At 59.0% G+C, this 53,424-nt stretch carries 62 protein-coding genes and 3 tRNA genes (1 of these 65 only partly in view); 40 read left to right on the top strand and 25 right to left on the bottom strand.

Annotation, left to right across the window (positions count from 1 at the left end; genetic code table 11):
• Together ACR0LX_RS11365 and ACR0LX_RS11360 are read left to right on the top strand one after the other, a co-directional pair.
• A protein-coding gene (locus ACR0LX_RS11365; RefSeq protein WP_480783821.1) for a YebC/PmpR family DNA-binding transcriptional regulator crosses the window boundary here: on the top strand, positions 1–87 show its end. The gene continues 654 nt to the left of window position 1, outside the view; 87 of the gene's 741 nt are visible here — the last part of the coding sequence; its start codon lies off the left edge, out of view; it ends in the stop codon at positions 85–87.
• Positions 88–246: 159 nt separating this feature from the next.
• Positions 247–1,515 (top strand): MFS transporter, encoded by a 1,269-nt coding sequence (locus ACR0LX_RS11360; protein WP_480783820.1) that lies wholly within the window; start codon positions 247–249, stop codon positions 1,513–1,515.
• Between the two features lie 7 nt (positions 1,516–1,522).
• Here ACR0LX_RS11360 and ACR0LX_RS11355 read toward each other — a convergent pair whose 3' ends face one another.
• Positions 1,523–2,410 carry a LysR family transcriptional regulator ArgP gene (locus ACR0LX_RS11355; protein WP_480783819.1) on the bottom strand — a complete coding sequence of 296 codons (888 nt, stop codon included), beginning with the start codon at positions 2,408–2,410 and terminating at the stop codon, positions 1,523–1,525.
• A gap of 84 nt (positions 2,411–2,494) precedes the next feature.
• Here ACR0LX_RS11355 and ACR0LX_RS11350 point away from each other — a divergent pair, with 84 nt between their 5' ends.
• The 7 genes from ACR0LX_RS11350 (at position 2,495) to ACR0LX_RS11320 (ending at position 9,749) form a co-directional block, all read left to right on the top strand.
• Positions 2,495–3,094, top strand: coding sequence for a LysE/ArgO family amino acid transporter (locus ACR0LX_RS11350; protein WP_480572836.1), 600 nt, complete (start codon positions 2,495–2,497; stop codon positions 3,092–3,094).
• Between the two features lie 39 nt (positions 3,095–3,133).
• Positions 3,134–4,069, top strand: coding sequence for a DMT family transporter (locus ACR0LX_RS11345; protein WP_480783818.1), 936 nt, complete (start codon positions 3,134–3,136; stop codon positions 4,067–4,069).
• A 57-nt stretch (positions 4,070–4,126) separates the two neighbouring features.
• Positions 4,127–4,708, top strand: coding sequence for a choline-binding transcriptional repressor BetI (gene betI, locus ACR0LX_RS11340; protein WP_480783817.1), 582 nt, complete (start codon positions 4,127–4,129; stop codon positions 4,706–4,708).
• A complete protein-coding gene (gene betC / locus ACR0LX_RS11335) occupies positions 4,695–6,203 on the top strand; it encodes a choline-sulfatase (RefSeq protein ID WP_480783816.1) in 1,509 nt (502 codons plus the stop codon). Before betI ends, betC begins: the two co-directional genes overlap by 14 nt.
• 31 nt (positions 6,204–6,234) lie before the next feature.
• Positions 6,235–7,695 (top strand): betaine-aldehyde dehydrogenase, encoded by a 1,461-nt coding sequence (gene betB, locus ACR0LX_RS11330; RefSeq protein WP_480783815.1) that lies wholly within the window; start codon positions 6,235–6,237, stop codon positions 7,693–7,695.
• Positions 7,696–7,772: 77 nt separating this feature from the next.
• Entirely contained in the window at positions 7,773–9,431 is a 1,659-nt protein-coding gene (betA, locus tag ACR0LX_RS11325; RefSeq protein ID WP_480783814.1) for a choline dehydrogenase, read from the top strand.
• A 78-nt stretch (positions 9,432–9,509) separates the two neighbouring features.
• On the top strand, positions 9,510–9,749 hold the full coding sequence (locus tag ACR0LX_RS11320; RefSeq protein WP_480572854.1) for an HP1242/YdcH family protein: 240 nt from the start codon (positions 9,510–9,512) through the stop codon (positions 9,747–9,749).
• A 30-nt stretch (positions 9,750–9,779) separates the two neighbouring features.
• Here the strand turns inward: ACR0LX_RS11320 and ACR0LX_RS11315 are convergent, their stop codons facing one another.
• Both ACR0LX_RS11315 and ACR0LX_RS11310 read right to left on the bottom strand, forming a co-directional pair.
• Positions 9,780–11,180 (bottom strand): helix-turn-helix domain-containing protein, encoded by a 1,401-nt coding sequence (locus ACR0LX_RS11315; RefSeq protein WP_480572857.1) that lies wholly within the window; start codon positions 11,178–11,180, stop codon positions 9,780–9,782.
• 63 nt (positions 11,181–11,243) lie between these two features.
• Positions 11,244–12,449: a multidrug effflux MFS transporter gene (locus ACR0LX_RS11310; RefSeq protein WP_480783813.1), complete on the bottom strand. Its 1,206-nt coding sequence runs from the start codon at positions 12,447–12,449 to the stop codon at positions 11,244–11,246.
• 183 nt (positions 12,450–12,632) lie between these two features.
• On the opposite strand from ACR0LX_RS11310, the gene ACR0LX_RS11305 reads away from it, so the two are divergent.
• The 6 genes from ACR0LX_RS11305 (at position 12,633) to ACR0LX_RS11280 (ending at position 17,990) form a co-directional block, all read left to right on the top strand.
• A complete protein-coding gene (locus ACR0LX_RS11305; protein ID WP_480783812.1) occupies positions 12,633–14,165 on the top strand; it encodes an acyl-CoA carboxylase subunit beta in 1,533 nt (510 codons plus the stop codon).
• A 73-nt stretch (positions 14,166–14,238) separates the two neighbouring features.
• Entirely contained in the window at positions 14,239–14,718 is a 480-nt protein-coding gene (locus ACR0LX_RS11300; protein ID WP_480783811.1) for a DUF6497 family protein, read from the top strand.
• A gap of 118 nt (positions 14,719–14,836) precedes the next feature.
• The gene (locus ACR0LX_RS11295; RefSeq protein ID WP_480572869.1) at positions 14,837–15,190 is read left to right on the top strand and encodes a hypothetical protein; all 354 of its coding nucleotides are present in this window, start codon (positions 14,837–14,839) and stop codon (positions 15,188–15,190) included.
• Positions 15,191–15,199: 9 nt separating this feature from the next.
• A complete protein-coding gene (locus ACR0LX_RS11290) occupies positions 15,200–15,358 on the top strand; it encodes a hypothetical protein (RefSeq protein WP_480783810.1) in 159 nt (52 codons plus the stop codon).
• A gap of 265 nt (positions 15,359–15,623) precedes the next feature.
• On the top strand, positions 15,624–15,827 hold the full coding sequence (locus tag ACR0LX_RS11285; RefSeq protein ID WP_480572872.1) for a hypothetical protein: 204 nt from the start codon (positions 15,624–15,626) through the stop codon (positions 15,825–15,827).
• 117 nt (positions 15,828–15,944) lie between these two features.
• Positions 15,945–17,990 carry an acetyl-CoA carboxylase biotin carboxylase subunit gene (locus tag ACR0LX_RS11280; protein WP_480783809.1) on the top strand — a complete coding sequence of 682 codons (2,046 nt, stop codon included), beginning with the start codon at positions 15,945–15,947 and terminating at the stop codon, positions 17,988–17,990.
• Positions 17,991–18,066: 76 nt separating this feature from the next.
• Here the strand turns inward: ACR0LX_RS11280 and ACR0LX_RS11275 are convergent, their stop codons facing one another.
• Complete coding sequence (locus ACR0LX_RS11275; RefSeq protein ID WP_480572878.1) at positions 18,067–18,513, bottom strand: DUF4174 domain-containing protein; 447 nt, start codon at positions 18,511–18,513, stop codon at positions 18,067–18,069.
• A gap of 110 nt (positions 18,514–18,623) precedes the next feature.
• Here ACR0LX_RS11275 and ACR0LX_RS11270 point away from each other — a divergent pair, with 110 nt between their 5' ends.
• From ACR0LX_RS11270 to ACR0LX_RS11240, 7 genes are all read left to right on the top strand, one after another.
• Positions 18,624–19,409: a hypothetical protein gene (locus ACR0LX_RS11270; protein WP_480783808.1), complete on the top strand. Its 786-nt coding sequence runs from the start codon at positions 18,624–18,626 to the stop codon at positions 19,407–19,409.
• Positions 19,410–19,435: 26 nt separating this feature from the next.
• The gene (scpA, locus tag ACR0LX_RS11265; RefSeq protein ID WP_480783807.1) at positions 19,436–21,562 is read left to right on the top strand and encodes a methylmalonyl-CoA mutase; all 2,127 of its coding nucleotides are present in this window, start codon (positions 19,436–19,438) and stop codon (positions 21,560–21,562) included.
• A 124-nt stretch (positions 21,563–21,686) separates the two neighbouring features.
• Positions 21,687–22,283, top strand: coding sequence for a VOC family protein (locus ACR0LX_RS11260; RefSeq protein WP_480783806.1), 597 nt, complete (start codon positions 21,687–21,689; stop codon positions 22,281–22,283).
• Positions 22,280–22,774, top strand: a complete 495-nt coding sequence (locus tag ACR0LX_RS11255; protein ID WP_480572890.1) for an N-acetyltransferase family protein — start codon at positions 22,280–22,282, stop codon at positions 22,772–22,774. The genes ACR0LX_RS11260 and ACR0LX_RS11255 overlap by 4 nt, the downstream gene beginning before the upstream one ends.
• A gap of 31 nt (positions 22,775–22,805) precedes the next feature.
• Positions 22,806–23,486, top strand: coding sequence for a TerB family tellurite resistance protein (locus ACR0LX_RS11250; RefSeq protein ID WP_480572893.1), 681 nt, complete (start codon positions 22,806–22,808; stop codon positions 23,484–23,486).
• A gap of 3 nt (positions 23,487–23,489) precedes the next feature.
• Positions 23,490–24,503, top strand: coding sequence for an endonuclease/exonuclease/phosphatase family protein (locus ACR0LX_RS11245; RefSeq protein ID WP_480783805.1), 1,014 nt, complete (start codon positions 23,490–23,492; stop codon positions 24,501–24,503).
• A 52-nt stretch (positions 24,504–24,555) separates the two neighbouring features.
• On the top strand, positions 24,556–24,906 hold the full coding sequence (locus tag ACR0LX_RS11240) for a hypothetical protein (RefSeq protein ID WP_480783804.1): 351 nt from the start codon (positions 24,556–24,558) through the stop codon (positions 24,904–24,906).
• A gap of 10 nt (positions 24,907–24,916) precedes the next feature.
• Here the strand turns inward: ACR0LX_RS11240 and ACR0LX_RS11235 are convergent, their stop codons facing one another.
• The 5 genes from ACR0LX_RS11235 to ACR0LX_RS11215 form a co-directional block, all read right to left on the bottom strand.
• Complete coding sequence (locus ACR0LX_RS11235; RefSeq protein WP_480783803.1) at positions 24,917–26,461, bottom strand: Ppx/GppA family phosphatase; 1,545 nt, start codon at positions 26,459–26,461, stop codon at positions 24,917–24,919.
• Between the two features lie 49 nt (positions 26,462–26,510).
• Positions 26,511–27,200: a P-loop NTPase family protein gene (locus tag ACR0LX_RS11230; protein ID WP_480783802.1), complete on the bottom strand. Its 690-nt coding sequence runs from the start codon at positions 27,198–27,200 to the stop codon at positions 26,511–26,513.
• Positions 27,201–28,274: an AI-2E family transporter gene (locus ACR0LX_RS11225; protein ID WP_480572908.1), complete on the bottom strand. Its 1,074-nt coding sequence runs from the start codon at positions 28,272–28,274 to the stop codon at positions 27,201–27,203.
• A 91-nt stretch (positions 28,275–28,365) separates the two neighbouring features.
• Complete coding sequence (locus tag ACR0LX_RS11220; protein ID WP_480783801.1) at positions 28,366–29,340, bottom strand: isopenicillin N synthase family dioxygenase; 975 nt, start codon at positions 29,338–29,340, stop codon at positions 28,366–28,368.
• Positions 29,340–30,704, bottom strand: coding sequence for an FAD-dependent oxidoreductase (locus ACR0LX_RS11215; protein ID WP_480783800.1), 1,365 nt, complete (start codon positions 30,702–30,704; stop codon positions 29,340–29,342). The genes ACR0LX_RS11220 and ACR0LX_RS11215 overlap by 1 nt, the downstream gene beginning before the upstream one ends.
• A 169-nt stretch (positions 30,705–30,873) precedes the next feature.
• On the opposite strand from ACR0LX_RS11215, the gene proS reads away from it, so the two are divergent.
• Positions 30,874–32,214, top strand: a complete 1,341-nt coding sequence (proS, locus tag ACR0LX_RS11210) for a proline--tRNA ligase (protein ID WP_480783799.1) — start codon at positions 30,874–30,876, stop codon at positions 32,212–32,214.
• Positions 32,215–32,235: 21 nt separating this feature from the next.
• Here proS and ACR0LX_RS11205 read toward each other — a convergent pair whose 3' ends face one another.
• On the bottom strand, positions 32,236–32,595 hold the full coding sequence (locus tag ACR0LX_RS11205; protein ID WP_480572920.1) for a hypothetical protein: 360 nt from the start codon (positions 32,593–32,595) through the stop codon (positions 32,236–32,238).
• Positions 32,596–32,989: 394 nt separating this feature from the next.
• Here ACR0LX_RS11205 and ACR0LX_RS11200 point away from each other — a divergent pair, with 394 nt between their 5' ends.
• Together ACR0LX_RS11200 and ACR0LX_RS11195 are read left to right on the top strand one after the other, a co-directional pair.
• Positions 32,990–34,276: a lipoprotein-releasing ABC transporter permease subunit gene (locus ACR0LX_RS11200; RefSeq protein ID WP_480783798.1), complete on the top strand. Its 1,287-nt coding sequence runs from the start codon at positions 32,990–32,992 to the stop codon at positions 34,274–34,276.
• Entirely contained in the window at positions 34,269–34,955 is a 687-nt protein-coding gene (locus ACR0LX_RS11195) for an ABC transporter ATP-binding protein (protein WP_480783797.1), read from the top strand. The genes ACR0LX_RS11200 and ACR0LX_RS11195 overlap by 8 nt, the downstream gene beginning before the upstream one ends.
• Here ACR0LX_RS11195 and ACR0LX_RS11190 read toward each other — a convergent pair.
• Entirely contained in the window at positions 34,939–35,376 is a 438-nt protein-coding gene (locus tag ACR0LX_RS11190; RefSeq protein ID WP_480572929.1) for a DMT family transporter, read from the bottom strand. The genes ACR0LX_RS11195 and ACR0LX_RS11190 overlap by 17 nt on opposite strands.
• 98 nt (positions 35,377–35,474) lie before the next feature.
• On the opposite strand from ACR0LX_RS11190, the gene ACR0LX_RS11185 reads away from it, so the two are divergent.
• Complete coding sequence (locus ACR0LX_RS11185; RefSeq protein WP_480783796.1) at positions 35,475–35,882, top strand: c-type cytochrome; 408 nt, start codon at positions 35,475–35,477, stop codon at positions 35,880–35,882.
• Positions 35,883–35,886: 4 nt separating this feature from the next.
• Here ACR0LX_RS11185 and ACR0LX_RS11180 read toward each other — a convergent pair whose 3' ends face one another.
• Together ACR0LX_RS11180 and ACR0LX_RS11175 are read right to left on the bottom strand one after the other, a co-directional pair.
• The gene (locus tag ACR0LX_RS11180) at positions 35,887–36,573 is read right to left on the bottom strand and encodes a hypothetical protein (protein WP_480783795.1); all 687 of its coding nucleotides are present in this window, start codon (positions 36,571–36,573) and stop codon (positions 35,887–35,889) included.
• 42 nt (positions 36,574–36,615) lie between these two features.
• A complete protein-coding gene (locus ACR0LX_RS11175; protein ID WP_480783794.1) occupies positions 36,616–37,278 on the bottom strand; it encodes a DNA-3-methyladenine glycosylase I in 663 nt (220 codons plus the stop codon).
• 367 nt (positions 37,279–37,645) lie between these two features.
• On the opposite strand from ACR0LX_RS11175, the gene ACR0LX_RS11170 reads away from it, so the two are divergent.
• From ACR0LX_RS11170 to ACR0LX_RS11150, 5 genes are all read left to right on the top strand, one after another.
• A complete protein-coding gene (locus tag ACR0LX_RS11170) occupies positions 37,646–38,596 on the top strand; it encodes an ABC transporter substrate-binding protein (protein WP_480783793.1) in 951 nt (316 codons plus the stop codon).
• Positions 38,597–38,606: 10 nt separating this feature from the next.
• Positions 38,607–39,656, top strand: a complete 1,050-nt coding sequence (locus ACR0LX_RS11165; RefSeq protein WP_480572944.1) for a quaternary amine ABC transporter ATP-binding protein — start codon at positions 38,607–38,609, stop codon at positions 39,654–39,656.
• Positions 39,653–41,716, top strand: coding sequence for an ABC transporter permease (locus tag ACR0LX_RS11160; RefSeq protein WP_480783792.1), 2,064 nt, complete (start codon positions 39,653–39,655; stop codon positions 41,714–41,716). Before ACR0LX_RS11165 ends, ACR0LX_RS11160 begins: the two co-directional genes overlap by 4 nt.
• Positions 41,717–41,821: 105 nt before the next feature.
• Positions 41,822–42,487 carry an NnrU family protein gene (locus tag ACR0LX_RS11155; protein WP_480783791.1) on the top strand — a complete coding sequence of 222 codons (666 nt, stop codon included), beginning with the start codon at positions 41,822–41,824 and terminating at the stop codon, positions 42,485–42,487.
• A 73-nt stretch (positions 42,488–42,560) separates the two neighbouring features.
• Complete coding sequence (locus tag ACR0LX_RS11150; RefSeq protein WP_480783790.1) at positions 42,561–43,082, top strand: DUF2478 domain-containing protein; 522 nt, start codon at positions 42,561–42,563, stop codon at positions 43,080–43,082.
• An 83-nt stretch (positions 43,083–43,165) separates the two neighbouring features.
• On the opposite strand, the gene ACR0LX_RS11145 is transcribed toward ACR0LX_RS11150, so the two are convergent.
• Positions 43,166–43,249 (bottom strand) — tRNA-Tyr (locus ACR0LX_RS11145).
• Positions 43,250–43,365: 116 nt separating this feature from the next.
• Here ACR0LX_RS11145 and rlmB point away from each other — a divergent pair.
• The 4 genes from rlmB to ACR0LX_RS11125 all read left to right on the top strand — a co-directional run bounded on the left by rlmB (position 43,366) and on the right by ACR0LX_RS11125 (position 45,641).
• The gene (gene rlmB, locus ACR0LX_RS11140; protein ID WP_480783789.1) at positions 43,366–44,139 is read left to right on the top strand and encodes a 23S rRNA (guanosine(2251)-2'-O)-methyltransferase RlmB; all 774 of its coding nucleotides are present in this window, start codon (positions 43,366–43,368) and stop codon (positions 44,137–44,139) included.
• 138 nt (positions 44,140–44,277) lie between these two features.
• A complete protein-coding gene (locus tag ACR0LX_RS11135) occupies positions 44,278–44,421 on the top strand; it encodes a hypothetical protein (protein ID WP_480783788.1) in 144 nt (47 codons plus the stop codon).
• A gap of 65 nt (positions 44,422–44,486) precedes the next feature.
• Positions 44,487–44,969 (top strand): YHS domain-containing (seleno)protein, encoded by a 483-nt coding sequence (locus tag ACR0LX_RS11130; RefSeq protein WP_480572961.1) that lies wholly within the window; start codon positions 44,487–44,489, stop codon positions 44,967–44,969.
• 201 nt (positions 44,970–45,170) lie between these two features.
• On the top strand, positions 45,171–45,641 hold the full coding sequence (locus tag ACR0LX_RS11125) for a CoA-binding protein (protein WP_480783787.1): 471 nt from the start codon (positions 45,171–45,173) through the stop codon (positions 45,639–45,641).
• 4 nt (positions 45,642–45,645) lie between these two features.
• Here the strand turns inward: ACR0LX_RS11125 and ACR0LX_RS11120 are convergent, their stop codons facing one another.
• The 3 genes from ACR0LX_RS11120 to hisF form a co-directional block, all read right to left on the bottom strand.
• The gene (locus ACR0LX_RS11120; protein ID WP_480783786.1) at positions 45,646–46,212 is read right to left on the bottom strand and encodes a hypothetical protein; all 567 of its coding nucleotides are present in this window, start codon (positions 46,210–46,212) and stop codon (positions 45,646–45,648) included.
• 74 nt (positions 46,213–46,286) lie between these two features.
• A complete protein-coding gene (locus tag ACR0LX_RS11115) occupies positions 46,287–46,604 on the bottom strand; it encodes a phosphoribosyl-ATP diphosphatase (protein ID WP_480783785.1) in 318 nt (105 codons plus the stop codon).
• A complete protein-coding gene (gene hisF / locus ACR0LX_RS11110; RefSeq protein ID WP_480572973.1) occupies positions 46,601–47,362 on the bottom strand; it encodes an imidazole glycerol phosphate synthase subunit HisF in 762 nt (253 codons plus the stop codon). The genes ACR0LX_RS11115 and hisF overlap by 4 nt, the downstream gene beginning before the upstream one ends.
• A 118-nt stretch (positions 47,363–47,480) precedes the next feature.
• On the opposite strand from hisF, the gene ACR0LX_RS11105 reads away from it, so the two are divergent.
• Both ACR0LX_RS11105 and ACR0LX_RS11100 read left to right on the top strand, forming a co-directional pair.
• Entirely contained in the window at positions 47,481–47,927 is a 447-nt protein-coding gene (locus tag ACR0LX_RS11105) for a DUF302 domain-containing protein (protein WP_480783784.1), read from the top strand.
• 154 nt (positions 47,928–48,081) lie between these two features.
• The gene (locus tag ACR0LX_RS11100; protein ID WP_480783783.1) at positions 48,082–48,432 is read left to right on the top strand and encodes a hypothetical protein; all 351 of its coding nucleotides are present in this window, start codon (positions 48,082–48,084) and stop codon (positions 48,430–48,432) included.
• A 16-nt stretch (positions 48,433–48,448) separates the two neighbouring features.
• Here the strand turns inward: ACR0LX_RS11100 and hisA are convergent, their stop codons facing one another.
• Positions 48,449–49,171: a 1-(5-phosphoribosyl)-5-[(5-phosphoribosylamino)methylideneamino]imidazole-4-carboxamide isomerase gene (gene hisA / locus ACR0LX_RS11095; RefSeq protein WP_480783782.1), complete on the bottom strand. Its 723-nt coding sequence runs from the start codon at positions 49,169–49,171 to the stop codon at positions 48,449–48,451.
• A 134-nt stretch (positions 49,172–49,305) separates the two neighbouring features.
• Here hisA and ACR0LX_RS11090 point away from each other — a divergent pair, with 134 nt between their 5' ends.
• Complete coding sequence (locus ACR0LX_RS11090; RefSeq protein ID WP_480572985.1) at positions 49,306–49,707, top strand: DUF2147 domain-containing protein; 402 nt, start codon at positions 49,306–49,308, stop codon at positions 49,705–49,707.
• Positions 49,708–49,711: 4 nt separating this feature from the next.
• Here ACR0LX_RS11090 and hisH read toward each other — a convergent pair whose 3' ends face one another.
• Positions 49,712–50,350: an imidazole glycerol phosphate synthase subunit HisH gene (hisH, locus tag ACR0LX_RS11085; RefSeq protein WP_480783781.1), complete on the bottom strand. Its 639-nt coding sequence runs from the start codon at positions 50,348–50,350 to the stop codon at positions 49,712–49,714.
• 58 nt (positions 50,351–50,408) lie between these two features.
• On the bottom strand, positions 50,409–50,996 hold the full coding sequence (gene hisB / locus ACR0LX_RS11080) for an imidazoleglycerol-phosphate dehydratase HisB (protein ID WP_480572991.1): 588 nt from the start codon (positions 50,994–50,996) through the stop codon (positions 50,409–50,411).
• 153 nt (positions 50,997–51,149) lie between these two features.
• On the opposite strand from hisB, the gene ACR0LX_RS11075 reads away from it, so the two are divergent.
• Positions 51,150–51,389: an Lrp/AsnC ligand binding domain-containing protein gene (locus ACR0LX_RS11075; protein ID WP_480783780.1), complete on the top strand. Its 240-nt coding sequence runs from the start codon at positions 51,150–51,152 to the stop codon at positions 51,387–51,389.
• Here the strand turns inward: ACR0LX_RS11075 and ACR0LX_RS11070 are convergent.
• The 3 genes from ACR0LX_RS11070 to ACR0LX_RS11060 form a co-directional block, all read right to left on the bottom strand.
• Entirely contained in the window at positions 51,386–52,252 is an 867-nt protein-coding gene (locus tag ACR0LX_RS11070) for a GNAT family N-acetyltransferase (RefSeq protein ID WP_480783779.1), read from the bottom strand. The two genes, ACR0LX_RS11075 and ACR0LX_RS11070, sit on opposite strands and share 4 nt — an antisense overlap.
• Positions 52,253–52,335: 83 nt before the next feature.
• Positions 52,336–52,410 (bottom strand) — tRNA-Gly (locus ACR0LX_RS11065).
• Between the two features lie 34 nt (positions 52,411–52,444).
• A tRNA-Gly gene (locus ACR0LX_RS11060) sits at positions 52,445–52,519 on the bottom strand.
• A gap of 172 nt (positions 52,520–52,691) precedes the next feature.
• On the opposite strand from ACR0LX_RS11060, the gene ACR0LX_RS11055 reads away from it, so the two are divergent.
• Entirely contained in the window at positions 52,692–52,820 is a 129-nt protein-coding gene (locus ACR0LX_RS11055; protein ID WP_480783778.1) for a hypothetical protein, read from the top strand.
• Between the two features lie 15 nt (positions 52,821–52,835).
• On the opposite strand, the gene ACR0LX_RS11050 is transcribed toward ACR0LX_RS11055, so the two are convergent.
• Positions 52,836–53,219, bottom strand: coding sequence for an MAPEG family protein (locus tag ACR0LX_RS11050; protein WP_480783777.1), 384 nt, complete (start codon positions 53,217–53,219; stop codon positions 52,836–52,838).
• A 77-nt stretch (positions 53,220–53,296) separates the two neighbouring features.
• Positions 53,297–53,424: biotin/lipoyl-containing protein (locus tag ACR0LX_RS11045; protein ID WP_480783969.1), on the bottom strand; the 128-nt coding region annotated here is incomplete at its 5' end.

Raw genomic sequence — 53,424 nt, 5'->3', positions numbered from 1 at the left:
CTGGTGGACGCTCTTGAAGATGACGACGACGTCCAGCGCGTCACCACCAATTTCGAGGCGACCGACGAGGTTATGGCCCAGCTTTAAGCGGCGCTTGTTCGAATTGTCAAAAGCCCCGGTGCTTCACCGGGGTTTTTTGTTGGATCAAAGGGTTCTTGGCCGTTGCGGTGAAAGTGGGTACATTTCCCGGGTTGCGGTCGCGCAACCAGATGCGGCGACCGGCATGGTCATGACACAGGCAGGTAGATGACGGACAAACCCACTGATCCGGCTAAGCGGAATGTTCCGGTTCTGGCCGGGCAGAGCATCCTGTCCCAGATTGCCTGGACGTTGGGAAGCCCCTCGGTCGTTCTGCCCTTTCTGGCGATTTCGCTGGAAATGCCGATGTTTCTGGCCGGGGCGCTGGTTTCGGTTCGTATGACCGGCAGTATGATCGCCGATGTGTTCCTTGCGCAGACAATCGCAACGCGCGAGCGGAAGAAACGCGCCATTGCCATGACCGAATTTGCCATCGGTGCCTGCCTTGTCATGGCGCTCGCCATTGCTGCCACCGGCGTGGTTCCGGTGATCGCGGTCGCATTTGTCTCGGCCTTTCTTCTGATTGGCCTTATCGAAGAGATACAGTCGCTGATGTTTACCGACCTGCTTGGGGATCACGTAAAATCCAAGCATCGGATGGTATTGCACTATTTACAGCTTGGCGCGGGCGGATTGGGGGCCATAGGTCTGGCTTTGCTGATCCATCAGGTCATGAAGGACAACCCGCCGTTTTCAAGGCATTCCGCTGTCATCGCGGTTTCGTTCGCGTTTTTTGTGTTGTCGGGTCTGTCGATTCTTGCAATGTCCGAGGCGGCCAAAAAGACACCGGAATCCGAAAAACCAGCAAAAAAGCGTAAGTTTTCCCAGAACTTCACCAATATCGTCCGCATGTTCGATCAACCTTGGTTCCGGCGATACATGGTCATGCGTATGCCGCTGGTAGTCGTGTCCCTGTCGGTGCCATTCTTCGCGCTGATCGCAGCTGAGGCGCATCACACCTCGGCCAGGGGGCTGACAGCGATGATCATTTCATCGGCCTCGGGCTATCTGGTGTCTGCGCCTCTGTGGCAGGCGGTCAACATGAAGTCGCATCGGGCGGTTATGGTGACCGGCACGTTGCTGGTGGCAGCCACCGGGTTGGCGCTGGTGGCGGTGCACTATCTTGACGCGGATCACGACGTTCACCTGCACGCCGTTGCATTGTTCGTGGTCACCGTGGCTGTGACCGGCGTCAGCAGCGCCCGCAAGCTGTATTTTCTGGACGTGGCCCCCAAGGATCAGCGCGTGCAGGGCGCCGCAGCGGTCAAAAGCCTGTGCCGGATCACGGCAGTGATCCTTTCATCCGTTCTGGCTGCGGTCGCGCATATGAACGAAGTCTCTCTGGCGGTATTGTTTATCTCGGCGGTCAGCATTATTGCTGCCATTCTGTGCTATCGCGTGGTTGTTCCGAACCGGGATCGGGCCGAGGCCGCTTGAACCGACGTCAGTTGGACGGCACCATGACCTGAGCCGCAGCGCGCCGCGCTGCACGGGTTAGTGGGGCCAGAGACGGGGCGAGGATGCGCCCGACCTGCCAGGTCAACGGAATGTCCAGCGGCGCATCCGGTATCAGTTCCTGTAACCGACCATCCGTGATCCAGGACCGGGCCAGCGGTTCCGGGTTCATGCCCCAACCAAGCCCCGCAGCGGCCGCTTCGATGAACCCATGTGCTGAGGGCAGGAAATGTGTCGGCGGTGACAAGCGAGTGCCCAATTGCGCGCGCATCCATGCCGTTTGCAACGTGTCTTTCTGATTGAAGGTCAGGCATGGCGCGCGGGACAGAGATTTGTCAGTGACGCCTTGTGCGAACCAGGTTTGGATAAAGGCCGGGCTGGCCGTTGCCAGATAGCGCAAGGACCCCAGCGCGAGGGAATCGCAGCCCGTCACCGACTGACCACCCACAGTCACAGCGGCGCTGACCGCGCCGCGCCGCAACCAATCTGCGGAATGGTCCTGATCATCAATCACAAGGTCAAACATCAGCCCGTCCGTTTGGGCCATGGCGTCTATGAACCAGGTCGCCAGACTGTCTGCGGGGACCGCAATCCTGACCCGGGCCGGGGCAGAGGCGTTGCGAAGCGCCAGATCGCGGCCCAATTGCGCCTCAAGCACGCCGATATCCTCGGCATGTCGCGCAATCCTCAGCCCGGCCCGAGTGCCTGTGCAGGGTGTTCCGCGATGGATCAAAGTTGCCCCCACCCGATCCTCGAGCGCCTTGATCCGCTGCGAGATGGCCGAGGGTGTCACCGCCAATTCTGCTGCGGCAACCTCGAAGCTGCCATGGCGCAGAATGGCGGATAAGGCGGACAGGTGGTGCGGGTCGAACCTCATTAGCAGAACTAATCCAAGCTTACTTTCTTTAATTTGATAGGGTCGCGCAGCTCGGATAGTCAACGCCCAATCACAGGAGGTTTCATGACCACATCCCTGATCGCTGGCTTTGCCTTGGGTTTCAGCCTGATCCTGGCCATCGGTGCGCAAAATGCCTTTGTGCTGCGGCAGGGGCTGCGGCGCGAGCATGTCTTTGTACTGTGCCTGACCTGCGCCGTGTCGGATGCAATCCTGATCGCCGCAGGGGTCGCCGGTTTCGGGACGCTGGCGCAGGCCGCGCCGTGGTTCGAAACTGTGATGCGCTATGGCGGCGCCGTGTTTCTAACCTGGTACGCACTGCGCAGCTTTTGGTCGGCCTGGCAGGGCGGAGCGGTGATGCAGGTCGGTGAAGGGCAGCGCACCAGCCTGCGCGCGGCTTTGCTGACGGTGCTGGCCTTCACCTGGCTCAATCCGCATGTCTATCTGGATACGGTGGTGCTGATCGGGTCGATCTCGGCGCAGTATGACAGCCGCTTGGGATTTGCGATCGGTGCCATGGTATCCAGTTTCGTGTTCTTCTTTTCTTTGGGCTACGGAGCAGGGGTTCTGTCGCCGATCTTTGCCCGCGCCCGGGCCTGGCAAATACTCGACATCGTAATCGGGGTGGTGATGCTGGGGATCGCGGTGAAACTTGTTACCATGTGAAGGGTTGTCGATCTGCGGGAATAGGTGTTCAACACACACATGAGTTCACCCGAAGATCAATCGCGCCCGCTTGTGGGGATGTTCTGGATGTTCGCCGCTGGTCTGTCCTTTGTCGGGATGACCGCGCTGGTGAAATCTCTGGGCACCACGATGAACCCGATTCAGGCGGCGTTCCTGCGCTATGCGCTGGGACTGGTATTTTTGCTACCGGCGCTCCGGGCAATTCTGAACACCCGCATGACACGCCGAAATGTGACCCTGTTCGGGGTTCGCGGTGTGGTTCACGCCGCCGCAGTGATGCTGTGGTTTTTTGCGATGACCCGCATTCCCTTGGCCGAGGTTACGGCGATGAACTACATGACGCCCGTCTATGTCACCTTGGGCGCGGCCCTGTTTCTGGGCGAAAAACTGGCCTTTCGTCGGATTGCTGCCATCGGCGTGGCACTGGTGGGTGTCCTGATCATCCTGCGCCCGGGTTTCCGCGAGATATCGCCCGGGCATATCGCGATGCTGGGAACCTCGCTGACGCTGGGTGGTTCGTACCTTCTGGCCAAGGTGTTGGTGCGCGACATACCGCCTTCGGTGGTCGTTGCGCATCTTTCGATCTGGGTCACGATCGCCTTGATTCCCTTCGCAATCGCCGTATGGGAACCGCCCAAGCTCGAAGATATCGGGATCCTGTTCCTGATCGCCAGCTTTGCAACGGCCGGGCATTATTTCATGACACTGGCCCTGCAGGCCGCGCCGGTCGCTGTCACCCAGCCGGTGACGTTCTTGCAGCTGATCTGGGCCACATTGCTGGGCGCGCTGTTGTTTCACGAGCGGGTTGACATCTGGGTCGTATCCGGGGGTACGCTGATCCTGGTCGCGCTCAGCTTTATCACATGGCGCGAAGCGGTGCTGCAACGTGCAGGCAACACACCCCTACAAGGATCAGAAACGCCCGGTGATCGACCGCAGAAGGTTATTGATTGACGAGTCAATAAAAACCTCGTAGCTTTTCACTCTGTTGGGTGTGGCAGAGAGGCCGAAATGCCAAAGCTGGGAATGGAACCGATCCGGCGAGAAGCAATCGTCAAAGCGACGATTGCCGAACTTGGCGTGAAAAAATCCCTGGACGTGACGGTCAGTCAGATCGCCAAGCGTGCAGGTATGTCCAGCGCGCTGGCACATCATTATTTCGGCGGCAAAGATCAGATATTTCTGGCAGCCATGCGCCAGATTCTCAGTGATTTTGGTGCCGAGGCCCGGCAGCAGCTTAAGGACGCCACGCCAGACGAGCGGCCGCGCGCGATCATCCGGGCCTGTTTCGCGCCTTCGTGCTTTACACCGGATGTGATTGCCGCCTGGATGACATTTTATGTGCTGGCCCAGACAAACGACGACGCCCTGCGCCTGTGGCGGATCTATCAGGCGCGAATCCGGTCAAATCTTATCAGCGCTCTACGCCCGATGATTGCCGATCCGGTTGAGGCATCCGAAGACATGGTTGCCCTTATCGACGGTCTGTATATCCGCGCCGCACTCAACGCCCCACAAGAGCCGAAATTGGCCGAGAACCATGCGCTGCGTGTTCTCGCCACGTTTCTACAGGTGAATAATGACCAAACCTAATATTCTGATCCTGATGGTGGATCAGCTGAACGGTACCCTCTTTCCCGATGGTCCGGCAGATTGGTTGCACGCGCCCAATCTCAAAAAATTGGCCGCGCGGTCGACGCGGTTTGCCAATGCCTATACGGCCTCGCCGCTTTGTGCGCCGGGTCGGGCCAGTTTTATGTCCGGTCAGTTGCCGTCACGCACCGGGGTTTATGACAACGCGGCCGAGTTTCGCAGCGACATCCCGACCTATGCCCACCACCTGCGCCGGGCCGGGTATTACACCTGCCTTTCGGGCAAGATGCACTTTGTGGGTCCCGACCAGTTGCACGGGTTCGAGGATCGTTTGACCACCGATATCTACCCGGCTGATTTTGGCTGGACGCCGGATTACCGCAAACCGGGCGAGCGGATCGACTGGTGGTACCACAACATGGGCTCGGTGACGGGCGCTGGTGTGGCCGAAATCTCGAACCAGATGGAGTATGACGACGAGGTCGCCTATAACGCCAAAGCCAAGCTATACGATCTGGCGCGCGGCAAAGATGACCGTCCGTGGGCGTTAACGGTCAGTTTTACGCATCCACATGACCCTTATGTGGCGCGTCGCAAATACTGGGATCTCTACGAGGATTGCGAGCATCTGCTGCCCGAAGTGGCGGATTTGGGCTATGACAATCAGGACCCGCATTCCAAGCGCATCTTCGACGCTAACGATTGGCGCAGTTTCAACATCACCGAAGAGGATATCCGCAAATCACGACGCGCCTATTTCGCCAATATCTCGTATCTGGACGACAAGATCGGCGAAATCCTCGAGGTGCTCGAAACCACACGGCAAGAGGCGATCGTCCTGTTCGTCTCGGACCACGGCGATATGCTGGGCGAGCGCGGTCTGTGGTTCAAGATGACCTTCTTCGAAGGCTCGTCGCGGGTGCCGTTGATGATCTCGGCGCCCGGTTTGCCAGCAGGCCGGATCGACACGCCTGTGTCCACCATTGATGTGACGCCGACGCTGGGTGCATTGGCTGGCGTCGATATGGCTGAAATTGCCCCCTGGACCGATGGCGAGGATCTGGTTCCGCTGGCCAATGGGATCGAGCGTACAGCCCCTGTGGCGATGGAATACACGGCCGAGGCGTCTTATGCGCCGCTGGTATCGCTGCGCTATGGAAAATGGAAATACAACCGCTGCGCGCTGGACCCGGATCAGCTGTTTGATCTTGAGGCAGACCCGCATGAACGCACCAACCTTGCGGATGCGCCCGAACATTCGGGAACCTTGCAAACACTTCGCGAAAAATCTCAAGCGCGCTGGGATCTGGACCGGTTCGACGCCGATGTCCGCGCCAGCCAGGCGCGCCGCTGGGTCGTGTACGAGGCGTTGCGGCAGGGCGGCTATTACCCCTGGGACTACCAGCCGCTGCAAAAGGCATCCGAGCGTTACATGCGCAATCACATGGACCTGAATATCGTCGAGGAAAGTCAACGCTTTCCGCGCGGTGAATGACCCCATCCTGAAGACCGGATTTCACAAGACGATGACGTACAAGACCCAACCCACCGCCAGCCATTTTATCGGCGGCGAATATGTCGAGGATACCTCAGGCGCGCCGATCGAGGTGATCTACCCCGCCACCGGAGAGGTTATCGCGACGGTGCATGCCGCCACCCCGGCCATTGTCGAGCGCGCGATTGAAAGTGCGCGCCGGGCGCAGAAGGAATGGGCCGCCACCAGTGGCACCGAACGCGGTCGCATTCTGCGCCGGGCGGCGGACATGATGCGCGACCGCAATCATGTCCTGAGTATGCTGGAAACCTATGACACCGGCAAACCCTATCAGGAAACCTCGGTCGCGGATGCCACGAGCGGCGCGGATGCGCTGGAATATTTCGGTGGAATGGCGGCAACGCTGACGGGATCGCACATTCCGCTAAGCGGTGGTGACTGGGCCTATACCCAGCGCGAACCGCTGGGCGTTTGCGTCGGTATCGGAGCTTGGAACTATCCCACCCAGATCGCCTGCTGGAAAGGTGCTCCGGCGCTGGCCTGCGGAAATGCGATGATCTTCAAACCCTCCGAGACGACGCCGCTTTGCGCGCTGAAAGTGGCCGAGATCTTGCACGAGGCTGGTTTGCCCGCCGGGCTCTACAATGTCGTGCAAGGTATGGGTGAGGTCGGAGCGGCACTTGTGACCGATCCACGTGTCGACAAGGTCTCGCTGACCGGGTCGGTGCCGACCGGCAAGAAGGTCTACGCGGCTGCCGCCGCAGAGATGAAGCATGTGACGATGGAGCTTGGCGGCAAGTCGCCCTTGATCATCTTCGACGATGCCGATCTGGAAAATGCGGTTTCCGGGGCCATTCTGGGCAACTTCTACTCGTCGGGTCAGGTCTGTTCGAACGGCACGCGGGTGTTTGTTCAATCCGGCATCAAGGATGCGTTTCTGACGCGACTGAGCGAACGGCTTCAGCAGGCAAAAATTGGCGATCCGATGGACACCGAGACCAGCTTTGGCCCAATGGTCAGCGAAAGACAGATGGAGATCGTGCAGGGTTATATCGCCAAAGGCGTTGAAGAAGGCGCACGCCTGATCACAGGCGGCGAACGCCTTGATCAAGAGGGATTCTACCTGCAACCGACCGTATTCGCAGAGGTCACCGACGACATGACCATTGCCCGCGAAGAGATTTTTGGCCCGGTCATGGCGGTGCTGGACTTTACCGACGAAGCAGAGGTGCTGGCCCGCGCCAACAACACCGAATTCGGGCTGGCCGCAGGCGTGTTCACCCGCGACCTGACGCGCGCGCATCGTGTTGCTGCCGGATTCGAGGCGGGAACCTGCTTTATCAACAGCTACAATGACGCCCCGGTCGAAGTGCCTTTTGGTGGCTCGAAACTTTCTGGTGTCGGGCGCGAGAATTCGGCGGCCGCGATCGAGCATTATTCGCAGCTCAAGTCGGTCTTTGTGCGCATGGGTGATCTTGAGGCGCCGTTCTGAACGCGCGCGAGCATGAGAAGATAGATTGGAACGCTGGGACAGGTTCCGAAATAAGCCCAAGGGCTTAGGAGACAGAGATGGAAGCAGATTTTGTCATCGTTGGCGCAGGCTCCGCCGGATGCGCGATGGCCTACCGGTTAAGCGAGGCGGGCGCCTCGGTTCTGGTGATCGAACATGGTGGAACCGATGTGGGACCGTTCATTCAGATGCCGGCAGCGCTCAGCTATCCGATGAACATGGCGCGGTATGACTGGGGATATAAGTCCGAACCGGAACCACATCTGAACAACAGGCGACTGGCCTGCCCACGCGGCAAGGTGATCGGGGGGTCGTCCTCGATCAACGGTATGGTCTATGTGCGCGGTCATGCCCGCGATTTCGATACGTGGGCCGATATGGGGGCAGATGGCTGGTCCTACGCGGATGTCCTGCCCTATTACAAACGGATGGAGACCTGGCACGATGGTGGTCACGGTGGCGACCCCAGTTGGCGCGGCACCGACGGGCCGCTGCACGTGTCGCGCGGGCCGCGTGAGAATCCGCTGTTCAAGGCGTTTGTCGATGCGGGCCAACAGGCCGGGTATGAAGTAACCGGCGACTATAACGGCGAAAAACAGGAAGGCTTTGGCCCGATGGAACAGACCGTCTGGAAAGGACGGCGCTGGTCGGCTGCAAATGCCTATCTGAAACCGGCGCTCAGGCGCGAGAACTGTGAAATCGTGAAGGGCCTGGCGTCTCGTGTGATCTTTGAAAACGGGCGCGCAATCGGTGTGGAACTGACCCGCGGTGGCAAGACCGAGATCATCCACGCCCGGCGCGAAGTCGTGCTTGCTGCCTCGTCAATCAATTCACCCAAGCTGTTGATGCTGTCGGGGATTGGACCTGCCGCCCATCTGGCGGAACATGACATCGATGTGATTGCGGATCGTCCCGGTGTGGGGGCAAATCTGCAAGACCATCTGGAGCTTTACATACAGCAGGCCTCGCTTCAGCCAATAACCCTCTACAAGCACTGGAACCTGATCAGCAAAGGCATCATCGGCGCGCAGTGGTTGTTTACCAAAACCGGGCTTGGGGCCTCAAACCAGTTCGAAAGTGCTGCGTTCATTCGATCGAAGCCGGGCGTGGAATATCCCGATATCCAGTATCATTTCCTGCCCATTGCAGTGCGCTATGACGGTCAGGCGGCGGCCGAAGGGCACGGGTTCCAGGCCCATGTGGGGCCGATGCGATCCCCATCTCGCGGGGCGGTGACGCTACGGTCAGCGCGGGCCGAGGACGCGCCGGTGATCCGGTTCAATTATATGAGCCACGAACAGGACTGGGAGGATTTCCGGACCTGTATTCGCCTGACGCGCGAGATTTTCGGGCAGGATGCATTCAAACCCTTTGCGGGCAAGGAAATCCAGCCCGGTGCAGAAGTGCAGACCGACGAAGAACTGAACGGCTTTATCGCTGAACACGCCGAAAGCGCCTATCACCCATGTGGAACCTGCCGGATGGGCCGCGCGGATGACAAGCATGCAGTTGTCGACCCAGAGGGTCGCGTGATCGGCGTGGACGGGTTGCGTGTCGCGGACAGTTCGATCTTTCCTCAGATCACCAACGGAAACCTCAACGCGCCCTCGATCATGGTCGGCGAGAAGGTCTCGGACCACTTGCTGGGCAAGGATCCATTGCCAAAGGCCAATGACCGCCCGTGGATTCATCCTGCCTGGGCGACAGGGCAGCGGTGATTTGATCCGCGTCAAAGCGGGGCGACGGGCGGACGTTTAGACCGGTATTGCAACAAGTTGAATCAGGAGCGAACAGAGATGTCCCACACCCCGCATGAACTGGCCGAAGAGTTTCCGGACAAAGTTGACCTGATGAGCCAGCTCAAGCAGACCGACGCACATTTCGCGCGGTTGGCGGACGAGTATCACGAACTCAACCGCACCGTTCATCGGGCGGAAACCAATGTTGAGCCAATGGAAGACCTGGCCGAAGTTGAGCTGCGCAAGAAACGCGCGGTGTTGAAGGATGAAATCTGGGCGATTCTGTCCAAAGCGTAAACGGCAAAAGGCGGGGTTTCCCCGCCCTTTCTATGTAACTTCGTAAGGCAAGGTTCCGCGGGAATGAGCGTCAATTGTCAGGCGACGTTCCAACGGCGGGACCGAACGTTGATGGCAGGTTTGGCGCTCGCATATCCTGCATGAAATCCCGATCGGCTCATAGGCGCTGGCGTTGCCGATATCCAGATTGTCGGCATAGACCAACGCATCGGCGTGCCGTGTTTCACATCCCAATGCGATGGCATAACGGCGAACAGGCGCGCCAAAAGAGCCGCCGGATTTGGACACGTCGCAAGCCAATGAGATATAGCGCACCCCATCCGGCGTTTCCGCCAATTGACGCAGGAAATGGCCGGGTGTTTCAAAGGCACGGTGAACGTTCCACAGCGGACAGGCCCCACCAAACCTTGCAAATTGCAACCGTGTGGCCGAGTGGCGCTTGGTGATCGTTCCGGCCTGATCCACCCGGACAAAGAAAAACGGGATGCCCTTTGCGCCCGGGCGCTGCAGGGTCGAGAGACGATGCGCAACTTGTTCGATCGAAGCTCCGAACCGATTGCTGAGCAATTCCAGATCATGCCGATAATCCTGCGCGGCAGCCAGAAACTTTGCGTAAGGCATCAGCGAGGCGCCGGCAAAATAATTGGCCAGACCGATCTTGGCGATCGAGCGCGCCTCGTCGCTTTGGAACTTTGCGAAATCCAATGTGGCTTCCAACAATTTGTCCTGACTGATCAACGCCACTTGCAACAGTAGCTGAAAGACCTGCGTCTGGGGCGTCGCACGGGATGACAGGCGCAGGGTCTTATCCTGGGTATCATAGCTGCGCAGCGTTTCCATATCGGCAAAGCTGACCCGAATGCCGCGTTCGGTCAGGCTGTCCAACGCGGCCTGACGAATGCTGCCAGCGTCTTCGACACGCATAGCGAACCGTTCGGCGGCACGGTCAACGGCGTCAATGTAGTTGTCGCAATAGTGGAAAAAGTCGCGCACCTCCTCCCACGGGCTTGCCTGAATTTGCGCGTCTTCTCGGCCAAGCGCCTCGTCCAGCGAGGCCAGCCGCTCGTGGGTTTGCCGATAGGTGCGGTGCAATTCGATAAACGCCCGAGCCAGGGCAGGCGCGTTCGAAGCGGTCAGCCTCAGATCCGCCAGCGGCGGAATGTTGTCGGTGAACAGGGGATCGGACAAAGCCTCGCGCATATCCGAAACAAGGCGTTCACTGTCGCCCGTGCTGAGCTCGGTGACGTCCATCCCGAATTCCTGCGCCAGAGACAAAACAACCGTCGTTGATATCGGTCGGTTGTTGTTCTCCATCTGATTCAGATAGGGCAGGGAAACTCCCAGTTTTGCCGCGAACTCCTTTTGCGTCAGGGTCAGTCGCGTCCGCATTTCTCGGAGTTTCGCACCGGCATAGAGTTTCTGAGTCGCCATAGCGCACCTTTGCAGATTTACTATTCGAGGAGGCTAACTTTGCAAACCCTGTTGATCAAGGTATTAAAGCCCCAAATTGCGCTCCCTGCGGATGACTGAAGTGATTGCAAGGATGGCCAATATCGAAGTGGCGAGCATTAGCCAAAGCAAGGGCATTGCCCCGGTTTCTCGGGTCAGCAATGCGCCCGCCAGGGCGCTGAGTGCTGCGCCTCCGCCCAGCATTATCGCGCCACTCAGCCCCGATGCTGTGGCCGCCAGATGGGGGCGCACCGACAGGGACCCTGCGGTTGCATTCGGTATCGCCATGCCGTTGCCCAGGCCGACAAATGTCATGAATCCAAAGAAGCTTAGAGCGGTGCCCAGGTTGGAAAGAAACAATACGGCGGACAGTGCGACCCCTGCCGCGTTCAACCAGCATCCCCAAAGCACCATTTTGTTGACGCCAAACCGGACGGAATAGCGACCGCTGATGAAATTGCCGAAGAAATATCCGATCGCCGGGGCGCCAAAATACATGCCGACTTCGGTTGCGGACATCCCAAATACCACCGTTCCGATATAGGGCGCCCCGCCCAGATAGGCGAAGAATGCGCCAGAGGACAGCGCAGAGGAGAGCGAATAGCCCCAGAACCGCGGCGATGTCAGCAACTCGGGATACTCGCGAAACTGTTCCAGAAGGGTCTTTCCGCTTTTGGCCGTGGTTTCGCCAAAGTCCATATATGTAAGGCCCAGCGTAAGAGCGCCCAATGCAAATGGAAGCCAGAAATTGGCTTTCCAACCAAAGGCTTCCTCGAGCAATCCGCCGACCGCTGGGCCAATCATCGGCACAACAGCCATACCCATCGTGACGTAGCCGATCATCGAGGCTGCCTCGTCCTGCGAGTACATATCGCGCACGGCAGCGCGGCTAAGGACAATGCCGACGACGATGACGGCCTGGCACATCCGAAACACCAGGAAAATCTGCGCTGTTGGTGCGTAAATGCAGCCAAGCGTCGCCAAAAGGAACAGTCCCAGCCCCCACAGCAAAACGGGACGGCGTCCGGCCTTGTCGGCAATCGGCCCAATCAGAATTTGCAGCACGGCATTTACCAGCAGATACAGAGCGATCGACAGCTGCATGACTTTGTAGTCAGTCTCAAAATGCAGCGCCATATTTGGCAGGCTCGGCAGGAAGAGATTCATGCTGAGTGCGGATAACCCGGAAAGCAGCACGAGCGTGGTGATTGTCGGCGGGGACCGATGCGTGGATAATGATCTAAACTGCATGGTTCACATGTATAAGCGGGTTTCCTGGGATTGCCATTCGACTTTGTATTTGCTGACCAAAATTAGCAACTTTGCAATTATCATTTGAACATTTTCCAAAGTTTTGCAAATTTGCTGAAAATTCCTTTTGGCCTTGGTCGCGTAGCTATATGGTTGCGCCAGATTTCACAGGGGACAATCGCCATGAAAGACATCCTTTCCGAGCTTGAAGACCGCCGCAACAACGCGCGGCTTGGTGGCGGACAAAAGCGGATCGACGCGCAACATGCGCGCGGCAAACTGACGGCCCGGGAACGGATCGAACTGCTGGTTGACGAAGGCAGCTTTGAAGAGTTCGACATGTTTGTCAGCCATCGCTGCACCGATTTCGGGATGGAAAAACAAAAGCCTGCTGGTGACGGCGTTGTAACAGGCTGGGGCACGATCAATGGCCGTATGGTCTATGTGTTCAGCCAGGATTTCACCGTGTTTGGTGGCTCTCTGTCGGAAACCCATGCGCAGAAGATTTGCAAGATCATGGATATGGCGGTGCAAAACGGCGCGCCAGTGATCGGAATAAACGACTCGGGTGGCGCGCGTATTCAGGAAGGCGTCGCCTCGCTTGCTGGCTACGCCGAGGTGTTCCAGCGCAACATCATGGCCTCGGGCGTGGTACCTCAGATCAGCGTGATCATGGGGCCATGCGCCGGTGGTGCGGTGTACAGCCCGGCGATGACCGACTTTATCTTTATGGTCAAAGACACCTCCTACATGTTCGTGACCGGCCCAGATGTGGTGAAGACCGTCACCAACGAGGTCGTCACCGCCGAGGAACTGGGCGGTGCATCGACGCATACCAAGAAATCTTCGGTTGCCGATGGCGCGTTCGAAAATGACGTTGAGGCTTTGGCCGAGGTTCGCCGCCTGGTGGACTTCCTGCCGCTCAACAATCGCGAAAAACCTCCGGTCCGGCCTTTCTTTGACGACCCCGATCGCATCGAGACGTCGTTGGACACATTGATCCCCGACAACCCAAACACACCTTACGATATGAAAGAACTTGTCACCAAAATTGCGGATGAGGGTGATTTCTACGAAATTCAGGAAGATTACGCCAAGAACATCATCACCGGTTTCATCCGGCTTGAGGGGCAGACCGTCGGCGTGGTGGCCAATCAGCCGATGGTTCTGGCAGGGTGCCTGGACATCGACAGCTCACGCAAGGCGGCACGGTTTGTCCGATTCTGCGATTGTTTCGAAATCCCGATCCTGACTTTCGTGGATGTTCCGGGCTTCTTGCCGGGGACAAGTCAGGAATATGGCGGTGTCATCAAGCATGGTGCAAAACTGTTGTTTGCCTACGGCGAGGCCACAGTGCCGAAAGTCACCGTCATCACGCGCAAAGCCTATGGCGGTGCCTACGACGTGATGGCGTCAAAACACCTGCGCGGTGATTTCAACTATGCCTGGCCAACCGCCGAGATCGCGGTAATGGGCGCCAAGGGCGCGACCGAGATCATTCACCGTGCTGACCTGGGCGATGCGGACAAGATTGCCGGACATACACAGGACTATGAGGACCGATTCGCCAATCCGTTTGTTGCCGCCGAGCGCGGATTCATCGATGAGGTGATCATGCCGCAATCGACCCGCCGACGCGTATCGCGTGCATTTGCCAGCTTGCGGGGCAAGCAGTTGAAGAACCCTTGGAAAAAGCACGACAATATTCCGTTGTAAGCCACGTGGATGGGTGAGCCCATCCGCGTTTTCCAATACTCGTAAAACAGGACGTCAAAGCAGAACTCGCCACATGACCCTCTGCCTCCGTCATATCTTTGCCGCCACCAACAGCGGTGCGCTTGCGATCCTTGCGGGAAGTGCCAGGTCCAGACGTGGCCTCGGCGCCGCCATGGCGTTGTTTGCGCTGTGTCGACCCGAAGGGTCAGTAGCGCAAAGCCTGTTGCCTGTGCCATCCGGGCAACCTGTCGAACTGAGGAACGTGCTGCTGGACACAAACCCCGGCGAGTTATGGGTGCGGTTTCGTTTTGTTGCACCCAAGATCGGTTCGAACGCGGGGCAAATCACCTATGATGTGGCCATTGTTGATATGGCCCATCTGTGCGAGGTGCTCGCCATTCCCTATGTGGCGCGGCATCAGCTGGATCCTGCGCGCGTGGTTATCTCATTCTCGGACCGGGCGATTGACTTTGGCGTGTCCTCGCCCGAAGCGACGCAGTTTTTCGAAGCGTACCGCCTTGAGGACTCGCAATGTATCTGGGAAGGGCTGTGATCATGAAACAGCATATCATTGGCATTCAGGTAGTTTCCGCAATTGTGCAGGCCGCATTGGTCCGAGGCACACGCGGGCGTGCACTGAATTGCTGCTCTTTGCCTGAAGGGGGGCAATCATGATCAAGCATCGAGGATTTCCGGGGCGTCTTCCGGGAACGGATTTTCAGTTCACCATTCGTCGCGCCAATCCCAAAGGCGTGACGCCGCTGACGCGCCGCGAACGGTTTCGGGACCGTAAACCGGCAGACAAACGCGCGGACGTGGCTTTTCTGACCGCACTTTGGGAGCATTTTGGCGATCAACCCTTTGAGCGCGGCAATCTGGATGCCGGGCGGTTGAGCTGGTTGTTCGGGCGAGAAGTGATTGCGGCCGAGGATCCGTTTGATGCGGCAAGCTATGACGCGTTGCTGGTGATCGACCCGGACGCTGTGCGCGCGTCTTTTCCTGATATCGTTGACGGGAACGGATAGTCGTGCAGGTTGCTGCTGAACATAGAAAAGGTTGCCGAATGGCGTGTAGCGCCTTGGTTCGAGGCACCGAACCAGAACGCCATGTCGGCGCATTTCTGCGCGCTAAATTTTCCGATGCGCGGGTTTCAGCCGGAATCGCAATTGGAAACAATCACCTATTGGCGGTAGAAATTGTACCGGGCAATCTGATCCAGCCGTGCGACTCGACTTTGCCTGCGTCGCACATGCACCTACTATTCCGTACCCCTTCCTTCCGCGGGCAGGCTTGTGTTCCCCACATAGTCCTGTCCGCGGTTTTCTTTTTGCCTATAAAGGGCATAAAACAGCAAAAACCTGCGCATAATGCGCGGGGTCGGGCGTTGATATTGAATAACAACGCCTGTTTGCCCCATCTGCCGTCAACGACGACAAGATACACAAAAGGGCAGACATCATGCGATTCTCGAAACTCATCCTGGCGATGGCAACCTGTGCAGGGCTTGCGGCATGCGGCGACACCACTGGAGAACAAGCGCTGCTTGGCGGTGGTGCGGGCGCAGTGGGTGCGGCCGTCCTTAACTCGGACCCGCTTTTCGGTGCGGTGGTCGGTGCAGCGGGCAACGTCCTGTACTGCAAGGCGCAGAACAACTGTAGATAACGCAAAATTCTTCGGGGCGCGCGCCGTCCCGACCGATATCGCAAAAAACGCCGCCGTGGGGTCGTATCCTCGCGGCGGCGTTTTGCGTTTTCCAAACATCAAGACAAAGGACGTTCCATGTTCAACAAGATCCTGATCGCCAACCGGGGCGAGATCGCGTGCCGGGTCATCAAAACCGCCCGCAAGCTGGGAATTGGTACGGTTGCCATCTATTCGGACGCCGACAAGAACGCATTGCACGTCTCGATGGCGGATGAGGCCGTTCACATCGGGCCGCCGCCCGCCAACCAGTCCTATATCGTGATCGACAAGGTCATGGACGCGATCCGGCAAAGCGGCGCGCAGGCGGTGCACCCGGGTTATGGTTTTCTGTCCGAAAACGCCAAGTTCGCCGAGGCGCTTGAGGCCGAAGGCGTTGCCTTTGTCGGCCCCCCCGTTGGGGCAATCGAAAGCATGGGTGACAAGATCACGTCCAAGAAAATTGCACAGGACGCGGGCGTCAGCACGGTACCAGGTTACATGGGCCTGATCGAAGACGCTGACGAGGCCGTGAAAATCTCGAACGATATCGGCTATCCCGTCATGATCAAGGCCAGCGCAGGGGGCGGCGGCAAGGGCATGCGGATCGCGTGGAACGACGAAGAAGCGCGCGAAGGCTTCCAGTCATCCAAGAACGAAGCCGCGAACTCGTTCGGCGACGATCGGATATTCATCGAAAAATTCGTAACCCAGCCGCGCCATATCGAAATTCAGGTGCTGTGCGACAGCCACGGCAATGGCATCTATTTGGGCGAACGTGAATGCTCGATCCAGCGCCGGAACCAGAAAGTGGTGGAAGAAGCGCCGTCACCCTTCCTTGACCCCGAGACCCGCAAAGCGATGGGTGAACAGGCTGTAGCATTGGCCAAGGCCGTGAACTACGCCAGTGCCGGGACGGTGGAATTCATCGTCGATGGCGACAAGAACTTCTATTTCCTGGAAATGAACACCCGCCTTCAGGTGGAACATCCGGTAACCGAACTGATCACCGGCGTCGATCTGGTCGAACAGATGATCCGCGTGGCCGCAGGTGAGACGCTGTCGATCACGCAGGATGATGTGACGCTGACCGGCTGGGCCATCGAAAACCGTCTATATGCAGAAGATCCCTATCGCAATTTCTTGCCGTCGATCGGCCGCCTGACCCGTTATCGCCCCCCGCACGAGGTTGCTGCTGGCCCAATGCTGGTGAACGGCAAATGGCAAGGTGACGCGCCCGAAGGCGAGGCCGCAGTGCGCAACGACACCGGCGTATACGAGGGCGGCGAGATCAGCATGTACTACGACCCGATGATCGCCAAGCTGTGCACCTGGGCCCCGACCCGCGAGAAAGCCATTGAGGCGATGCGCGTGGCGCTGGACAGTTTCGAAGTCGAAGGCATTGGTCACAACCTGCCGTTCCTGTCCGCAGTTATGGATCACCCGAAATTCGTCAGCGGTGACATGACAACGGCGTTTATTGCCGAGGAATATCCTGATGGGTTCGAGGGCGTCGAATTGCCCGAGGGTGACCTGCGACGCATCGCGGCCTCCTGCGCGGCGATGCATCGTGTCGCCGAGATCCGCCGCACCCGCGTATCGGGCCGGATGGATAACCATGAACGCAAGGTCGGTACCGATTGGGTCGTCACCTTCCAGAGGCAGGAATTCGCCTTGACCACTGATGCCGATCCTGATGGCTCGACCGTGACCTTTGATGACGGCACTGTTTATCGCGTGACGTCCGACTGGACGCCCGGCGATCAATTGGCTGTTCTGGACGTTGACGGCAGTCCGCTGGTGCTGAAGGTCGGCAAGGTATCCGGTGGCTTCCGCATCCGGAATCGGGGCGCTGATCTGAAAGTACACGTACGCACGCCGCGTCAGGCCGAGTTGGCCAAGTTGATGCCGGAAAAACTGCCACCTGATACGTCGAAAATGCTGCTCTGCCCGATGCCCGGCCTGATCGTGAAGGTCGATGTCGAAGTCGGGCAGGAAGTGCAGGAAGGTCAGGCGCTATGCACCGTCGAGGCGATGAAGATGGAAAACATCCTGCGCGCCGAGAAGAAGGGCGTTGTTGCCAAGATCAATGCAGGCCCCGGTGACAGCCTTGCCGTAGATGACGTGATCATCGAGTTCGAATGATCATGCCCGCGCCGTTGCCACAACGTCAAAGGGGCCCGGTGGGTTGCGCCGGGGCTGGCGAGCGCGGTTCGGGTGGTCAGCCACCTTCGCGCCGTTCGCGGATCTCGCGCTGGCGCAAGGGCGTTTTGTCAATCGAACGGCCGATTTCACGCACGCTCCACGGGGATGGTTTGCGCAGCTTGACGACGCCATCCTTGTCAACAAAGACCATCTGGAACCCACGCGGGCGCAACTGCGACCGGATCGGGGATCGGGCAGACGGATCGGTATCGGTCAAGACAACCACATCACGATCCCGCATCGCCTCTTCGCCCTCGATCAGCATGTCGAGCTGCTGTTGGAACCGCGGGTCGGCGGGCGTGTCGGCAAAAACGACAATCGGACGGCTGACCCAGAGAAATTCGCTCAGGTCGCTGTCCGCTGTGGGGCGGACATATTCGTCCTCGGCAGGTGCGGTCCCGTCGGCGGCCAGGGCGGCCAGCGGGAATAGTGCCGAGAAAACAAGGGCAAGCGTACGGATCATGGGGCCTCCTGTTCCATCGAATATAGCCCCTGTTCCGCGGAATGCGACCGTCGGAATGCGGATGGACGTCAAAAAAGCGTACGCGTTTGGCGTTGTGGTGGATTAGGCGCATGGAAATCACACTGCATTTCGGGGCGCATCGCTGCGCCACCACCAGTTTTCAGGAATACATGCGCCGCAATACGCCAACGCTGGCCAAACAAGGCATCTTGTTCTGGGGGCCGGAGGAAGTCAGGGAAACCGCCCTGCATGGGCTCAAGTCCATGACCAGCGAATCCCACGCCACGCTGCAACGAGAGCTCGACCGCTGCGAGGCGCAAGGCATCACACATCTTCTCGTCAGCGAAGAGAACTTTCTGGGCATGATGCAACAGAACCTCAATCGAGGAGAGCTTTACCCCGAAGCGCAATTGCGCGCCCAATTGGTAGCTCGGGCTTTCGGTAACCGCGTGACCCGGATTGGGCTGAACATTCGTGCGCTCAGCGAATATTGGATTTCGGTCACCAGATATGCAGTCCGAAACAGGAAGCATTTCAACGGAATGCTACGCTGGAAAAAGATCGCTCAACATGATCGGAGCTGGCAGGCGGTGGTTTCAGATCTTGCGCACGCCTTTCCTGAAACACCCATACTGGTACTCCCGTTCGAGGAGTTTTCGGGCCGCTCGAACATGCAATTGGCGCAACTGGTGAGCATAGAAGCCCCGACCGATGGGGCGGATCTATGGCTCAACAAAGGTGCAGAACAGGTCGTGCAAGACCCAAACAGCACCCAGCAAATGAAACTGTTGACGAAATACGCGGATGACCTGTCGTGGCTGGCATCCGGAGCTGACGGGTTGGCATCGCTATGCGTCCTGCCTGAAACAGCTCGTGGCTCTGCCGCGCCCGCTTGAGAGAGAATTGACAAGAGGATTAAGCAATGACCGACACAAAGGACTGGCAGGCGTTGGCTGAAAAAGAGCTGCGCGGTCGCCCGTTGGACGATCTGACGAAAGAGACGCTGGAAGGGATCAATGTCAAACCGCTCTATACGCAGGATGATACCGCCGATCTGCCGCATATGGGATCGTTGCCCGGCCTTGGTCCGTTCACCCGTGGGGTAAAGGCTACGATGTATGCCGGGCGTCCCTGGACGATCCGGCAGTATGCGGGTTTTTCGACCGCCGAGGAATCAAACGCTTTCTACCGCCGCAACCTTGCCGCAGGTCAGCAGGGCGTGTCGGTGGCGTTCGACCTGGCGACGCACCGGGGCTATGACAGCGACCATCCTCGCGTGGTCGGCGACGTTGGCAAGGCCGGTGTGGCGATTGACAGTGTTGAGGACATGAAGATCCTGTTCGACGGCATCCCTCTGGACAAGGTCTCTGTCTCGATGACCATGAACGGCGCGGTGATCCCGATCCTGGCCAGTTTCATCGTCGCGGGCGAAGAGCAAGGGCACGACAAGTCCGTCCTGTCCGGCACCATTCAGAATGATATTCTAAAAGAGTTCATGGTGCGCAACACCTATATCTACCCGCCCGAGCCGTCGATGCGGATCATCTCGAATATCATCGACTATACGTCGAACGAGATGCCGAAATTCAACTCGATCTCGATCTCGGGCTATCACATGCAAGAGGCCGGGGCGAACCTGGTGCAGGAACTGGCCTATACTCTGGCCGATGGGCGCGAGTACGTACGCGCTGCGACCGAGGCTGGGATGGACGTCGACAAGTTCGCGGGCCGTCTGTCCTTCTTCTTCGCCATCGGCATGAATTTCTTCATGGAGATCGCCAAACTGCGCGCCGCGCGTACGCTTTGGCACCGGGTGATGACCGAGTTCGGGGCAAAGTCAGAGCGGTCGAAAATGTTGCGGACCCATTGCCAGACCTCGGGCGTCAGCCTGCAGGAACAAGACCCCTATAACAACGTGATCCGTACCGCTTATGAGGCGATGAGCGCGGTGCTGGGCGGCACCCAGTCGCTGCACACAAACGCGCTGGACGAAGCAATCGCGCTGCCCACGGATTTCTCGGCCCGCATTGCGCGGAATACGCAGTTGGTGCTGCAAGAGGAAACCGGCGTGACCGACGTGGTCGATCCGCTGGCGGGCTCGTATTACATCGAAAGCCTGACCAACGAGCTGATCGAAAAGGCCTGGGCCCTGATGGAAGAGGTCGAGGAGATGGGCGGCATGACCAAGGCCGTGGCTTCGGGTATGCCCAAATTGCGGATCGAAGAAAGCGCGGCGCGGCGTCAGGCGATGATAGACCGGGGCGATGAGGTGATCGTCGGCGTCAACAAATACCGCAAGGAACAGGAAGACCCGATAGACATTCTGGACGTCGACAACGTCGCTGTTCGCGAAGCTCAGGTCGCGCGTCTGGAGCGTATCCGCGCAACCCGGGATGAGGCCGCGTGCCAGCACGCGCTGGAGGCCCTGACCAAAACCGCCCGCGAGGGTGGCAACCTGCTGGCCGCTGCTGTCGAAGCCGCCCGTGCCCGCGCATCCGTAGGAGAGATCAGCATGGCAATGGAAAAGGAATTCGGCCGCCACCGCGCCGAGGTCAAAACACTGGCCGGTGTTTATGGCGCCGCCTATGAAGGCGACGAAGGCTTTGCCGCGATTCAGAAGTCGATCGAGGAGTTTGCCGAAACCGAAGGTCGCCGGCCCCGCTTGCTGGTGGTCAAGATGGGTCAGGATGGCCACGACCGGGGTGCCAAAGTGATCGCCACGGCCTTTGCCGATATCGGGTTCGACGTGGATGTGGGCCCTCTGTTCCAGACCCCGGCCGAGGCGGCTCAGGATGCAGTGGACAACGATGTGCACGTGATTGGCATCTCGTCTCAGGCGGCCGGGCACAAGACGCTTGCGCCGCAGTTGGTCGAGGAGCTCAAGAAAGCCGGGGCTGAGGACATCATCGTCATCTGCGGCGGTGTGATCCCGCAGCAGGACTATCAATTCCTCTACGATCACGGCGTCAAGGCGATCTTTGGTCCCGGCACAAATATCCCCGAGGCCGCACAGGACATCCTGAACCTGATCCGCGAGGCACGTGGCTGAAGCCTTGGAAATTCGAGATTTTCGAGACGAAAACTCTTGTGATACAAAGCCTTCAGCGAAGACTTGGGTCGTAAGGGCAGCGCGTTTTCGCGCTGTCTTTTTTTGATGCAGCAGGAGGGCGCCAATGCAACTTGATCATCTGGCCGTGTCCGGGGAGACGCTGGACGAGGCGGCGGCCCATGTGGAACAGGCGCTTGGTGTCCGATTACAGCAAGGCGGCAAACACGCAAAGTTTGGCACCTACAACCGGCTTCTGGGTCTTGAGAACGGGCTATACCTTGAGGCCATCGCCATTGACCCGGATGCGCCACCCCCGGAACATCCAAGATGGTTCGATCTGGATCGGTTCAATGGGCGCGCACGGCTGACCAACTGGATATGCCGCGTGACGGATATCGAAAGCGTCACCATGCCCGATGGCCCGGTTGCGCCGATCGACGTTGAACGGGGCGCGTTGCGGTGGCGTATGGCAGTGCCGGGGTCAGGGCGATTGCCCTTCGACAATCAATACCCGGCGCTAATCCAATGGCGCGGCGATCTGCACCCCGCCGGAATGCTGCAGGCCAGCGGTTGCCGCTTGCGCCGCCTTGTTGTCTATCACCCCGAGGCGTTGGAGCTTGCACGACTGCTCGGCAAACTCGACCTGATCGAATTCGACACCGGCCCTGTCGCGATGCGGGCCGAATTCGATACGCCCTGGGGCGGGCGTGTGCTGGAATGATCGTCCGGGCAGCTAAAACCGCGGACGCGGCTGCAATTGCGGCGATCACAAATGCGGTTATCGAAGATACGCTGATCACATTCACAACGGCACAGCGGTCGACCGAGAGCATTGCCGAGGACATCGCCGCGCGATCCGGTCGCTATCTGGTTGCCGTGTCAAATGATCAGGTCGTTGGCTTCGCAACTTATGGCCCGTTTCGGTCGGGGCCGGGCTATGTGCATACCCAAGAGCACTCGATTCAGCTTGCGCAACAGGCGCGCGGGCAGGGGACGGGTCGTGCCTTGATGACCGCGCTTGAAGATACGGCGCGTGCGGATGGGGTTCATGTTCTGGTCGCCGGAATCTCTTCGGCCAACCCCGGAGCGATTGCTTTTCATGCGGCGTTGGGGTTTTCCGAGGTGGGTCGCATGCCCGAGGTTGGCCGCAAGTGGGACCGCTGGCTTGATCTTGTTCTGATGCAGAAAATTCTTTCTCCAGATCGCACCTGACAGTCGCGACATCGCGCGTTAGGGTGCGCCCATGTCGATCTGGACCCGAATATCCGATGCCATCAGCGCGCTTGCACAGGGCGAAAGCCTGACGGCCGTTTTTGAGAAACTGCGCACCCCGCCGGAACGCTCGGTTGCGTTTGCCATCGCTGTCATTGCGCTGGGTGCAAAAATGGCCAAGGCCGACGGGCAGGTGACGCGCGACGAAGTTACCGCCTTTCGCGAGGTTTTTCAGATCGCCCGCGATGACGAGGCCGGCGCGGCCAGGGTGTTCGACATGGCGCGCACGGATGTGGCGGGCTATCAAGACTACGCCCGCAAGATCTCGCGGATGTTTGGCGATGACAGCACAACGCTTTGCGATCTGATGGAGGGGCTGTTTCACATCGCCATGGCGGATGGGTTCTACCATCCAAACGAGAACGAATTTCTGGAACAGGTCAGCCGAATATTCGGCCAGACCGAAGCGCAATTCATGGCGTTGCGCGCACGGTTCGTCCCTGATGCGCCAAACGATCCCTATACGGTTCTGGGGGTCGCGCGCGACATGCCGATCCCCGAGATTCGTAAGGTCTGGCGGCAATTGGTCCGCGACACGCATCCAGACGCGATGATGGCACGAGGCGTCCCGGAAGAGGCCGTGAGGTTGGCGGAAAAAAAGATGATCGACATCAACCGCGCCTGGGACGAGATCAACGGTGCAAAGGTCTAGGCCATGCGTCTGGCGACCTACAACATAGAATGGTTTGCCAACCTCTTTGACCGCAACGATGAGCTGATCGCGGATGATAGCTGGTCGGGCCGTCACGACATCACCAAGGTCCAACAGATTGAAGCCATCGCCAAGGTGCTGACCGCATTGGATGCAGACGCGGTTCTGGTTGTCGAGGCGCCGAACACCGGAAAGTCGCAAAACACTGTCCGCGCGTTACAGCGATTTGCCGAGGCTTTTGATCTGCGAACGGCACATGCGGTCATGGGGTTTCCGAACGACACGCAGCAGGAATTGGCCTTGTTGTTCGATCCCAAGGTTCTATCGGTGCGCCATGACCCACAAGGCGAACCAGCCGAGGACACCGGCAGCCGCGATGCACCGCGTTTTGACACTGTGTTTCGTATCGATCTGGATGTGGACGCGACCGAGGATCTGGTGCGGTTTTCGAAGCCTCCGATGGAACTGGCGGTTGAAACCGCCGGAGGCCACGCCTTTCGCCTGATCGGGGCGCATCTTAAGTCCAAAGCGCCTCATGGCGCAGCCTCGCGCGACGAAGCGATACGGATTTCGATTTCCAACCGGCGCAAGCAATTGGCTCAGGCGATATGGCTGGCGCAACGGGTCGCGGAACATAGCGCGAAAGATGAGGCGGTGATACTGCTTGGCGATTTGAACGACGGGCCGGGGCTGGACGAATTTGAACATCTGTTTGGGCGTTCCTCGGTCGAGATTTTGCTCGAATCCGGGCTTTATGATCCGCACGCGGTTCAGGCGCATGGCCCTCGGGCACATACCGCCCTCTCCACCGCGCGGTTCGCCCGTCCGGGCGAGGGCCGGTATCTTGAGGCGCTGTTGGATTACATCATGGTCAGCCCGGAATTGCGCGCTTATCGGCCAGACTGGCGCATCTGGCATCCGTTCAAGGACAGCACCTGCTATAACGCGCCAGAGCTGCGCGAGGCTCTGCTGATGGCGTCAGATCACTTTCCGGTAACGCTGGATATTGATCTGTAACCTTTCAACCAAGCCGGTCATCCCTTATATTTGAAGCATGACACGCTTCCTGATGATCCTAGTTGTTTGCGTCGGCCCGGCCGCTCCTGCCTTTGCGCAGGACGACGAACCAAAATCGCTAATGGAGCGGGGGGCGGAACTGTTCCTCGAGGGACTGCGGGAAGAAATGGAACCCACGTTCGAGGATCTGCGCGGGCTTGCCGATCAGTTCGGACCCGCCATGCAGTCCTTTGTTCAGGAAATGGGTCCTGCGCTGGCAGAGCTCGCTGCGCAGGTCAGGGATTGGAGCGCCTATGAAGCGCCCGAGATGCTGCCCAATGGCGACATCATAATCCGCAAGAAACCAAAGCCAGATCAGCCTGAAGTGCAAGAACCGGCACCCGAGGGTTTTACCGATATCTGAGACACGCGCGTCAGCCGCGCATGATGACCCGGGTTTCCGACTTCAGCGCATTTGCGAGGGAATTGAAACGCACCTCGGCCACTTCGTTGAAGAAAGGCGTGCCGCTTTTGGGCAATATCAGATCAAGTTTCTGCTTTTTCGGAAAGTACCGCAGCTGACCCATCGCCGCATCTGGTTGCATCCGCAACATCGCACCAAACCGCATGGCTTTGCCTAAAATCTCGGCCTGTTTCTGTTCGCGCTCATCCAATAGCTCATACAGAGGCGTGAACCGGTCGCCTTCACGCTTGTTGCGATAGCGGTGCTGCAGCGCCAATCCGATAAACACCCGTTCCGCGTGTTTGAGCCCGCTCATATTGGCGCGAGTGACGTATTCAAAGCAGACCTCGGCGCGGTAATCGGGATGGGCGCGCCAGCTGACATCGTGCAACAGGCAGGCTGCCTTGATCAGACGAATCTTTTGCTGCGGAGCTGACTTGAACAGCGGCATCACGAAATCGAACAGATGTTTGCCGAATCCCGGCTGCCGCGCATCTTTGGATTCGGCGAAGCGGCTGGCCTCGATCAGCGGGTCCCGGTCGCGCAGACGTTGCGGCATTTGCTGGTACAGCAACCCCTCACGGATACCATAGCTTGAGATGGCGATGTCTTTGGGTTTGAAGGTTCGGATCAACCGGGCCAGCACATCCATCGCATAGGGAATAAGCGCCATCCGCGAGCTTGAAACGCCTGCTTGGCTGCGCAATTTGTCCGGGTCGCTCTTTTCGATGAACTTGATGGTTTCACGCACCGATTTGTGCGTCATCCGGTATTCATGCAACACGTTCAGCGGGTACCCCCTGCGCAGCATGTCCAGCCGCGCGAAGGCACGCCAACTGCCGCCGACCAGAAACAGACGATCGCGCTGCGGCCCCATCTGGTCCCGCATCTCTTCAAGCGTCTTTTTGATATGCGCCTTTCTGGCGCGTCGCCCGCCTTTGATATCACGCAGTTTCAACGGACCAAGCGCCGAGGTCATCCGGCGGCCCACCTCGCCTTCGCCGATTTCGGCCAGTTCGACAGACGATCCGCCGATGTCGCAGATCAGACCATAGGCCCCGGGCCAGCCCAGCAACACGCCCTGGGCAGACAGGCGGGCCTCTTCTTCGCCGTCGACGACATTGATGGTCAATCCGGTTTGCGCCTTGACCTGTTCGCAGAATTCCGGGCCATCTTCGGCCTCTCGCACCGCGGCGGTGGCAACCGCGTGCAACGCAGGCAGCCCCAGATCCTTGGCGAGCGCTTGAAAACGCAACAGGGCGGCCATAGCACGCTCGCGCCCTCGGGGGTTCAGGCGACCGGTATCGGACAGGCCAGCGCCCAATTCGCACATGACCTTTTCGTTGTAGAAATAGGCCGGAGACCGCGCCGCGCCGTCAAAAATAACCATTCGGACCGAGTTAGATCCCACATCCACAACTCCGACCCGCGACAGGGCCCGCGCGCCGGGATCGTCGAACAGCGGTTTGCCAAACACACCGTAATCCGCTGCGTCAGTCTTGGCGGTTTGTTTCATTGTGTCCCCAGTCCTTTGGATCACAGGATGCGAAATCGTCCGATCCGGGTCAATCATCCGTATTGTCCGCCGACTGCAACGCATTCAGGCTGCGCGCAGCCAACGCGCGGGTGATCTCGCGCTTTTCGGTCAGGGCGAGGTCGTCAAGATACCCGACCACTGTGGCCGCTGTTTCAAAACTGCGATCCATATGCTTGACCAGATAGGCGATCACATCGGGGCCCGGGTTCAATTGTCGATCGACAAATAGCTTGGCAAGCACCGCACCAAGCAGAGCGTCATCGGGGGCTTCCAGCGCAACATGGTGCGCACCTTGAACCCGGCTGTGCAGATCGGCGAGTGTAAGGCCCCAGAATTTCGGAGCAACCCGTCCGGTCATCAGCAGCGCGTTGCCTTCGGCAAGGGTCAGGTTGTGCAGGTGAAACAGGGCATTCTGCTGTTCCACATCCCCAGCTATGACCGGCACATCCTCGACCGCAACGGGTTTGCTGGCCAGGTCCGGGACGTCTTCGTACCGCAGCGCCGCCGCTTGCACAATTTGTGCACCGGTTTCAGCGGCCCAGACATGTGCCAAGTGGGTCTTGCCCGCCCCAGCCGGTCCGGTCAGAACCAGCTTGTTTCCGGGCCACGAAGTCGCCGAGATCATCGCAACGGCCAGCGCATTTGCAGGTGAGACAAAAAAGTCCTCGCGCCCCAAGGCTGTCTTGGACGGAAGATCGAAACTCAGTTGAGTGGCCATTTACTCGGGGTCCTGCGTCGGTCCTTCAAGGCCCGTGTATAGGCGGCTATGCAAATATTGCTGCGTGCCAAACCGCGCCAGAACGCCAAGGGCCGCGGCCACCGGGACAGCGACCAGCATCCCGACAAAACCAAACAAAGCGCCAAAGACCGACAGTGCCAACAACAGCCAGACCGGGTGCAGACCAACCGAACTGCCGACCAGTTTTGGGGTCAGGAAATTGCCTTCGGTCACCTGGCCCAGCATGAAGATACCCGCGACCATTGCGACGTGCACCCAATCCCCCCAGAACTGGAACAAGGCCAGACCAATAGCCAGCGCCCCCCCGATCAACGCGCCGAGATAGGGGATAAAGGTCACCAGCCCAGCGATGGCCCCGACAATCAGGCCAAACTGCAAGCCGACGACCATCAAGGCAATGGCGTAATAGGTGCCGAGGATCAGGCAAACGGTGCCCATTCCGCGCACGAATGAGGCCAGAACAGCATCAATCTCTCCCGCCAGGCGCATGATCGTTGGGGCGTGGTCGCGGGGCAACAACTCGCCAATGCGGGCGATCATGCGATCCCAGTCCAGCAGCATATAGACGGCGACAACCGGCACGATCACCAGCAGAACCACTACGTTGATGGCAGATCCGACCGAGGCCAGCACGGTTTGCAGAACATCCCCAGTTTTGGATTTCAGCGTTTCACCGAACGAAACAAGCATCTGGTGTGTGCTCGATTCACGGTCCAGCAGCGAAGGGAACTGTTTCTCGATGAAAGCCCGCAATTCCTTGAACAGGCTGGGCATGACGTCGATCAGGTCCAGCAGCTGAGTGATCAGCGCAGGAACCACCATCACGATCATCAGGACAAATGCCAACACGCCGACAACGGTGATCAACGCAGTGGCCGCAACCCGGGAGAAGCCCAGCTTTTCCAAGCGATCAGCGACCGGATCCAAGAAATAGGCAATCGCGCCACCGATAACAAAGGGCAGCAGCACGTCGCCGAGCAGCCACAGCACCACGACAAAAACCGCAGCGGCAACGCCCCAGTACCTTAGCTGATCCTTCACCGGCAAAGCCATGGCGCATTCCCTTGTTGCACAGCGTTGCCGTGTTCTTGGCCCATGACGCCTTGCGATGCAAGCGGTTCATGGCGCGCGCCTTTTTGACACTTCAGTCGGCTAGTGTCCCCAGTTCCGGCGTGTCGCTCGTCGCTGTTTCGTCGGGCCAGTTGGTCCGCCAGATCTCGGCCGACCAATGTCCGCTATGCACCGCAGGCCGGTCGAATCCGGGCAAGGCGGGCAACAGGGGCGCGACCACCACATCGTGACGCGGGACCGCGAAGTAAGGGAACGAGTACCGTTCCTTGCCGGACCGATTGACCACACGATGCGGCGTCGATTTCAACCGCCCGCCGGACCACAGCTCCAACATATCTCCGATATTGACGACAAAGCCTCCGGGCGGGCAATCGGGCGTGATCCAGCCTCCATCGCGGGTCTGCACCTCCAGCCCGCCGACCGGATCGGGGGCGATGATTGTCAGTGCGTCGGTATCCTTGTGCGGGTGGATGCCGTAACCACCCTCGTCAGGGGCCTGAGGCGGGTAATGCAACAGGGTCATGTTGGTCATCGGGTCGCGGAAAGCATCGCATAGCGTGTTAGGTTTCAGGTCGAGGCCAATCTCAAGCGCGCCCAGCAGAGCTTCGGCTACACGATCCAGCTGCGACCAATAGCCCAGCAGAATCTCGCGTGCCTCTGGGATTTCGCGAGGCCAGCGATTTGGGCCGTAAAGCGCACATTCCTGCCGGATCGATGCGCCTGCTGCCACTTCGTAATGCAGTTTGTAGCCTTCGTATTTGTCCGCAACACCCGACCCGTCATTCGGTGAGAAAAACCCCATCGGGATGTAGCCGCGATAGTTCTCGCGGGTGATCGCCTGGTCCCATTTGCGCGATTCCTCGATGTCGAAAATCGCGCGGACCACCTGTCGGACCTGATCCACAGATTGCTGGGATATGCCGGTTCCAGTGATCGACAGAAACCCGATGCTGGTGCAGGCATCCATGATCCGTTGGACAACGCTATCACGCGCTGCCATATCGGACTCCGCCAACGGCGCGATGTCAATGGTTGGAATCTGCACCATCAGTTGATCCTGACCCCCTGGCGTTGCAGCTCTTTCTGGACCGGGGCAAGGTCCATCTGGTCAGGATCCTGATTGGATTTCAGGGACAGCGCGGCAGCGATGCCCGCGCCCTGTCCCATGACCGCGCAGCAGGACATGTTGCGCGTCGCTGCGTGTGCCACCCGGTCCGACCCATGTGAACGTCCGGCGACCAGCAGACCCTTTACGCCCTTCGGCAGCATCGAGCGATAGGGGATCTGCATATACCGCCCGGTGGTGGGTAGGATCAGAATGCCGTAACCGTCGATGAATTCAGGGTAGATGCCGATCGAATCCTCGAACCGGCCCTGATGGCGGGCATCGTCCTCGGTCATGTTGTAGACGGCGTCGATCTTGCGGGTGTCACGGATGCCGATGGTCATTCCGAAATTTCTGAGCCGTGCGTTTTCGCAGCCTGGCATGAAACGACGCAGCGCTTCGATCGCCAGCATGGATTGTCGGCGCCCCTCGATCTCGCCTCGGGTCAGGCTGTCGGGGTCGGTTCCGTCGATCTCATCCAGATGAATGAGGTTCATATAGGTCAGCTCACCGGTATCATGCATGGCTCCCCAGGTGCCCGCGATGGTGTTCAGATGCGGTGGGATCAAACCCTCTTCGATGGCCTGCTGGAACGGTTTCTTGACGAAGGGCGAGAACATGTCGTCCTCTTTGCCCGAGGTTTCGATATTCCATTCGCCGCCGCCGCCCCAGTCCTTGTAGGTCTGCGGGTCAGATTTGATCCCTTCCATAAAGGCGCGCTTGTCGACGCCTGCCAGATGGAACATGACCGAGGCAGCCATCATGTCCTCACGCGCCGTTTTGAATGTTGGCGCACCCGCACGATGCGCCACGTCCGCGTCGCCAGTAGCGTCGATCACCACGCGGGCCAGAATGGCCTCGCGCCCGGCCTTGGATTCGGTGATGACACCTGTGATCCGGTCGCCCTCCATGATCGGAGCAACGAACTGCCGGTGTAGCATGGGATGCACGCCGGCTTCTTCGACCAGCTTGTCCGCAACCAGCTTGAACCCTTCGCTGTCCAGTTCATAGCTGAGCGACTGGCTTTCCGGCACCGCCGCGCCCATATCCTTGGCGCGGGTTTCGAATTCCATGCCGATCCCACCGGCCTCGACTGTCTGTTCGTGACGATACCAGGCAAAGCCTTCGACGCCGACAGCGGTGATGTTGCCACCCATGCAGCCGAACCGGTCCATCAATGTAACCTCGGCCCCGGCGCGCGCCGCTGATAGCGCAGCCGCCAGACCCGCAGGGCCGGACCCCACTACCAGCACATCGGTCTTGTGAATGACGGGGATCTCGCGGGCGGGTTCGGTGATTGTCTGCATCGCGGCCTCTGTTGACTTGTCGCTGTGTCAGGTTTGAGCGTCCTGATTGGCAGGTCAATCAAAAAACCGACTGGTCCCAAGTCGCAAAAACACCAATGCGCGATTGCCCCCGGCGGGGCTTTGGCATAATCACCGTTGAAGTCGAATTCTTTGCTTTGAAGGTCAAACAATGCGCCTCAGCCGTTACTTTCTGCCCGTTCTCAAGGAAAACCCGTCCGAGGCTCAGATCGTCAGCCATCGGCTGATGCTGCGCGCGGGCATGATCAAACAGGCCGCCGCTGGTATCTATTCCTGGTTGCCGCTGGGGTTCAAAGTGCTGCGCAAACTGGAAAACATCGTGCATGAGGAACAGGCGCGGGCGGGCCACATCGCGATCCAGATGCCGATCCTGCAATCGGCCGACCTGTGGCGCGAATCCGGCCGGTATGACGATTACGGTCAGGAAATGCTGCGGATGAAAGACCGGCATGATCGCGACATGCTGTATACGCCGACCGCCGAGGAACTGGTGACCGATATCTTCCGCGGCCATGTCAGCAGCTACAAAGACCTGCCGCTGACGCTCTATCAGATCCAGTGGAAATTCCGTGATGAAATCCGTCCGCGTTTCGGCGTGATGCGGGGGCGCGAGTTCTATATGAAAGACGGCTACAATTTCGACCTCACCAAAGAGGACGCGCTGCACGCCTATAACCGCCATCTGGTCAGCTATCTGCGCACCTATGAGCGTATGGGCCTGCAAGCCATCCCCATGCGCGCCGATTCCGGCCCGATCGGCGGTGATGACACGCATGAATTCCTGGTGCTGGCCGATACCGGTGAGTCCGAGGTTTTCTATGACAGCGCCGTCACTGACCTGACCTTTGGCAATCGTGAGATTGATTACGACAGCCGCGAACAGTGTCAGGCGATCCTGGAAGAGTTCACCTCGAAATACGCCCGCACCGACGAAACCCATGACGAGGCGTTGTTCAATCAGATCCCCGAGGAACGCCGCCGCGTTGCGCGCGGAATCGAAGTCGGCCAGATTTTCTATTTTGGCACCAAGTATTCCGAGCCCCTCGGCGCGACCGTGCAAGGCCCTGACGGCAAACCTGTTCCTGTCCATATGGGCAGCCACGGCATTGGTGTCAGCCGCCTGATCGGCGCAATTATCGAAGCCAGCCATGACGACAAGGGCATTATCTGGCCCGAAGGCGTGACGCCTTTCCATTGCGGCATCGTGAACCTGAAGCAAGGTGATGAAGAGGCGGATGCGGCCTGTGACAAGATCTACGGCGCGTTGACCGCGCTGGGCCTTGAGCCGCTTTATGATGACCGCAACGAACGGGCAGGGGGCAAGTTTGCCACCATGGACCTGATCGGCCTGCCGTGGCGCATTACCGTTGGCCCGCGCGGTCTGAAAAACGGTGTGGTCGAACTGACCAGCCGTCGCACTGGCGAAAGCGAAGAACTTAGCCCCGAGGCCGCCGTGGCGAAAATCGCTGAGATTTATGCCGGCATCGCCTGAACAAGGCGATGCGTGCGAAACTTATGAACGGCTGACTGTTGGCCGAGCGGCCAGCAGATCGCCATCTGCGTCATGACCCCGGGCCACAACGATTGGACGGCCCATGCGGCTGACCAGCTCTTTCAGGTCCAACCCCAGAAACCTTAGCCCGCAGACGCGTTCGTTTGTGGCGCGATCTGTCACGCAGAGCGATCCCTGACGAAACGCGAGACGATAGCCCTTGTCCCGCATTATGTCAGCCAGGCTTGCCCAACTTGCGGCGGTTGCGAACAAAGGACGGATCGCCGCACGCAGCAGCGCCGCTGTTTCACAATCCAATTCTGATGATGCTTTGCGGGCCAAAACAGGGCCCGATTCATAAATGTTCTCTTGAATACCCATGAGCGACCTCCCGCTCGTAACTCTTAAAACTGTGTCCCCCGAACTTTAGGGTGACAAAATTACACAAAATAAGCAAACCGCGAAATAAAGTTACGCCTTAAATGTTGCTTTATGGACTCGCATTATTGCTCAACTACTCACATTGACTTCATAGCTGAAACAATAAGCCCTTGTCTGTGAAGGGCTTCACAACTGGCGGTATATCGGAAAAGAAATACATTCTCGGCTGGCAAGAGTGGTTTTGCCAGAATCCGAAGACTGATTCGGAGTTTCTGAATGCAGGGGCCTGTTTCTCGGCGAGCGAAGGCGCCTGGCGTGGTGGGAATGGCACTACTGGCTTGACCATCCCGCGAAATGCCGAAAGGGTCGCCGCAAAACAATTGCCGGAGCAGTAATGGCCAAGACGCCCCCGCCTTTTGCCCCATTCGAATGGAAAATCGCCTGGCGCTATCTGCGCGCCCGCCGTGCCGAGGGCGGTGTCAGCGTGATGACGTGGATTTCTTTGATCGGAATTACGCTGGCGGTTTTCGCGCTGATTGCGACGCTTGCCGTGCGCTCGGGCTTCCGCTCGGAATTTGTCGGCACCATTCTGGGGGCCAATGCCCATGTGACCGTCTATTCCGCGGGCGAGATCGATGCGCAGGGCCGTGTTGACCGGACCATTGAGGACTACGACGGCATGGCGACCCGGATAGCCGAGGTGCCGGGCGTTGAACGCACCGCCCCGCTGGTTAAAGGGCAGGTGCTGCTGACCAATCGTGACCGCAGCACTGGTGTCGAAGTCTATGGCATTCGCCCGGACGACCTGTTCAGTCTGCCCGGTATTGCCGACAGTGAGCAGGCTTACGGAGACCTCTCGCAGTTTGAGAACGGCATTGCCATCGGCTCGGGCGTAGCGCGGGCGATCGGGGCGACCGTTGGCGACAAGATCAAGATGACGTCGCCCAATGGGGTCAAGACCGCCTTTGGAACATCGCCTCGCGTGAATGCTTATGACGTGGTCTATGTCTTTTCCGCAGGCCGCTATGACATCGACCGCACGCGGGTCTATATGCCCTTTGCCGAGGCGCAGAGCTTCTTCAACCGCGATGGCGTCGCGGATGAGATCGAGGTCATGGTCGCGCAGCCCGAAGATATGAACCCAGTTCTGATCCCAATATTGGACGCTGCGGGCGAACGCGCGCAGTTGTGGACGTGGAAGGATGCCTCGGGCGGGTTCCTGCGGGCGCTTGAGGTTGAGGACAACGTGATGTTCATCATCCTGTCGATCCTTGTTCTGATCGCGGCGATGAACATCGTTTCCGGCCTAATCATGTTGGTCAAAAACAAGGGCAGGGACATTGGCATCCTGCGCACAATAGGCCTGAGCGAAGGGTCGGTGCTGCGCGTCTTCTTCATCTGCGGGGCATTCACCGGCATCATTGGCACGGCGATGGGCGTCATTCTTGGCTGTCTGTTCGCGCTTTATATTGATCCGATCTTTTCATTCGTGAACTACGTGATGGGCGGCGGCGTCTGGGACCCGGCGATCCGGGGTATCTACGCTCTGCCTGCGGAACTGCACCTGTCGGATGTGCTCAAGGCCATCGGGTTGTCACTTGGGCTTTCTTTCCTAGTTACATACTTCCCCGCCCGCCGCGCCGCGCGGCTGAACCCGGTTGAGGCGCTGCGCTATGAATGACGTAACTTTGCGGCTGAGCGGCCTGATCAAGACCTATCTCAAGGGCACGCCGGGCGAGGTGCAGGTACTGCGCGGCGCAGAACTGGAATTGCGCGCGGGTGAGGCGGTTGCCTTGGTTGCCCCGTCCGGAGCGGGGAAATCGACGCTGCTGCACATCGCCGGGCTATTGGATTCACCGGATGCGGGAACTGTCGAGGTTGCAGGGCAGTCCGTCACCGGCAAAGGCGACCGCACCCGGACTGCGGTCCGCCGGCAGGATGTCGGCTTTGTCTACCAATTCCATCACCTGCTGCCTGAATTCACCGCGCTTGAGAATATCGTGCTGCCGCAGCTGGCCAACGGTGTCTCGGAAAAGGCGGCCACGGATCGGGCCATGACCTTGCTTGGTCGGGTCGGCGTGGACGCGCGCGCCGATCATCGCCCGGCGGCCCTGTCCGGCGGCGAACAGCAGCGTGTGGCCTTTTGCCGGGCGCTGGCCAACAATCCACGCGTTTTACTCGCGGATGAGCCAACTGGGAATCTGGACCCCGAAACCTCGGACCAGGTGTTCGACGCTCTGATGAGCCTTGTGCGCGAGGCGGGGCTTTCGGCGCTGATCGCCACTCACAACTTTGAATTAGCCGCCCGTATGGATCGGATGGTGCGGTTGGACGCGGGGATGCTCAGGCCAGTTGAGTGATGGCGACCCCTGCGGCCATCACCGCGATACCGCCCGCGCGCATCCATGTCAGCGGCGTCACCTGTGCGCCAAACAGCCCATAATGGTCAATCGCGGCGGTGCTGATCAACTGCCCCAGCAGGACAAAGAACACCGCGTTTCCAACCCCGAAATGCGGCGCGACATGGGTGATGGACAGTACGTAGAACGCGATCAGAATGCCCGCCAGAAACAAGTGTTTTGGGGCCTGCGCGGCTTTGGCAAACGCTTGGCCTCCCGGCATTACCAGCAACACCAGTGCAGATGCGGCAAAAGCGATCGCAAACAGGATAACCGCCGCCGCAGTGGGCGAACCGATCAACCGCCCAAGCGCCGCGTTCAGCGCCGCTAGGATCGGAATGCCGATTCCGGCTGCCAGCATGATCGCTGCGTATTGTGTCATGAGGTGCCCCCGAATGTGCCGATATCGTTGATCTGGATCATTGCGGCATCGCGTCTGTCCGGCAAGCCTGTAAATGTCTGATTGCGGCGGAGGATATGATGACGAATTGGTTGCTCGGGTCCATGAGCCTGGCGCTGGTCACGATGGCAGCGCAATGCGCCACAGCGCAGGATGGCGAAACTGGCGAGGAAATCTATCAGCACTATTGCGCAACATGTCACGGGCTGGACGCCACCGGACACGGCCCCATGGCGGGCGTGCTGGTAATTCAACCGACCAACCTGAAGGCACTGGCCGATGCGGAGGGCGTCTTTCCCACTGCGCGGGTCGTGGCCAGAATCGACGGGCGTGACCCTCTGGTCAGTCACGGCAGCCCAATGCCGGTTTACGGCCCCTTTTTCGAAGGGCAAGACACGGCGATCAAAACGCCCGAGGGTCAGCCCATCCTGACCAGCCGACCGATTGCCGATCTGGTCACCTATCTGAAAGACTTGCAGACTCGCTAGCGCCTCACCGGCAGATACCTTCGATTTCGGCCCCGGCCCAAGGCAGCAATACGTCGCTTTCGCGCCGGCTTGCGGGCAGGGCAGCGAGGTCGAAATGCGGTTTCAGCATGTCATGCAGGCGTTTCGTGCGCGGCGCTCCGGGATCCAGCGCCCGGCAACACACATATTCTTCGACGATTGAGCCTTGTTGTTCGTAACCATAGGCCAGAAAGTCCGGCGAGGTATCCAGATCGAACAGATATGGGTCAGGCTCACGGCCATGCTCGGCCGCCGCACGCAGGGGGTGATAACCGGTTGTCCTGCGATTTTGCCACTGCCAGACATGCGTTACCTCATGCGCCAGCAACATTGCAGCGATCAGGTTCATCTTTTCGGGGTATTGCGACATGTAATCGTCCAGATACCAGTCCCTGGTGAAATACACCCGGTTGAACAGGGCCACCGCCGCAGGTTTGCCCGTAACGGTTTCGGTCTTAACCGGCGGCAGTATCCGTTCGCGGCAGGCCAGACGTGGGCGCGCCTGACGGGTAAAGGTAATTGCGGCAACCGGCGCGCCTTTGACGAGGTGCACCCGATCCGGGTTAATTGTTTCGCCGTGAATGTTCCCGATAAATGCGCGTTCCTGCGAGGTCATTTGGCGACCGCAGGAAACAAGAAGGATCAGGATCAAAACGAGAAAAACGCGCAGCATGAGGCAGAGCCTAATGCGCGCGGGCGGCGCTGCAAGCCGTTTTCACAGGCTCATGGCCAAAACCCGGCTGATTTCCGTAAGTGACCTACCGGATTGAATCATCCATGTATTGAACGCCTCTTGCACGGCGGCCATAGCCTTCTTTGACGTTGCGGCCTTGTCGATGACGCCTTCGGCGATCAGCCGCGCGGTGACATCTTGTGACAGGATGAAACTGTCGCGCCCGGCAAAGCGCATGGCATATTGCGCCGAGGCCCCACCCAGCCGCGACCCGCGCTTGCCCAGCATCGCCAATAGGCCGACGTAGTCGGTCGACGGCCATTCGCCCAGAATCTTGCCTGCGCCCCCTTCATCGCGGAGTTCCAGCAGAAACGCCGCGTTGTCGCGGACGGTCGCGATCTTGGTTCCGTTGCGGACGATCCGAGTGTCTTGCAGCAGCGCATCAAACTTTTCATCATCCATGAAAGCACAGCGCCCGATGTCAAAGCCGTCAAAAGCGGTTTCGAACCCGTCCCACTTGGCCTCGATCACCTTCCAGCTGAATCCGGCCTGAAAGATGGTTTTGGTGATAATGGAAAGCCACCTGTCGTCCGGCATCTCCGCCAGTTCTGCCGCAGGTTTGGGTTTGCTCAAGCCGCTCTCCAATGCCTCTGCGCCACCGTGGCGACCTGCGGCCAATTCGTAGATTTCATCAAAGTGACGCATGATGTTTGCCCTCCACGTGGCAAGTGTTGCCGCTTTGTTCGCGCCTTGCAAGAGCAAGCCCCCAAACGCGTCGTAGAGCCAAGGGTAAAGCGGTCAAAATCGATGGGTGATATTTATAATTGACTGGTCAATCAATTTCCCGCAATCTGCCGCCATCCAAAGACCGGAAATACCGTGCCGCGCGTGGATGGGGTGGTAAAGACAGAATTGCGCTGGCCGACCCGGAGAATTCGGCAGCGTCAGCAAATGATGTCTTTTCTTATCGTCCTCAACTCGTGCATGTTGCGGTACGATTTCGGTAACAGAAATACTTGCGGACGAGTCACTGCTCGGCGCGGGTCAATGAAAAAAGACAGGGAGAATTTCCATGAAAAAACTAGGTGTCAGCCTTCTGGCTTTGACTGTGGCAGGTGCCGCAAGCGCAGCCGACATGGGTGCCGTGGACGAACCGATCAAACTGGCAATCAACGAATGGACAGGCCAGCACGTCACCACCCACGTTGCGGGCGAAATGCTCAAGGCCGCAGGCTATGATGTGGAATATGTGACCGCAGGCATGATGAACCAGTTCCAGGCGATTGCCGACGGCGACATTGCTGCAACGCTCGAGATCTGGTCGTCCAACGTTTCGGACGAATACGCCAAGAAAATTGACGAAGGCACAGTGGTTGAAATCGGTGATCTGGGTCTGGATGCCAAGGAAGGCATCGCTTACCCGGCACACGTTGCCGAACTCTGCCCGGGCCTGCCCGCTTGGGAGGCGCTGAAAGACTGTGCGCAGGTCTTCGCAACAGCCGAGACCTTGCCCGGCGGTCGTCTGGTTGACTATCCCGCCGACTGGGGAACACCGGGCGCGGACCGTATGACCGGCCTGGAACTGCCGTTCAAAGCCGTTCCTGCCGGATCCGAGGGTGCGCTGATCGCAGAACTGCGCGCCTCGACCGAGCGCAAGTCGCCGCTGTTGATCACCTTCTGGCAGCCGCACTGGGCGATGTCGGCCTATGACGTGCAGTTCGTTGACCTGCCTGCGGGCGAAGAGGCGTGCTTCAACGATCCCGCATGGGGTCCGAACCCCAACGCGGTGAACGATTGCGATTTCTCGCCGTCGCGCATCTTCAAGGCCGGCTGGAGCGGAATGGAAGAGAAGTGGCCCGCCGCTTACGAAATCCTGACCAACTATCAACTGGCAGTCGAAGATCAGCAACCGATGATGGGCGCGATCGACGTTGACGGTGGTTCCGTCGAAGAGGTCGTGGCCGCCTGGATGGCAGAAAACGAAGGCAAATGGCGTCCGGTCGTAGATGCCGCAACCCAGTGAGCCCCTCTAAGTGACTGACGCGAATACGCCAGCCATTGCCTGCCAGAATCTCTGGCAGGTCTTTGGGCCCGGCGCTGAAAAAGCCCTGACCGACGCGCTGGCTCGGTCAGGGAATGACGCCGACAAAGCAGCCACCGAATTGCGCGACGAGGGGTTTATTCCCGCGGTGCAGGACGCAAATTTCGAGGTCCGAGAGGGTGAGCTGTTCGTTATCATGGGGCTCAGCGGGTCGGGTAAATCCACGCTGATCCGGTGTATCTCGCAATTGCTGCCCGGAACGGGTGGTGAAATCCGTGTGGATGGCGAAAATGTCATTGGGGCCTCCAAGAAAGCGCTGACGGAACTGCGCCGCAAGAAACTGGGCATGGTGTTCCAGCATTTCGGCCTGTTTCCACACATGACCGTTGCAGAAAACGTCGCCTATCCGTTGCGCGTTCAAGGGACTGGCAAAAAGGAACGACTGGCGCGCGCGCAAGAAGTGATTTCGCTGGTCGGGCTGGAAGGGCGCGAAGACAGCTTTCCCCGGCAATTGTCCGGCGGGCAACGTCAGCGCGTGGGCATCGCTCGTTCGCTGGCTGTGAACCCCGATATCTGGTTTCTGGACGAGCCGTTCTCGGCCCTTGACCCGCTGATCCGCCGACAATTGCAGGATGAGTTCCTGCGCATTCAGGCGACGCTGCGGAAGTCCATCGTCTTCATCACACATGACATTCAGGAGGCGCTGAAGCTTGCCGACCGGATCGCCATCATGCGCGACGGTAAGATCGTGCAGATCGGCACGCCGACGGATATCGTGCTGCGCCCGGTGGACGATTATGTGCGCGAATTCTCGAAAGATGTTGCCAAGGGGCAGCACGCCAAGGTCGCCTCGGTCATGCGCGAGGATGGCGAGCGCGGGCCGGATGATCCTGGCCTGACCACCGCAATGACGCTGGACGCCGCACTTGCGCATTGCATGGAACTGTATGAACCGGTTCCGGTACGCGATGCCGAGGGCAATATTGTCGGCACCGTTCATCCATCCGATCTGGCTGCCGCCTTGCAGGTGGATGAGACATGAGTCTTGCAACGGACATGCCCGCGCAAAACACGCGGCTCACCGCGGGTGCGCAGGCGGCGCTGATCACGCTGATCGTCGGTGCGGTCTGCCTCGCGCTTGAGGGCGTCGCGCCATGGTTGGGCAAATGGCCCACAGCATGGGAATTGCCTGCAACCCAATGGGTCGGGGCGTTTCTGGATTGGTTTCTGAACGGAATCAAACCGGCGGCTCGCCTGTTTTCCGATGTCATGGCCTATCCAATGAACTGGGCCAATTTCGTATTGGGCAACACTCCGTGGCCGGTTTTGATCGGCATCGTCACGGCGCTGGGCTGGTATCTGGGTGGTTTGCCGATGGCGGCGCTGGGCTTTCTGGGGCTCAGCTTTGTTCTTGCATCTGGCTATTGGGCCGAGAGTATGAACACGCTCGCGCTGGTTGCGGTTTCGGTGCCCGTTGCACTGGTTCTGGGCGGGGCGATCGGGATTCTGGCCAACGAAGTGCCACGCGTGAAGACCTTTGTTCAGGCGGTGCTGGATGTGATGCAGACGGTGCCGACCTTTGCCTACCTGACACCGTTGTTGTTGTTGTTTGGCTTCGGTCCGGTTGTTGGCCTGATCGCCTCGGCGATCTATGCCGCGCCGCCTATGGCGCGAAACGTGATGCTGGGCCTCGAACGGGTTGAGCCCGAGATCAAAGAGGCCGCGATCATGTCCGGCGGCACCCGGTTTCAACAGCTGTTTCAGGTCGAAATCCCTGCCGCGACAACGCAGATCATGGTCGGTGTGAACCAATGTTTGATGGCGGCCCTGTCGATGGTCATCATTGCCGCCGTGATCGGCGGGTTCAACGATATCGGCTGGGAAGTCCTTTTGACCATGCGCAAGGCTCAGTTCGGGGAATCTCTGCTGGCCGGTCTTGTGATCGTGGTCTTTGCGGTGGTCATCGACCGGATGAGCGGCACTCTAGCGACCGAGCGCAAACGATATGACCAACGCATCGTCTGGGCGGTTCTGGGTTTCGCTGTGCTGTTCACGGCAATCTTCTGGGCCCGGTTGCCGAATCCGTCTGACCTGACGTTGCTGGACCCGATGGCACAGGCGGTCGATAGCGGGCTGACCGCATTCACCCAAGCCAACGGGCCGTGGCTGGATGCGCTCAAGAACAACTCGCTGTTCTATGTGCTTCTACCTTTGCGTATCGGTTTGGATCAGGCGGTGCTTCCCTTCACCTGGGGGTTTCAGTGGACCCCGGCCATGAGCTTTGGTCTGTTTGCCTTTGGCGGTGCAATCGCGCTGCTGATGGCGTGGCGCGGTCGCCTGACGGGCGGGTTGATTGCGCTGATCCTGATCGGAATGCTGGAAACTGGCATCTCGAACCTGCCGTGGCCGTTTGTTCTGACCGGGGCTGCCGCGCTGGGCTGGGTCGCCGGTGGTTGGCGTTTAGCGGCGTTGGTGGTTGGTCTTCTGGCCACGATCCTGGTGTCGGGCCTGTGGGAACGGGCTTTGCTGTCGCTCTATCTGAGCGGTGCAGCGGTCTTTACCTGCGCAGTCATTGGAGGTCTAGTCGGCCTAGCCAGCGCAGTCTGGAAACCGGTCTGGAGCGTTGTGCGCCCGATCTGCGACATGCTGCAAACGATCCCGCTGTTCGTTTTCCTGATCCCGGTGCTGATGGTGTTTCAGATCGGCGAGTTCTCGGCCTTCCTGGCGATCTGCGCCTACGCCATCGTACCGATGATCCGCTATACGCGGCACGGGTTGGTCAACACACCGGATGAGATGATGGAGGCCGCCATTTCCAGTGGCGCAACCGACTGGCAGATCATGCGGGATGTGCGGGGGCCCTATGCCGCGCCGACGATCCTGCTGGGGCTGAACCAGACGATCCTTTATGCCTTCGCCATGTTGGTGATTGCGGCGCTGATCGGCACCACCGGATTAGGCCAGTCCATCTATCTGGCGCTGGGCCAGGCGGATGTGGGGCTGGGCATTTCGGCCGGTGCGGCGATGGCAATTCTGGCATTGGTCGCCGATCGCATCGTGCAGGGTTTTGCCGAAGAACGCCGTCAGGCGTTAGGCCTGTAAGAGCTGGGACAGGGCGATCTGATCGCCCTGCCGCAAACTTGATTTCGAACAAGGACGGCACGACGCCCGGCGCTTAAAACGCCCTCAAACACGTTCGGAGGTCACATGGCGGGTTGGGGCAGTTTTAGCGCAGCATTGGTCCTGTTCATGCTCAGCCACGCCGTCCCGGCGCGGCCAAAACTTCGCAATCAGTTGATTTCTGCGGTGGGGCGGCAGGCGTACTTCGCCTGCTATTCCCTGATGTCGCTGGGACTGCTTGCATGGCTTGTCGTGGCTGCCGCCAATGCGCCCTATGTCGAGGTCTTCCCGCCCCATCCTGTCTTGCGTTGGGTCCCATCGTTGATAATGCCGATCGCCTGTTGGCTGGCGGTCGCGGGGCTTTCGATCCAAAATCCATTCTCTTTTGGTGGTTTGGGGGGCAAACCGTTCGATCCCGACCAACCGGGCGTTCTCAGAACCACACGTCACCCCCTTTTGCTGGCGCTTTTGTTGTGGGCGGTTGCCCACCTTTTGGCGAATGGCAGTCTGTCCCATGTGATCCTGTTTGGCCTGTCCGCAACTTTTGCGGGGCTTGGAATGTGGATGATCGACCAGCGAAAATCACGCAACATGGGGGATGAATGGGCGTGTTTAGCCCGTAATACCGCGCGTATTTCTGTACGTATGCCACGGCCCTGGCCGCGCCCCTGGATATGGCTTGCCGCAGTTGTCGCATTTATGGCCCTGCTATACCTGCACGCGCCCGTGATCGGTCTGTCGCCGCTCCCTTGACCGTGCCGAGTGGCCGAACAGACCGAACCGTGCTAACTGAAATATCGACTCTACTGCTTTTGGGGATTTGCAAATGCATCTGGCCTATGTCACCACCACAGACCGCGGCGCAACCGACCGGTTGCTCAGTGCCGTGGCCGAACGTTTGCTGGACAGAGGGGCCAAGCTGTCCGGCGTCGTTCAGACCAATACGGAATGTGCCGACAACAGCAAATGCGACATGGATCTGCGCGTGCTGCCGGATGGCGAGACCATTCGAATTTCACAGTCTCTGGGAACCCATGCACGCGGTTGCCGCTTGGACCCGGCGGCGTTGGAACAGGCGGTTGGTTACGTGACCGCATCCCTGTCGGACGCTCCGCAATTGCTGATCATCAACAAATTCGGCAAGCACGAATCGGATGGTCGCGGATTTCGCCCCGTGATCGGTGAGGCGCTGGCGCAGGACATCCCGGTTCTGGTTGGCGTCAACGGCCTGAACGCGGACAAGTTTCAGGAATTCACCGGGGAAGGGGCCGAGGCACTTGAACCGAATGTCGACGCGATTTTGGACTGGTTCGAGCGCATCGACACGCAAAGGAACGCAGCCGCGTGACCAAAGCTGCTGCTGTCCGCTCATACAGGTGGACAGCGCACCATCTGCTGGTCAAATTCCGATCTGCTATCGTGTTGGAGAGATGGTGGGCGACCCTGGAATCGAACCAGGCGTGCGTCTCCGCGAGGGAGTTACAGTCCCCTGCCACACCTTGCGGCCTGTCGCCCACTGTCAGGCGTTGCACCTGACGTGGAGGCGTGATTACTAGCGCGCCTAAGAAGCGTCAACAGGAAAATACCGCTTTGACGCAGGAAACGTATGTCCCGGCCCGGAGGCTCAAGTCATGAAGAAACCCAAGTGGGTCGTCCAGAAGGAACAGGCGCGAAAAGCGACTGCCGCAGAAACCGTTTGGCTGTTCGGACTGCACGCCGTACGCGACGCTCTGATGAACCCGAAACGGCAGAAATTGCGTCTGATCGTGACCCGAAACGCGCAGGACAAACTGGCTGAGGCGATAGCATTTGCCGGGATTGAGGCGGAAATGGTCGATCCGCGCAAATTCACGGCTCCGATTGATCCGGGGTCGGTGCATCAGGGGGCCGCGCTCGAGGTCAAACCGCTGGATTGGGGTGGATTGGCCGAAAATTGCATCGGGCAAGAAAACCCACGCGTGCTGCTGCTCGACCGGGTCACGGACCCGCACAATGTGGGCGCTATTCTGCGCTCGGCCGAGGTGTTGGGCGCCAGCGCCGTGATTGGCACACGCCACCACTCGGCCCCGGAAACGGGCGCTTTGGCTAAGACCGCCAGCGGCGCGCTGGAACGTCAGCCCTATCTACGGGTGCGCAATCTTGCGGACACGATCACCGAATTGCAAGGGATGGGGTATCTGGTGCTCGGACTGGACGGAGAGGCCGAAGAAACCATCGAGACCGCGCTGAAAGATCGCAGGGATCACCCTGTGGCGCTGGTATTGGGGGCCGAAGGTCCTGGGCTACGGCAGAAAACAAAAGAAACCGTTGATATGCTGGTCAAGATTGACGCGGCGGGCGGATTTGGGTCACTGAATGTCTCAAATGCAGCCGCAATTGCCCTATATGCATCTGTGAGCAGATAAGAGGAGGCCGCCATTCCCGCCCCGCAGAAAATCGCCACATGCTGCTATTGCGGCACCCGCGCTGCACTGGTCCTGAAGGGCAGGCAGCAGCATGAGCTGAGCTGTTCCAGTTGCGGCGCGCCGCTGCATAACCTCAAGATGATGCCCAAAGCCAAGCTTGAGAAAGCAGTCGAGTATAACGGTGCCAAGAAAAAGACAGCCAAGCCGAAGAAAAGGAAGAAATCGCTGTTCTCGAAAGTGCTGGACGAGGCATGGGACGTGATCGAGGACGTCTTCGACTAGGTTTGCCACAGCTGTTCACATCCCTGTCATAGGGGGTTTCGACACTGCGCGAAAAAACGCATCTTATGGCATTCGGATCAGAGGTGGATGGAACTCCGATGTTGTCGAGACGAGTATTTTTGGCGGGTTTGGCATGTGCCGCAAGCGCACCCTTTGCGCTGGCTCAGGCAGAGCCGATGTATTTCTCGGCTGATGGTGCCGCGCTGTCGGGCTATGACGCAGTGTCCTATTTCAGCAATGGACAGCCGCTGCAGGGTCAGGCCGGCATCGCCGTGATGTGGAAGGGCGCGGTGTGGCATTTCGCATCTCAGGAAAACCGCGAACAGTTCGAGCGTAACCCGCGCGCATTTGCGCCGCAGTTTGGCGGTTATTGTGCCTTGGCGATGGCGCAGGGGCTGCTGAGTTCCACCGATCCAAAGGCTTGGAAAGTCGTCGACGGTCGGCTTTACCTGACGCACTCGCCGGCGATCGAAAAGCTATGGGAACGAAACGTGGCCGAAAACATCCAAATGGCCCAGCAGCATTGGCCTGCGATCCTGTATGATTGATCGGCAGACTTCCGCCGTTTGTGTTTTGTCATCACAAAAATGCGCGCTCCCCCTTTTTTTTCGTCAACTCATGCCTAAATGTCACAGTGACCGCGGATCGGAACTGCCGCGGGTCATTTCACTGTCCCTCGTTCCAACAACTGGCGCTCAGGCATGGCCTGGGCGCTTTTTTCTTGGGACCAGACCGCATAGGTTTGCGCTATGAGTGAATATTCCGATGAATTCCTGAAGACAATCTTGCAACGTACAAAGACGGTTGCGGTTGTGGGCGTGTCGATGAACCCGGTTCGGCCCAGCTATTACGTGACGCGATACTTGTCGTTGAAAGGTTTCCGGGTCATTCCGATCAACCCGGGTCATGCAGGCACGCAGCTTTTCGGACAGGCCGTGCGGGGATCACTGGCTGAAATTTCCGAACCCGTTGATATGGTGGATATCTTCCGGCGCTCGGAATCTGTGCCACCCATTGTCGACGAGGCGCTGGAGCAGTTTCCCGATTTGCAAACCATCTGGATGCAGATCGGTGTGTCTCATCCCGAGGCAGCGGCCAAAGCGCAGGCGCGCGGTGTGGATGTGATCATGGATCGGTGCCCCAAGATCGAGTATCAACGCCTGTTTGGCGAGCTGCGTATGGGCGGATTCGCAACCGGTGTGATTTCTTCAAAACTCTAGCTGTTCAGTTGGCGGCAAGCGGTTTCAGGCGGGCGACCTGTTCCTGCCTGCGGCGTTCCAGAACAACCTCGCGCGGCACCCAGTCATAGCGGGTATCTTCGGGCAAAGGGGCCCAGTACAGCACGCCGCCATACCGCCACGGGTCCAGCACAACCCCGTCAAACATCGAATCCCCTTTTCGGCTGATTATCGCCGTGCTGTGATCGATTCGGAGCGGGTTGTCCGCGTTGGCGATGGCGCGATGCAAGGTCAGGGTCTCAAAGCCCTCTTGTTTCAAACGGCGCTCGATATCCTCGGCCCAATGCCAGCACAATCCGCGCGGGCGCAGGCCCTTGTTGACCTTTGCGTTGTGGATCAGCGGCGGATCGGTGATCTCATATTCCTGCACGAGCTGCGCTGTGTAGGAATAGGCGATCAGCGCCGCGCGGTTTGCCTCTTCGGGATCAACATCGGGGCCCAGATCACGGATTTCCGAGGCTAGGCGCTGTACCTCATCCCCGGTCGTTGGGGGCGGGGTCGCACAGGCCGTCAAGGCAAGCAAGGCACATACAAGGGCCAGAAGTCTGATCATTTGCGCGTCCTTCGGTCCATTGCGCGGTGATGGAGGATCATAATCGTTCGGACGCTGCGACGGAACCCGTCCGCTTACCCTTTGGGCCGTGCCGCTTTTTCCGCGATGCCACTGGTGCCTTGACGCCGGGCAAGTTCCGACAGCACGTCATCCAGGGCGACGTCTCGCGCGGCCAGCATGACCAGAAGGTGATACAGCACATCCGCCGCTTCGGCGGTCAATTTTTCATGATCGCCCTTAATCGCCTCGATAATCGCTTCGATTGCCTCTTCCCCGAATTTCTCGGCGCATTTCTCGGGGCCCTTTGCCAACAGCTTGGCGGTCCAGCTGCTGTCTGGGTCGGCCCCTTTGCGGGCTTCGATCGTGGCAGCCAGATCGTGCAGAATGCTCATGTCAGCCTCATGGGAATGCCCGCAGCAACCATATGCTCTTTGGCCTCGCGGATGGTGTATTCGCCAAAGTGAAAGATCGAGGCCGCAAGCACGGCACTGGCGCCGCCTTTGGTCACGCCCTCGACCAGATGATCCAGATTGCCGACGCCCCCGCTTGCGATCACCGGCACGTCCACTGCGTCGGAAATGGCGCGCGTCAGCGGCAGGTTGAAGCCCGCTTTGGTGCCGTCGCGGTCCATCGAGGTCAGCAGGATCTCTCCCGCGCCCTTTGCGACAACGGTTTTGGCGAACTCCACCGCATCGATCCCGGTGGGTTTGCGGCCACCGTGGGTGAAAATCTCCCACTTGCCGGGGCTGACGGTCTTTGCGTCGATGGCGCAGACGATGCACTGGCTGCCAAACTGGTCCGCCGCTTCGGCGATGACATTCGGGTTGGCAACGGCCGCCGAATTGAAACTGACTTTGTCGGCACCCGCCAGCAGCAACGCACGCACGTCGTCTTTGCTGCGCACGCCACCACCGACTGTGAGCGGCACAAAGCACTGCTCTGCCGTGCGTCGGACTACTTCGAACATGGTGCCCCGATTTTCGTGCGTGGCGTGGATGTCCAGAAAGCAAATCTCATCCGCACCGGCGGCGTCATACGCCTTGGCCGATTCCACCGGGTCGCCCGCGTCGCGCAGGCCGACAAAGTTCACACCCTTGACCACGCGGCCATCGGCGACATCCAGACAGGGAATGATACGGGTTTTCAGCATCTCGGCGTCCTTTGTTGGCGCACCTCTACCGGCAAAGCCCTGCCGATGCCAGACTTGTGATTGTCACGCGGCTGAAACCTGTGAAAACTGTTCCTAAATTCATCAGGAGATCAATAAGATGCGTAAACTCTTTCTCACGACGACATTCATACTGGCAGGAGCGGTCGCGGCGATGGCTGACGATATTATCAAAGTGAGCACGGACAAATCCGTGCAAGAGGCGATGGACGCGCTGGAAGCCGCCGTCGGTAATGCGGGCGCGACCGTTTTTGCGCGTGTCGACCACGCGGCGGGGGCCGAAAAGGTCGGCACGCCGATTCCGCCCAATCAGGTGCTGATTTTCGGCAACCCCAAGCTTGGCACGCCCGCAATGCAGATCGACCCGCGCGCCGGTTTGTTCCTGCCCCTTAAAGTTCAGGCCTACGAGGATGCAAACGGGCAGGTTTGGCTGGCCTATGAGGACCCCAAGGAAACCATGGATGAGCTGGATGAGGTCGAAAACTCGCCAGTTGTCGAAAAGATGCGCGGCGCGTTGAACAAGTTGACGGCGGCTGCGGCGCAATAGCCCAAGAAAACCCGCCGCTATGCTGCGACCTGGCAACGCCGCCATCTCGTGCAAGGCGCTGATTTTGCGCGCGCACCTGTTTTTTGGTAAGTGTTGCACAGTGTTCCCGGCAGCCGTTGGATAAGTGAAAATGAGACAGAGATTGAGAACTGTTATGCTGGCAGTCGGCCTTATTTCAGGATCGACGGGGGCGAGCTTTGCGCAAGACTTCATGTCTCAGGAAGAGCTTTTGGCAACGATCCCTGGATCAACCTTGTCCGGGATCTCCAATACTGATGGTGTAACGCCTTGGGTTCAAACCTATCAGAAGGGCGTAAAAACAGGAGAGGCCGCCGGATCGTTCGGCGGCCGGCAATACAAAGCCACTTGGGCCGTCATGGGCGATCTATGGTGTGAGTATTGGGACGGCGGTTCCGGTTGCTGGCAGATTGAGCGCACCGAAGCAAAGGAACTGCAAATCTACGAGGCGGGCCGACCCCTCCTAAATCGTTGGAAGATCGAATAGCGACGTTCGGCCTGACCTAATCTCTGAGCGCCGTTAGGGCCTCCTTAAGATCAATCGCCCCATCATAGAGTGCGCGACCGGAAATCGCACCATTCAGACCCGCGTCACAGTCCCTCAGGGCGATAAGGTCTGCGACCGAGGAGACACCGCCAGACGCAATCACCGGGATCGAGACAGCGCGGGCCAGCGCAGCCGTGGCCTCGATATTCGGTCCCTGCATCGCACCGTCACGGTTGATGTCGGTGTAGATGATTGCCGCGACGCCTGCGTCTTCAAAGCTGCGGGCCAGTTCGGTGACCTGTACATCGGTTTCTTCGGCCCAGCCCTTGGTGGCAACCATACCGTCGCGGGCATCGATGCCGACCGCGACCTTGCCTGGAAAGGCGCGGGCCGCTTCGCGCACCAAGTCGGGGTTTTCGACGGCAACCGTGCCCAGAATCACCCGGGCCAGGCCTTTGTCGATCCAGGCCTCAATCGTGGCCATGTCGCGGATGCCGCCCCCTAGCTGGGCGGGCACGTCGCATTCTCTTAGGATCGCCTCGACAGGTGCGGCGTTGACCGGCTGTCCCGCGAAGGCGCCGTTCAGATCGACCAGATGCAGCCATTCGCATCCCGCCTCGACAAAAGCGCGCGCCTGCGCGGCCGGGTCGTCGTTGAAAACGGTCGCCTTGTCCATTTCACCGCGCAGCAGGCGCACGGCCTGGCCGTCTTTGAGGTCGATGGCGGGGTAGAGGATCATGTCGGGCGGCCCTATATCACTGTTACACGCGCGGGATATCGCACAGGCGGGGCAGGGGATGCAACGCGACGCTAAGTCAATCTTGCCCGACAGCTATTAGCGGGTCAGACTGACCCCAAAGCAGGGAGAATATCATGAAGACACTAACGCTTGCGGCGGCTTTCACCGCTTTGGCCACGAGCGCCTTTGCCGATGATCCGGTTGACGGCCTGTGGAAAGTTGGACCGGGCGAATCTGGTGGCTATCTGCATGTATCAATTTCGGAATGTGGTAGCGCCATTTGCGGGACGATTGATTCCGCGTTTGATGCGCAGGGCAATCAGTTGCTGGAATATGAGAACCTTGGAAAACAGCTCATCTGGGACATGGTTCCTGAAGGTGGCGGCGACTATGACAACGGCAAAATCTGGGACCCGCAAAAAGACAAGACTTACAAGTCAAAAATGTCGCTGGATGGTCAAAACAAGCTGACCGTCAAGGGCTGCGTTGCCGGTGGCCTGGTCTGCCGTGGGCAAACCTGGACGCGGGTTCAATAGACGCTCAGGGCGTCCAGGTCAGGAAATTCCCGATCATGCGCAGGCCCACATCCTGGCTTTTTTCCGGATGGAACTGCATTCCAACCATGGTGTCGCGGCCGATCACGGCCGTGACCTCCTGGCCATATTCGACGTGAGCCAGCCGTTCCGCCGGATCCGCTACGCGGAACTGGTAGGAGTGAACGAAATAGACATGATCTCCGGAACTGACCCCGGCAAAAACCGCGTGGTCGCTGTTCAGAATCAGATCGTTCCAGCCCATATGGGGCACTTTTAACGAACTGTCCGACGGCTCGATCCGCACCACGTCGCCCGAGACCCATCCCAATCCATCGGTTTCGGTGTACTCGTGCCCCTTGGTCGCCATCAGCTGCATGCCGACGCAGATGCCAAGAAACGGGCGGCCCTTTTGTTCGACCGCCTCGACCATAGCGTCATAGATGCCTTTGTGGCCGCGCAACTCGGCGGCGCAGGCAGGAAAGGCCCCGTCTCCGGGCAGGACCAATCGATCCGCCCGCGCGACAACATCCGCGTCAGAGGTTACGACAACGTCACCCGCGTTCAATTCCTGCGCCATGCGCTGAAATGCCTTTTCGGCAGAGTGCAGGTTGCCGCTGTCATAGTCGATGATGGCGGTCAGCATCTGAGTCCTTTCTGCACGCTACGTGTTCGAAAACCGGCGCCCTATTTCCGGCGTGCGCTTATAGCGCGCCCTTGGTCGATGGAATCGCGTCTGCTTTGCGCGGGTCGGTCTCGACAGCGTCGCGCAGGGCGCGCGCGACCGCTTTGAAGGCCGCCTCGGCAATGTGGTGGCTGTTGAAGCCGTGCAATTGGTCGACATGCAGCGTGATACCGCCATGGGTGCTGAGTGCCTGAAAGAACTCACGTACCAGTTCGGTGTCAAACGTACCGATCTTGGGCGTCGGAAGGTCCACGTTCCAGATTAGAAAGGGTCGCGCCGACAGATCCAGCGCGCAGCGGACCTGGGCGTCATCCATCGGTAGGTGACACTCGCCATAGCGGCGAATGCCTTTCTTGTCGCCCAATGCCTGCGTCAACGCCTGACCCAGAGCAATTCCGGTATCCTCGACCGTGTGGTGGTCGTCGATGTGATAGTCACCCTTGGCCCGGATCGTCATATCGATCAGTGAATGGCGCGCCAACTGGTCCAGCATATGGTCAAAAAAACCCACACCGGTCTGATTGTCATATGTGCCGGTGCCGTCCAGATTGACCTCGACCGAGATATCCGTCTCGGCGGTCTTGCGGCTGATCGAAGCGGTGCGCATGGGCGAATTCCTTTTGCTACAGGCGCGCTTATAGACGGGGTTGGCCGGGCTTTGAAAGAGCAGCCTGACCATTCGACCGAAACTGTTGCAGGGGATTGCGCCCGGCTTGCGCCCATGCCAGCCTATTGGCAACTCAATCAATAGGGCCCATCCATGTCCACCTGCGTCTTCATACAGATTCGTTGCAAACCCGGCACCACCTACCAGGTGGCCGAAGGGATCGCCTTGCGCGAAATACACTCAGAGCTTTACTCCACCAGCGGCGAATACGACCTGCTGCTTAAACTCTATATCCCCGAATCCGAGGACGTTGGGCACTACATCAACGAAAACCTGCTGGTGATCCCGAACATCGAGCGGTCATTGACGACGATGACGTTCAAGGCATTCTAGCCCAGCTCAGTCGTCGTCACGCCGAAAATCCGGTCAAGATCGATATCCGGCTGATGATCGGAATACATCCGCGCGGTTTCAAACACCTTCTCAAGCCCCAGCGCATCCGCCAGGGCAAAGGCGGCGGCGTTGGGCTGGGGCATGTCGATGAACACCTCATGTGTGGCGTGATCGTCGGGGATCGCCTGCAGCACCGAGGTCAGCAGAGCCTGCGCAATCTCGGAACTGTCCGCAAACAACGGCCCGATCTTGCACCCGCTCTGGCACGGGCGCAGCGTCGCATAACCCCCGATCTTGCCATTCTTGGCATATACCCTTGAAACGTGGCTGTAAGCGCTCAGCCAGCTTTCGAGAAACAGGTCGCGCGCGGCAGGAAACAGCGCGCGATCATAGGCTTTCAATGCGGCTGACGCTTCGGTCAGATCCGATACATCGCTGATTGGCGTGGTCCCGAGCTTGGCCAAAATCCCGCGCTTTGTTCCGCCAAAACGATAGTTGTTGTAGGCGAAATTGAACCCGGATTTGCGATAATTGTCCTGCTGCTCGACCACCCCATCCAGACCCATATTGCGGCCCTTGCAATGGGTCAGCGCATGGCCTGCGATCTCAAGCCCGTGACCGTGATGGCGAAACTCGGGCTTGACGATGTAGAACCCCAAGAATGAAATCACATCGTCATAGTTCACCGCCGAGACTGAGGCGATCATCTCGCCATCCAGAAAGCCGCCCAGAAACCCGTCGGGGTCCGTCGGGCGAAAGCACTTCGCGTCGTGGACACCCGGATTCCACCCCTCGCGCCCGGCCCAATCGACGGCGTGCTGCACTTCGGCGGCGGTGAGAGGGCGAATGACATAATTCGACATGAGCGTTGCCTTGCAATCTGCGTTGCACCCAGCATGGCCGAGGCCCACCAAAAGAACCAGCGTGTTCGGAAAGGTTTGGTATCTGGAGCGGGCGAGGCGATTCGAACGCCCGACCCTAACCTTGGCAAGGTTATGCTCTACCCCTGAGCTACGCCCGCATCAGATACGATATGTGGTCCAAAGACCTCTCAATGGAGCGGGCGAGGCGATTCGAACGCCCGACCCTAACCTTGGCAAGGTTATGCTCTACCCCTGAGCTACGCCCGCGCCGTTGAGTGAGGCGTGAACTATAAATTCTGGGACCAAGCTGCAAGAGGAAAAACGCAGAAATCTGAAAATTCTTTGCGACGGAAACGCGATTGTCGTCCGTTCAAAGGGTATTGGAACTTAAAACTACAAAGGCGTGGCTATGATTATGGCGAGGGTGGAAAACTTAAAAATGGTCGCATTGGCCGCAATGATATTGCTGGCCACCGCGATATGCGATCTGGATAGCGACAGAATCAGTGATGTTGATCCGGTCATGATGCCAGCCGTTGAAATCGAGACGCGTGTTCTGGTCGGATAGTCTGATGTCCCAGAACTAAAGCGCCAGGACGAGGTTGGCGAGCGCGGCAATCAAAATGGCGGCGAATGTCAGCATCATGCCGATCTGTCGCAGAATCATGATCTGAGGCGTGCGTCCAAAGCCATAGGCGTGCGCCACGCGCCCCGCCAAAAGCGCTAGCCCCAACAGGTTCAAAAGCAACGCGCCAGCGCCCTGCAACTCTGCCATAGCCAGCAGCAACAGCCCAAACGGAGCATATTCCGCGCAGTTTGCGTGGGTCCGCATGGCTTTGATCATCGCCTCGTTTGCGCCATCCCCGACCGAGATTTTGCCACTGCGGCGGGTCTTGATGACGTTGACGCTGAGCCAGACATAGAGAAACGCGATCAGCGCGGCATAGATCGGTGTAACTGCAAGCATGCGGAACCCTCTGGACCATCATTGAAAAAGGCCGCGCTTAGTTGCGCGGCCTTACAGATTGTATATCGGTTTCCGGTTTATTCCAGCTCGATGAGCAGGTCTTTGGCGTCGATCTGGCCGCCGGGCTGGACGTGGACGGCCTTGACCACCGCGTCGCGTTCGGCGTGGATGCCGGTTTCCATTTTCATCGCTTCGATGGTCAGCA

Source organism: Ruegeria sp. CH11 (assembly GCF_056537105.1).
This window is presented reverse-complemented; position numbering and strand designations above follow the sequence as displayed.

What these genes read in the sequence shown, in the direction of transcription:
- ACR0LX_RS11360 (WP_480783820.1), top strand. Translation starts at nt 247, where the DNA reads ATGACGGACAAACCCACTGATCCGGCTAAGCGGAATGTTCCGGTTCTG.
- ACR0LX_RS11355 (WP_480783819.1), bottom strand. Translation starts at nt 2,410, where the DNA reads ATGAGGTTCGACCCGCACCACCTGTCCGCCTTATCCGCCATTCTGCGC.
- ACR0LX_RS11350 (WP_480572836.1), top strand. Translation starts at nt 2,495, where the DNA reads ATGACCACATCCCTGATCGCTGGCTTTGCCTTGGGTTTCAGCCTGATC.
- ACR0LX_RS11345 (WP_480783818.1), top strand. Translation starts at nt 3,134, where the DNA reads ATGAGTTCACCCGAAGATCAATCGCGCCCGCTTGTGGGGATGTTCTGG.
- betI (WP_480783817.1), top strand. Translation starts at nt 4,127, where the DNA reads ATGCCAAAGCTGGGAATGGAACCGATCCGGCGAGAAGCAATCGTCAAA.
- betC (WP_480783816.1), top strand. Translation starts at nt 4,695, where the DNA reads ATGACCAAACCTAATATTCTGATCCTGATGGTGGATCAGCTGAACGGT.
- betB (WP_480783815.1), top strand. Translation starts at nt 6,235, where the DNA reads ATGACGTACAAGACCCAACCCACCGCCAGCCATTTTATCGGCGGCGAA.
- betA (WP_480783814.1), top strand. Translation starts at nt 7,773, where the DNA reads ATGGAAGCAGATTTTGTCATCGTTGGCGCAGGCTCCGCCGGATGCGCG.
- ACR0LX_RS11320 (WP_480572854.1), top strand. Translation starts at nt 9,510, where the DNA reads ATGTCCCACACCCCGCATGAACTGGCCGAAGAGTTTCCGGACAAAGTT.
- ACR0LX_RS11315 (WP_480572857.1), bottom strand. Translation starts at nt 11,180, where the DNA reads ATGGCGACTCAGAAACTCTATGCCGGTGCGAAACTCCGAGAAATGCGG.
- ACR0LX_RS11310 (WP_480783813.1), bottom strand. Translation starts at nt 12,449, where the DNA reads ATGCAGTTTAGATCATTATCCACGCATCGGTCCCCGCCGACAATCACC.
- ACR0LX_RS11305 (WP_480783812.1), top strand. Translation starts at nt 12,633, where the DNA reads ATGAAAGACATCCTTTCCGAGCTTGAAGACCGCCGCAACAACGCGCGG.
- ACR0LX_RS11300 (WP_480783811.1), top strand. Translation starts at nt 14,239, where the DNA reads ATGACCCTCTGCCTCCGTCATATCTTTGCCGCCACCAACAGCGGTGCG.
- ACR0LX_RS11295 (WP_480572869.1), top strand. Translation starts at nt 14,837, where the DNA reads ATGATCAAGCATCGAGGATTTCCGGGGCGTCTTCCGGGAACGGATTTT.
- ACR0LX_RS11285 (WP_480572872.1), top strand. Translation starts at nt 15,624, where the DNA reads ATGCGATTCTCGAAACTCATCCTGGCGATGGCAACCTGTGCAGGGCTT.
- ACR0LX_RS11280 (WP_480783809.1), top strand. Translation starts at nt 15,945, where the DNA reads ATGTTCAACAAGATCCTGATCGCCAACCGGGGCGAGATCGCGTGCCGG.
- ACR0LX_RS11275 (WP_480572878.1), bottom strand. Translation starts at nt 18,513, where the DNA reads ATGATCCGTACGCTTGCCCTTGTTTTCTCGGCACTATTCCCGCTGGCC.
- ACR0LX_RS11270 (WP_480783808.1), top strand. Translation starts at nt 18,624, where the DNA reads ATGGAAATCACACTGCATTTCGGGGCGCATCGCTGCGCCACCACCAGT.
- scpA (WP_480783807.1), top strand. Translation starts at nt 19,436, where the DNA reads ATGACCGACACAAAGGACTGGCAGGCGTTGGCTGAAAAAGAGCTGCGC.
- ACR0LX_RS11260 (WP_480783806.1), top strand. Translation starts at nt 21,687, where the DNA reads ATGCAACTTGATCATCTGGCCGTGTCCGGGGAGACGCTGGACGAGGCG.
- ACR0LX_RS11255 (WP_480572890.1), top strand. Translation starts at nt 22,280, where the DNA reads ATGATCGTCCGGGCAGCTAAAACCGCGGACGCGGCTGCAATTGCGGCG.
- ACR0LX_RS11250 (WP_480572893.1), top strand. Translation starts at nt 22,806, where the DNA reads ATGTCGATCTGGACCCGAATATCCGATGCCATCAGCGCGCTTGCACAG.
- ACR0LX_RS11245 (WP_480783805.1), top strand. Translation starts at nt 23,490, where the DNA reads ATGCGTCTGGCGACCTACAACATAGAATGGTTTGCCAACCTCTTTGAC.
- ACR0LX_RS11240 (WP_480783804.1), top strand. Translation starts at nt 24,556, where the DNA reads ATGATCCTAGTTGTTTGCGTCGGCCCGGCCGCTCCTGCCTTTGCGCAG.
- ACR0LX_RS11235 (WP_480783803.1), bottom strand. Translation starts at nt 26,461, where the DNA reads ATGAAACAAACCGCCAAGACTGACGCAGCGGATTACGGTGTGTTTGGC.
- ACR0LX_RS11230 (WP_480783802.1), bottom strand. Translation starts at nt 27,200, where the DNA reads ATGGCCACTCAACTGAGTTTCGATCTTCCGTCCAAGACAGCCTTGGGG.
- ACR0LX_RS11225 (WP_480572908.1), bottom strand. Translation starts at nt 28,274, where the DNA reads ATGGCTTTGCCGGTGAAGGATCAGCTAAGGTACTGGGGCGTTGCCGCT.
- ACR0LX_RS11220 (WP_480783801.1), bottom strand. Translation starts at nt 29,340, where the DNA reads ATGGTGCAGATTCCAACCATTGACATCGCGCCGTTGGCGGAGTCCGAT.
- ACR0LX_RS11215 (WP_480783800.1), bottom strand. Translation starts at nt 30,704, where the DNA reads ATGCAGACAATCACCGAACCCGCCCGCGAGATCCCCGTCATTCACAAG.
- proS (WP_480783799.1), top strand. Translation starts at nt 30,874, where the DNA reads ATGCGCCTCAGCCGTTACTTTCTGCCCGTTCTCAAGGAAAACCCGTCC.
- ACR0LX_RS11205 (WP_480572920.1), bottom strand. Translation starts at nt 32,595, where the DNA reads ATGGGTATTCAAGAGAACATTTATGAATCGGGCCCTGTTTTGGCCCGC.
- ACR0LX_RS11200 (WP_480783798.1), top strand. Translation starts at nt 32,990, where the DNA reads ATGGCCAAGACGCCCCCGCCTTTTGCCCCATTCGAATGGAAAATCGCC.
- ACR0LX_RS11195 (WP_480783797.1), top strand. Translation starts at nt 34,269, where the DNA reads ATGAATGACGTAACTTTGCGGCTGAGCGGCCTGATCAAGACCTATCTC.
- ACR0LX_RS11190 (WP_480572929.1), bottom strand. Translation starts at nt 35,376, where the DNA reads ATGACACAATACGCAGCGATCATGCTGGCAGCCGGAATCGGCATTCCG.
- ACR0LX_RS11185 (WP_480783796.1), top strand. Translation starts at nt 35,475, where the DNA reads ATGACGAATTGGTTGCTCGGGTCCATGAGCCTGGCGCTGGTCACGATG.
- ACR0LX_RS11180 (WP_480783795.1), bottom strand. Translation starts at nt 36,573, where the DNA reads ATGCTGCGCGTTTTTCTCGTTTTGATCCTGATCCTTCTTGTTTCCTGC.
- ACR0LX_RS11175 (WP_480783794.1), bottom strand. Translation starts at nt 37,278, where the DNA reads ATGCGTCACTTTGATGAAATCTACGAATTGGCCGCAGGTCGCCACGGT.
- ACR0LX_RS11170 (WP_480783793.1), top strand. Translation starts at nt 37,646, where the DNA reads ATGAAAAAACTAGGTGTCAGCCTTCTGGCTTTGACTGTGGCAGGTGCC.
- ACR0LX_RS11160 (WP_480783792.1), top strand. Translation starts at nt 39,653, where the DNA reads ATGAGTCTTGCAACGGACATGCCCGCGCAAAACACGCGGCTCACCGCG.
- ACR0LX_RS11155 (WP_480783791.1), top strand. Translation starts at nt 41,822, where the DNA reads ATGGCGGGTTGGGGCAGTTTTAGCGCAGCATTGGTCCTGTTCATGCTC.
- ACR0LX_RS11150 (WP_480783790.1), top strand. Translation starts at nt 42,561, where the DNA reads ATGCATCTGGCCTATGTCACCACCACAGACCGCGGCGCAACCGACCGG.
- rlmB (WP_480783789.1), top strand. Translation starts at nt 43,366, where the DNA reads ATGAAGAAACCCAAGTGGGTCGTCCAGAAGGAACAGGCGCGAAAAGCG.
- ACR0LX_RS11135 (WP_480783788.1), top strand. Translation starts at nt 44,278, where the DNA reads ATGATGCCCAAAGCCAAGCTTGAGAAAGCAGTCGAGTATAACGGTGCC.
- ACR0LX_RS11130 (WP_480572961.1), top strand. Translation starts at nt 44,487, where the DNA reads ATGGCATTCGGATCAGAGGTGGATGGAACTCCGATGTTGTCGAGACGA.
- ACR0LX_RS11125 (WP_480783787.1), top strand. Translation starts at nt 45,171, where the DNA reads ATGAGTGAATATTCCGATGAATTCCTGAAGACAATCTTGCAACGTACA.
- ACR0LX_RS11120 (WP_480783786.1), bottom strand. Translation starts at nt 46,212, where the DNA reads ATGATCAGACTTCTGGCCCTTGTATGTGCCTTGCTTGCCTTGACGGCC.
- ACR0LX_RS11115 (WP_480783785.1), bottom strand. Translation starts at nt 46,604, where the DNA reads ATGAGCATTCTGCACGATCTGGCTGCCACGATCGAAGCCCGCAAAGGG.
- hisF (WP_480572973.1), bottom strand. Translation starts at nt 47,362, where the DNA reads ATGCTGAAAACCCGTATCATTCCCTGTCTGGATGTCGCCGATGGCCGC.
- ACR0LX_RS11105 (WP_480783784.1), top strand. Translation starts at nt 47,481, where the DNA reads ATGCGTAAACTCTTTCTCACGACGACATTCATACTGGCAGGAGCGGTC.
- ACR0LX_RS11100 (WP_480783783.1), top strand. Translation starts at nt 48,082, where the DNA reads ATGCTGGCAGTCGGCCTTATTTCAGGATCGACGGGGGCGAGCTTTGCG.
- hisA (WP_480783782.1), bottom strand. Translation starts at nt 49,171, where the DNA reads ATGATCCTCTACCCCGCCATCGACCTCAAAGACGGCCAGGCCGTGCGC.
- ACR0LX_RS11090 (WP_480572985.1), top strand. Translation starts at nt 49,306, where the DNA reads ATGAAGACACTAACGCTTGCGGCGGCTTTCACCGCTTTGGCCACGAGC.
- hisH (WP_480783781.1), bottom strand. Translation starts at nt 50,350, where the DNA reads ATGCTGACCGCCATCATCGACTATGACAGCGGCAACCTGCACTCTGCC.
- hisB (WP_480572991.1), bottom strand. Translation starts at nt 50,996, where the DNA reads ATGCGCACCGCTTCGATCAGCCGCAAGACCGCCGAGACGGATATCTCG.
- ACR0LX_RS11075 (WP_480783780.1), top strand. Translation starts at nt 51,150, where the DNA reads ATGTCCACCTGCGTCTTCATACAGATTCGTTGCAAACCCGGCACCACC.
- ACR0LX_RS11070 (WP_480783779.1), bottom strand. Translation starts at nt 52,252, where the DNA reads ATGTCGAATTATGTCATTCGCCCTCTCACCGCCGCCGAAGTGCAGCAC.
- ACR0LX_RS11055 (WP_480783778.1), top strand. Translation starts at nt 52,692, where the DNA reads ATGGTCGCATTGGCCGCAATGATATTGCTGGCCACCGCGATATGCGAT.
- ACR0LX_RS11050 (WP_480783777.1), bottom strand. Translation starts at nt 53,219, where the DNA reads ATGCTTGCAGTTACACCGATCTATGCCGCGCTGATCGCGTTTCTCTAT.